Raw genomic sequence first — 55438 nt, 5'->3', positions numbered from 1 at the left:
TCGGCAGCGGCCGGCGCGGGCGATTGCGCCGGCAGCGCCGTGGGAAGAAGCAGCGCGGTCATCGCTGCCAGAGCCATGGGGGTTTTCATCGGGAATAAGGTCCACTGATTGCGGGATGGCCAAGGATTTGCCCCCGGCCCATGCCCCTGTCCAGCAATAAGCGTGTTGCGACTCTAAAACGGCCCGCTATGCTGCGCCATCCATCGCGCCGTCAGCCTGTCGGTGCGCGCAAATTCCCCGTTTTCATGAGGTTCTCATGGCCCTTTCCCCGATGTCGCGCCGCCTGCCCCTGATGCTGGGCCTGTCGGTCCTTGCGCTTTCTCCGGCTCTGGCGCCGGCTGCCCTTGCCGCCACGGCCGCAACAGCTGCTGCTGCCCCCGCGCCGGTCGCCAGCCTCGTGTCGCAGGTCGACATTCCCTATGAGGAATTTACCCTCAAGAACGGGCTGCGCGTCATCGTGCATACCGACCGCAAGGCGCCGGTGGTGGCCGTGTCGATCTGGTACCATGTGGGATCACGCTTCGAACCTGTGGGCAAGACCGGCTTTGCCCATCTGTTCGAGCATCTGATGTTCTATGGCTCCGAAAATGCCGATGGTCCCTTCTTCGGCCGGCTGGAGGATATCGGCGCGACCGACTGGAACGGGACGACCTGGTTCGACCGGACCAATTATTTCGAGACGGTGCCGACCGGCGCGCTGGACCGGGCCTTGTTCCTTGAGTCCGATCGCATGGGTCATCTGCTGGGCGCCGTGACCCAGACCAAGCTGGATACGCAGCGCGGCGTGGTGCAGAATGAAAAGCGGATGGGCGAGAATGAGCCCTATGGTCTGGTCGAATATGCGCAGCTGGACGCGATGCTGCCGGAGGGCCACCCCTATCGCCACAGCACCATCGGGTCGATGGCGGACCTGAACGCGGCGAGCCTGGCCGACGTCCAGACATGGTTCAAGACCCATTATGGGCCGAACAACGCCGTGCTGGTGCTGGCAGGCGATATCGACGTCGCCACCGCCAAGACCAAGGTGGAAAAGTGGTTCGGCAATATCGCCGCCGGCCCGGCGCCCAAGGATGTGGACGCGACCGTCCCGACGCTGGGGCAAGATGTCGAGAAGGTCATGCACGACAATGTCGCGGCAACCCGCCTCTATCGCAACTGGATCGTGCCCGGCGTCAATTCGGACGAGTTGCAGCAACTGGACCTGGCGATGACGGTGTTCGGCGGCCTGGGTTCCTCGCGGCTCGACAATGTGCTGGTGCGTGACGAGAAGGTTGCCGTGGGCGTGAAAGCCAGCATCCAGCCTTTCGAGAAGCTGAGCATCGCCGAGATCACCGTTGACGTGAAGCCGGGTGCGGACCCGGTGGCGGTGGGCAAGCGGCTGGACGCGCTGCTGGCCGATTACCTCGCCAAGGGGCCGAGCGCCGACGAAGTGCTGCGCGCCGCGACGACGCAGGCGGCTGGTACGATTTCGGGGCTGGAGAAGGTCGGCGGCTTTAGCGGCAAGGCGGTGACGCTGGCCGAAGGGGCGGTCTATTCCAACGATCCGGCCAAATATAAGAAGGATCTGGCCGTGTACGCGTCGGCCACGCCGGAAACGGTGAGCGCAGCGGCGCGCAAATGGCTGGGCCGACCGGTGCTGCGCCTGACCGTGGCGCCGGGCGAGCGCAGCGCCGCCGACAATGCGCTGGCGGGCAATGCGACCGCCGAGAATGGTAAGACGGGGACGGGTGGCGCCGGGCACAAGCCGGCCTTCTTCCGCAATCCCGATGCCGCCGCGCCCGCTGCCGCGACGCCGCCGGCGCCGACGAAAATCGCCGAGCCGCCGATCGAGCCGGTCAAGGATCTGGACTTCCCCGATATCGAGCATGCGACGCTGAAGAACGGCATCAAGGTCGCGCTGGCGCACCGCTCCACCGTGCCGACGGTGCGGGTGTCGGTCGCCTTCGACGCGGGCAATGCGGCGGATGACAAGGCCAAGCTGGGCACGGCGGGCCTGACCACCGCGCTGCTGGACGAAGGCACGACGACCCGGTCGTCGGTGCAGATCGCCGAGGAGCAGGAGCGGCTGGGCGCGTCGATCAGCGCGGGCAACAGCATGGACCGCACCAATGTCGGCCTGTTTGCGCTGAAGCCCAATCTGGACGCATCGCTGGGCCTACTGGCCGATGTGATCCGCAATCCCGCCTTTGCCCCGGCTGAGGTGGAGCGACTGCGCGGGCAGGTGCTGACCCGGATCAAGGCCGAGAAGACCGAGCCGATGGCGATCGCGCAGCGCATGCTGCCGCCTTTGCTATATGGGCAGGCGCATCCCTATGGCATCCCCTTCACCGGGTCCGGCACGGAAAGTGGCGTCAAGGCGGTGACGCGGGCGGACCTGACGGCGTTCCATGACGCATGGCTGCGGCCCGACAATGCGACCATCTTCGTCGCGGGCGACACGACACTGGCCGAACTGATGCCGCTGCTGGAAAAGCGGTTTGGCGACTGGAAGGCGCCCAAGACCGCAAAGGGCGTCAAGACGTTCCGCATGGACCGGATGATGCGCCCGGCCAAGATCGTGCTGATCGACAAGCCGCAAAGCCCGCAGTCGCTGATCCTGGCGGGCCTGCTGACCAACAAGGCGGGCACCGACAATCCGGTCACGCTGTCGACCGCCAATGAAGTGCTGGGCGGCAGTACCACGTCGCGCCTGACCATGGACCTGCGCGAGACGAAGGGATGGGCCTATGGCGCCGGCACTGCCCTGCCCGGCGTCAAGGAGACGATCCCGCTGCTGGTCTATGCCCCGGTGCAGACCGACAAGACCGGCGAGTCGATCATTGCGGCGCGGCAGGATATCAAGGAGTATCTGACCACCAAGGGCACGACCGAGGCGGAGCGCAACCAGACGATCAATGGCCAGATATTGTCGCTGCCCGGCAGTTTCGAAACCTCGTCCGACCTGTTGTCCGCGATGATGCGCAATGCGCTGATCGGCCGGCCCGACGATTATTACGAAACGCTGCCCAAAACCTATCGCGCGATGACCGCCGCCGACATGGACAAGGCCGCGCGCGAGGCGATCAACCCCGATCGGCTGATCTGGGTCGTGGTGGGCGACGTCAAACTGGTAAAGCCGCAGCTTGACGCGGTGGGCCTGCCGGTGGAAATGGGCACATTGGCTGATTGACGCCAACGTAAACGTAAGGAGACAGGATATGGCAGCAGTAGATGGCGCCTATGATTGCGTGGCCAAGACGCCGATGGGCGACCAGAAGGGCGTGTTCACCGTCATCAGTAGCGGCGACCGTTTCAACGGCACCTTTGCCGGGATGATGGGATCGCTGGACGTGGTCGACGGCAAGGTCGATTGCGGCAAGTTGACGTGGAAGATGGAAATGACCATGCCGATGCCGATGACGCTGGAGTGCGAGGCCGAAGTGACCGGCGACGCCATCGTCGGCACGATGCAGCTGGGCGCGTTCGGCGCGTCGGCCTTCAACGGTACGCGCCGGGCCTGATCCCGCTTCCCGCATAGGCCGATCGAAACGACGATATATTGGCGAGGCCCGAATCCTGGCGATTCGGGCCTCGCTGCATTTTCGGGGTGAAGCACCTGAGAAGACAGGACGAACCCGCTTGAGTGCGACAACGAGTTGGACAGCAACAATCTGTTGACAAATTTCATTAGTTAGCTATCTAATGAATATGCCTTTATCGGAACCCAAACGCGCGCTGGCGCACAAGATGGCGCCTGTCGCCCGCGCCTGGCGCCAATTGGCCGACAGTGCATTGGCGGAATTCGGCGTGTCGAACAGCACCGCCTGGTGCCTGATCCATATCGACCGGCTGGGCGGCGAAGTGCGCCAGAGCGAACTGGCCGAGTCGCTGGACATCGCCCAGCCATCGCTGGTCCGCACATTGGACCAGGTGCAGGCGGGCGGGCTGGTGCAACGCACCCCCCATCCCGACGACAAGCGGTCCAACATCATCAGCCTGACCCCGACCGGACAGGAACTGGTCGGCCGGATCGAGGGCAAGCTGGACGCGCTGCGCGTCGAATTGCTGAAGGATGTGCCCGAACAGGCGATTGAGGTTGCGGTCTGGCTGCTGGACCTGCTGAGCATAAGGATCGCCGAAAAGCGGAGCCCCGCATGACCGGCGAGCGGTTCGGGGTGCCGGCGGCGCTCTTTTCCCTCAAATGCCTGGCGGCAGGCATGCTGGCCCTGTTCGTGGCGTTCAGCATCGGGCTGGAGCGGCCCTATTGGGCGTTCCTGACCAGCTATATCGTAGCGCAACCCATGGCCGGCGCGGTGATTTCCAAGGCGGTGTTCCGCGCGATGGGCACGCTGGTCGGCGCGATCTTTGCCGTGGCGATCGTGCCGCCGCTGGTCAACGCGCCCGAATTGCTGGTGCTGGCCATGGCGTCATGGCTGGGCCTGTGCGTGTTCGTGTCGCTGCTGGACCGGACGCCACGCGGCTATATGTTCGTGCTGGCGGGCTATACCGCCTGCCTGATCGTCTTTCCCGACGTCGATACGCCACAGACCATCTTCACCGTCGCGTCGCTGCGGGTGCAGGAGATATTGATCGGCATCGCCTGCGGCAGCCTGATCCATGGCGTCATCCTGCCCGGCTCCATCACTGGCGTGCTGCTGGCGCGGGTGGAAGCGATGCTGCGCGATGCAGAACGCTGGACCCGCGACGCCATCGCCACCGAACCGGTTGAAGGGCTGGATGCCGAGCGGCGCCGGCTGGCGCAGGACGTCACCGAACTGCACCAGATGTCGATCCATCTGCCGTTCGACATCAGCCGGCTGGCGCCGCGCGTCCGCACCGTCCGGGCCTTGCAGGACCAGCTGTCGATGCTGTTGCCGCTGGGCGCGGCGGCGGAGGACCGGCTGGCGCAGCTGAAGGCCGCCAATGGCGGCATAGTGCCGCCCCAGGTCGAGGCGCTGATCGCCGATGTGCGGCTGTGGCTGGATACGCCCGCGCCCGACAATATCGTGCGCGCCGAGCGGGCGCAGGCGCTGATCGACCGCTGCACCGCTCTGGAACCGGAGGCCACGGCCGACATGGCCTGGGCCGACATGATGCGCCTCAGCCTCTACGCGCGGATGGCGACGCTGATTGCGGTGCATCGCGATTGCCGCGACCTGTATGACCAGATGGGCACGCACAGCCGTGCCGCCGTGACGCCACGGGTGGCGCAGCTGCTGGAAGGGCGGCGCAACCGCGAACTGCATCGCGACTATGCCAGCGCCGCGCGTGGCGCGTTCAGTGCGTTCATGACGATCGCGCTGGGCTGCGCCATCTGGATATTGAGCGGGTGGAAGGATGGCGGCAGCGCGGTGATGTTGGCCGGCGTGTTCCTGGCGCTGTTCGCGGCGGTCGACAATCCGCTGGCGCCCTTGAAGGGCTTCATGATCGGCACGGTCGCGGCGTCCGCGCTGGGCGCTGTCTATGGCTATGCCATCATGCCGCGCCTCGACGGCTTTGCCCAACTGGCGCTGGCCTATGCCCCCCCGCTGCTGATGCTGGGTGCGATGATGGCATCGCCGCGCTGGATGGGGATCGCCCTGCCCACGCTGCTGGGGCTGGGCAGCCCGGTGCTGCTGTCGGACCATTATATCAACGCCTTCGCCAGCTATGCCAATGGCGCGGTGGCGCAGATCGTCGGCATCTGGTTCGCGATCCTGATGGCCGGGCTGTTGCAGTCGGCCGGTGTCGAGCGAGCGATCCGCCGGACGCTACGCGCGGGGTGGGCCGATATCGCCAATCGCGCGACATTGATGAGTCCGCCCGATGTGCGCGGATGGATCAACCGGATGCTGGATCGAATCGCCTTGCTCGCCCCGCGCCTTGCCGCCACCCGCGCCGACAGCGGCAAGCCGCTTTATGACGCGCTGCGCGACCTGCGCACCGGGGTGGCGATCGGCGAATTGCGGCAGCTCCGGCTCGACCTGCCGGCGCAGGAAGGCGCGCCGCTGGCTGCCGTGCTGGGCGGGGTCAGCCGCCATTATCGCGGGCTGGACCCCGATGCGCCGGCGCCGGCCGACCCGGCGCTGTTGCACGACATCGACAGCGCGATCGCCGACCTGTCCGCCAATCCCCGCCCGCCGGTCCGCCGCGACAGCGTGTTGGGGCTGGTCAGCCTGCGCCGCAACCTCTTCCCCGACGCGCAAGGTTACAGGAGCGCCGTCGTATGACCGGTGAAATCGCCCTGGGCGGGATCTATGTCCCCACGCTGCTGCTGCTGGCGCTGGTCGCGCTGGTCCTGAGCTGGGGCCTGACCCGGCTGATCGGCGCCTTCGGCCTCTACCGCTTCCTCGCCTATCGCGCGGCGGTGGACCTGTCCCTCTTCATCCTGTTGCTGGGCGGCCTCGTCCTGCTCGTCCCCACCCTTGGAATCCGACTATGAACCGCCTGACTACGACGCTGATCCGCAGCGCTGCCACTATCATCCTCGTCATCGCCGCGGCTTTGGCCGCGATCTGGATGTGGAATCATTATGAACGCAGCCCCTGGACCCGTGACGGGCGGGTGCGCGCCGATGTGGTACGGGTGACGCCCGACATCAGCGGGCTGGTGACGTCGGTGGCGGTGCATGACAATCAGACGGTGAAGGCCGGCGACCTGCTGTTCGTGATCGACACGCCGCGCTATTCCATGGCGCTGGAGGAGGCGAGCGCGCGCATCGCCAGCGCACAGGCGACATTGGCGCAGGCCCGGCGCGAGGCACGGCGCGATAGCGCGCTGGGCGATCTGGTCGCCGCCGAAACCCATGAGCAGAATTTGGCCAAGGTGGAGACGGCGCAGGCCGCTCTGACCGAGGCACTGAGCAGCCGCGATGCCGCCGCGCTGAACCTGAAGCGCACGAAGATACTGGCGTCGGTCAATGGCGTCGTCACCAATCTGGACCTGCATCCCGGCGATTATGTCGGCGCTGGGAGTCAGGCGCTGGCGCTGATCGACAGCGATTCGGTGCGGGTCGAAGGCTATTTCGAGGAAACCAAGCTGGGGCTGATCTGCATCGGCGCGCCGGTTACGGTGCGGCTGATGGGCGAGGCGCAGGATGTGCATGGCCGGGTCGAGAGCATCGCCTTCGGCATTGATGACGACAGCCGCAGCAACAGCGGCAACCTGCTGCCGGCGGTCGAGCCGACCTTCAGCTGGGTAAGGCTGGCGCAGCGGATTCCGGTGCGGGTGAAAATCGAGAAGGTGCCGGCGGGGCTGCGGCTGATTTCCGGGCGGACCGCGACGGTGACGGTGCAGCCGGCCGTCAAGGACAAGAATGGCAAGCCGGGGGATTGCCGTCATGCGTGAGGCGACGGGCAAGACGGGCGTGCTTCGACAGGCTCAGCACGAACGGCGGTGGGTGGCGGGAATCGGTACATCGCTGCTGGCGCTGGCATTGACCGCATGCGCGACCGCCGGGCCGGATTATCATGCGCCTGAACAGTCCGTCGCAACCGCGCCGGGAGCGACCGGGGCCTTTCATTCGGGACAAGGCGCGCTGTTCGCGCAGGCCGACCTGCCCGATCATTGGTGGCAGCTTTATGCCGATCCGCAGCTCGACAGCCTGGTCGCGCAGGCGCTGGCGGCCAATACCGACATGCGGCAGGCCGATGCCAATCTGGCGCAGGCGCAGGCGGTGCTGCGCGAGGCGGAAGCGGGGCGGACGATCAGCACCAGCATCAGCGGCGGCGAGACATTGTCGCGGCCGTCCGGCGTGACCCAGCATCTGCCGGGTACGGTCGCCTATGATCTGGGCCTGTCGGCCTCCTATCCGCTGGACCTGAATGGCCGGATCAAGCGGGCGATCGAGGCGAGCAACGCCGATGTCGAGGCGAGCGCGGCGGCGCGCGACTATGTGCGGGTCAGCGTGGCGGCGGCGACGGCCAAGGCCTATGCACAGGTGTGCGCGGCCAATTACAGCCTGGCCATCAACCGCAAGGTGGTGGCGTTGCAGCGCGATACCGCCAATGCCACGCGGCGGCTGGCCAAGGGCGGGCGCGGCACCGCCTTCGACGTCAGCCGGGCGCAGGCGGCGGTGGACAGCAGTGCGGCGGCCCTGCCCGCATTCGAGGCACAGCGGCAGAATGGGCTGTATCTGCTGGCGACGTTGATGGGGCGGCCGCCCGCCGATTATCCGCGCGAGGTGGAAAGTTGCGCCGCGCTACCGGTGCTGCGCCAGCCTTTGCCGGTGGGGGACGGCGCGGCGCTGATCCGGCGGCGGCCCGACATCAGGCAGGCCGAGCGGGCGATTGCCGGCGATACGGCGCGGCTGGGCGTGGCGACCGCCGACCTCTATCCGCAGGTCAGCATCGGCGGATCGGTGGGCCTGTCCGGCCCGCTCAAGGATTTCGGTTCGGGTTCGGCCTTCGGCTTCAGCCTGGGGCCGCTCATCAGCTGGAGCTTCCCCAACCGGCCCGTGGTGCGGGCGCGGATCGCGCAGGCGGAAGCGGCGGTGCAGGGCGATCTGGCCGGGTTCGACGGCACGGTGCTGGAAGCGCTGCGCCAGACCGAGACGGCGCTGGAAACCTATCGCCGCGATGCCGAGCGAGCGGCGGCGCTGGACCGGGCGCGGGACAGCGCGGCGCTCTCTGCCGGCCAGGCGGGCAAGCTGTTCCGTTTCGGCCGGGGCGATTTCCTGTCGCTGCTGGATGCGCAACGGAGCCTGGCCAGCGCGGAGGTCAGCGCTGCGGCGGCGCGGACGCAGCTGGTGCAGGACCAGATCGCTCTGTTCCTGGCGCTGGGTGGCGGCTGGAACTGAGTGGACTATTTCGGCCGTTACATGGAACCGTCATTGCGAGCGTAGCGAAGCAATCCACTGGAGCGCCCGTGGATTGCTTCGCTACGCTCGCAATGACGATATAGAATTAGCTGCCGTTGGGGCCACCGCCGGTCGGGCCGGCACCACCGCCGCCCATGCCGCCGGCGCCGACCGCGCCGATATTGCCGAAGATTTCGTCGAACAGGCTGCGGTTGCGGCCCAGCGTCGGAGTCTTGTCCCCCGTGGGCGAGATGCGGGCGACCTGTTCCAGACCCATGCGGTCGATCGCGGTCACATTGCCCGCCGGATCGAAGCGAACGCGCAGCACCGTCTGTTCGACCGGCTTGGGATTGGAGAAGGCCAGCGAGCGCATGTTGCGCGAGACATAATACCAGTCCTGTTCGCCGAACTGCGACACGAAGCTGGGGCGACCCAGCGTTCCTTCCACCGAGGCGCGATTGTCGATGCCCGGCTGAACGGAATCGACCAGCAGCTTGTCGACCGAATAGCCCTGATGCGTGCGGATGCGGGTACAGCCCGAGGCGCCCAGCACCAGCGCGCTGAGGCCGACAGCGAGCAGGATGCGCCCGCGTGACGAGTGACGGCTGAACTGACGCATGAACTTCTCCTGCGGGAGCGGGCCCCGCGAACCTTCAAGAAACCTGATACCGCCATTGCATTGGGCGACGCCGCGATCAATATGGAAATGCGCAAGCCCCGGCAAGGGGCGCAAAATATCGGACGGCGCACGAGGGCCTGATCCGTATCTGAAAATCCGTATTTGAAAAGCTGTGGTGCCATGTCTGCCTCTCCCTCCTTCATACAGCGCCTGTTCGGTCGCACCGATCCCAAGGAGGGGCTGCGGCCGCTCTATAATGCCGTGATCCGGGAGGGGCGGCAGCCGCACTGGTATGTCGACGGCGCGGTGCCCGATACGCTGGACGGGCGGTTCGACATGATCGTCGCGATATTGGCGCAGGTGCTGATCCGGCTGGAACAGCAAGATGGCGCGCAGGATAGTGTGTGGCTGACCGAATTATTCGTCGACGACATGGACGGGCAGTTGCGGCAGGAGGGCGTGGGCGATGTCGTGGTCGGCAAGCATGTCGGCCGGATGATGAGCGCGCTGGGCGGGCGGATCAGCGCCTATCGCGCGGCGCTGACCGGTGAGGCGGACCTGACCGAGGCGCTGCGGCGCAATCTGTATCGCGGCGCCGATGTGACCGACGCGGCGCTGGCCCATGTCGAGGGTGCGCTGCGGGCGCGCTGGACGCGGCTCGGCTGCCTGTCGCACGACGCGCTGCTGAGCGGAGATTTAGGATGAGCATGATACCGACACCGGAATTTTCCCGCACCCACAAGGCCGATGCGATCGCACGACTGCCCGCGCAGTTGCAGATTGCGGCAGAACCCGAAGAGCGCGCCGCGCTGGCGAAGCGGTTCGGGCTGGCGGCGCTGGACAAGTTGGAGGCGGATTATGGCCTGGCCAGCGAGGATGGCGCGATCGTCGCGCGCGGACGGGTGCGGGCGGCGCTGGCCCAGCCCTGCGTCGCGACCGGGGCGCCGGTACCCGAGACGATCGACAGCGATTTCGTGCTGCGCTTCGTGGTCGAGAGCGGCGAGGCGATGCCCGAGGGCGACGAGCTGGAGCTGGACGCGGAGGATTGCGACACGATCGGCTATGACGGCCATGTGATCGATATGGGCGAAGCGGTGGCCGAGACGATGGCACTGGCGATGGAACCCTTCCCCCGCGCCCCGGATGCGGACGCCTACCTCAAGGAAGCGGGCGTGCTGAGCGAGGAGCAGGCCAGTCCGTTCGCCGCCTTGCTGGGGCTGAAGGACAAGAAATAGGAGGCAGCCCATGTTCGCCGTGCTGATGCTGATCGCCGCCGGAGCGCCAGTCCGCGCGCCGATGATCGCCGAGGATGTGGCGCGGGCGCAATGGGACATGGCCGAGAACCGGGCGCAATGCGCGCCGCTGGCGTTGCTGTCCGATGGCGGGATGACGGGCAAGGCGCGACCGGCGCAGTTTGGCGGCGGCTGGGCGGTGGCGTTCGACCTGCCGGGACTGCGCAGCGCCTATGGCTTTGCCGGGCCGGGCATCATCGGCATGGATGCGGAGCCGGAGCCGGCACAGCGGGCGCGCCTGACGAAGCAATGGCCGCACAGCCGCGACCTGCCCGCTTTGCCCGGCCCCGCTTATGCTGGCTATGGGCTGGTCGGCGCGCAGCCCTATCCGGCGGACAATGTACAGGGCAAGGGACTTGAATCGCTGGCCTATATGCGGGTCGGGGGTCAGGGCTGCACCTATAATGTGTGGAGCCGGATCAGCCGGGCGCATCTGGAGACGTTGCTGGACAATCTGCGCCTGCAAGACTGACAGTCTGTTTGAGAAATGCCCCAACCGGGCATTTCATGCGGCACCAGCCCACGCCCCCACCCGGCCTCCCACAATATACCCTGTTCGGGTGGCCGGGTGGGGCCGTGAGCAGGTGCGATCCACGGATGCAAATCACGCCTGTTTCCCTTTCGTTCCCTACTGTGGCATAGGGAGCGCCATGGACGCGCCGCCGCCAGCCGACCGCAAGATCATCCATATCGACATGGACGCCTTTTATGCGTCGGTGGAGCAGCGCGACGATCCGTCGCTGCGAGGCCTGCCGATCGCGGTGGGCGGCGGCGGGCCACGCGGGGTGGTGGCGACTTGCAGCTATGAAGCGCGCAAATTCGGCGTACGATCGGCCATGCCGGGCACGCGGGCGCGGCGGCTGTGCCCCGACCTGATCTTTGTGCCCCCAAGATTCGAGGTCTATCGCGCGGTGTCGGCGCAGGTGCGGGCAATTTTCAGCCGATTCACCGACATGATCCAGCCGCTGTCGCTGGATGAGGCCTATCTGGATGTGACGGTGAACAAGCCGGGCATCGCGTCGGCGACTGAGGTGGCGCGGGAGATACGGCGCATGATCCGGGCGGAAACGGGGCTGACCGCGTCGGCCGGCGTGTCCTACAACAAGCTGATCGCCAAGCTGGCGTCGGACCAGAACAAGCCCGACGGGATATGCGTGGTGCGGCCGAGCGAGGGGCCGGCCTTCATCGCGGCGATGCCGGTGCGGCGCATCCATGGCGTTGGCCCGGTAACGGCCAAGCGGATGCAGGCATTGGGTATCGAAACGGGTGCGGACCTGCGCGACCGCGACATGCGGTTCCTGCAAAGTCATTTCGGCAGTTCGGCGGACTATTATTATCGCGCGGCGCGAGGGCAGGACGACCGGCCGGTGCGCGAGCGCGAAGGGCGCAAGTCGGTGAGCGTCGAGGATACTTTCTTCGACGACCTGATCGAGGAAGAGGCGCTGGTGGCCGAGATCGAGCGGATCGCCGCGTCGCTATGGACCCGGATCGAGAAGGCCGGGGCCTGGGGCCGAACGGTGGTGCTGAAGGTAAAGTTCGCCGATTTCCGCATCATCACCCGGTCGCGCAGCTTTTCAGCGCCGGTGCGATCGCCGGAATTGCTGGCGCAGGCCGGGCGGGAGTTACTGGTCGCGCAACTACCGCTGCGCATGGGCGCACGGCTGCTGGGACTGGGCGTGCATAATCTGGAGGGGGAGGAAGAGGCGGACCAAGGGGAGCAACTGGCGCTGGGGTTGTGAAAGACGATGGCTTGACCGGATCAGCCTGTCACGATTTTTTGCAGAATATCCCTAACACCTTTCGCCATGGCATTGTTCGTCAAGACATCAAGCTGATGGCCGACACCGGGAATGTCCTGCTTCAAACGTAACTCAAGCTTGTGGTCATCACGGATGCGGACCTGATCCAATCCACCATAACGACCAAATTTCTGATCTTTCACCTCGACATAATGATCAGATCCGAAAAATTCTTCCTCTGACTCAACATGTTGAGGAATGACGATCAGCAAATAGCCTGCCTCCGAGCCAGTAAGATCGAAAGCAATTTGTGTGACGCCATCGTCATTAGCTATCGTTTCGGATTTGCTCTTAACCAACATCGCGCCGCGCCCACCCCGCTGCGGCTACGCTCGCCTACGGCTCGCCAAGCCTCGCTGCCCCTCCCGCAAGCGAGAGGGGCGCCTGTCCTGCTTTAGAAGGGGAGCCAGTTCCGCTTTTCGGTGAACTTCATATAGCCGGCGTTGACGCCCAGACGGTAGCCGACGCCGAGGCGGATCGGGATCAGTACCACACTGCCCCAGCGCAGATAGGAGGCCGTGAAGCCGCCCACCAGATAGGCGGTGCCCTCCGCCGCGGGGAAGCGGTGGTAGAGATCCTGCGTGTCGTAGAGATTATAGACGAGAACGAAGGTGTTGGCCGCATTGCCGCCGACGTCGAAGCCGATCGAGGGACCGGTCCAATAGACTTCGCGCTTGCCCTCCACCTTGTGATTGAGCGTGCCCGAACCGTAGCGCAGGCCGACGACGAAGGCGCCCGATGCCTCACGCCCGGCAATATAGGCGTTGGGACGCCCCTGATCCTTCAGGATCTTCTCGATGATGCCGGCCAGCCCTTCGGCGCCCTTGCCGAACACGCCCTCGGCCGCGCCGATCAGATCATCTTCCTGATAGGATTCGCCCGGCGCCATCGCGGCAGGCGGCGAATTGGTGGTGACGGGTGCGCCAGTCGCGGTGTTCCCGCCATTGGCGACGGGCGGCGCACCGGCATCCAGGTTGGGCTCATAGGGCGTCGTGCCCTGATTCACGCTGGGGTCGACACCGGGATCGGTGGGGTTCGTATTGGCCGGCGGCGGCGGCGCGAGATCGGAATCGATCGCGCTGTTGGGATCGATCGTGCGCACCTGCGCCGAGGCAGCGAGCGGCGTCAGCGCCATGCCCGCCAGCGCGGCGACCAGCGCACTCGCGCGCGCGATGCGGGCGCCCATCTGCCCGTTGATGCCGATCATGCCCGATACTCCCCGAAAAGCGCGCGTCATAGCCATATATAGGCCCAGATAAAGGCATTGCGACCAGCAAGCTGAAACGACAATGAACGAACGGCGACCCGAGTCGATTCCGCGCCGGAACGAAAATCACCTGTCCCATGAAAATTCGTGATCCTGCCCGTTGCCATGCTGCAAAGCCATCGCTATAGCCCCTCCCCAGCCACTGCTCGCCTCCCAAGGGTGGGCAAATTCGTGCGGAGACGTGGGTGAGTGGCTGAAACCAGCGGTTTGCTAAACCGTCGTGGCCTTAAGGGGCCACCGAGGGTTCGAATCCCTCCGTCTCCGCCATTTTTCCTTTTGGGTTCCGCGCGATGATCAAGTCCCGCTTCGGTACCTTTCGCGGGCTGGTTCGGCTCGCTCTCTCCTATCCGCAACTGTTGCTGGGCCGGTCGGCCAGCCTGACGCCCGATGCGGCGCGGGTGCGGCGGCTGGTGTTCGTGTGCCAGGGCAACATCTGTCGCAGCGCCTTTGCCGATGTGGCAGCGCGGCGCGCGGGGCTGAATGTCGCGTCCTTCGGCCTGTCCACTACGTCCGGGCGTGGCGCCCATCCGCCGGCAATAGCGGCGGCACAGGCGCTGGGCCATGACCTGTCGGCGCATCGGGCGATCGACATGCGGGATTATGTGCCACAGGAAGGCGACCTGCTGCTGGCGATGGAGGTGCGGCAATTGCACCGGCTGGCCGCCGATCCGCGCCTGAAAGATGTGCCGCGCCTGCTGCTGGGGCGCTGGACGCAGCCGATGCTGCCGCATCTGCACGACCCCTACAGCCTGGACGATCGCTATATGGCGACCTGCCTCAAGCGGATCGACCGGGCCGTGCCCGCGCTGGTCAGGGCTTTTCCCGGTGCACGGCTTTCCTGACCATCTGCACCAGATCGCGCAGCCAGGGCCGTGGGTCCGAGCGGCTGAACACATAATAGCGGGCGCGCGGGTCGAAAAAGGCCAGCAGATAGCCAGCCAGATCGCCTAGCGGGCGACGGCGGAAGAAGGGATCGCCGATCCGCCCGGGGGCGAAGAGAATGCGGACCAGCCGTTTGGTTTCCGGCACCATATAGCGCGCGCGCAGATCGTCGCGCGGCATCGGGGCGGGATCGGTCTGGCCCAATACGGTGCGGCGATAGGCCTCCCACGCGAATCCGGCGCCGCAATGGAGCGCCAGCGGCAGGCTGCCCCAGAAACGGCCATTCACCTCCATCAGCCAATAATGGCCGCTGGCCGGATCATAGCGATATTCGACCATCGCCTGCCCTTCCCAGTCAAGCACGCGCAGCAGCTTTTCCGAGAGGGCCATTTGCGGGCCGTGGGCGTCGGCGGGTTCGGCGCGACAAAGGGTGGAGACGCCCCCTTCGGGCGGCCATTCATGCAGGCGGCGATGCTGGAAGCGAAGGGTCGCCTGTCCGTTGGCCATGTAGAGCATCTGGCCGAGGCCCACGCCCCGGCAATATTGCTGGATCAGCGGCCAGCGGCCGATCGGCGCATAGCGATCCAGCAGGGCGAGCAACTGGTTCGCGTCACGAATATAGTCGGTCTTGATCCATTCGAGCCCGGCCTGTTCGAGCAGCGCCATGATTTCCGGCGGGTTGGACCATTTGGCGACCAGCGGATAGCGCATCTGCGCCGCGCGGGCGGCAAAATCCTCATGCTCCAGCGGCTGCCAGGTCTGGGGCACGCGCAGGCCGGCGGCGGCGGCGGCCTGTATCGTCTGCATCTTGTCCAGCACCCGGCCAAGCTGATCGGGACGCGGCACGAGGATATGGCAGTCGCCGATCATCGGCGGCAGCGCGGAGAGTTGGAGCAGGTCGGTTTCGGAAATGGCCAGCACCGCGCGCGCGCCGGTACGGGCGATCAGGCCGGGCAGCCAGTCGGCGATCGGGCCCGCCGGGCGTTTGGTCCAGTCGGTGCAATAGCGCGATGTGGTGACAATGGACGTCGAATCGCGCGCGATGCCATGCACGGGCACGCCATGCCGGCCCAGATCGCGCACGACCGCAAGGCCGATGGCGTTTTCCAGACCCAGGACGATCGCGCCGGGCAGCGCCGTCACGCAGGCACCAGCCGATGTTCGTAGCGCCAGGTCGCCCATGCCTGCGCGGCGAGGCGCAGGCCAGTGCGCAGGCGGTTGGGCGCGGCGCGAGTCAGCGTGCGGGCGGATTGGTCGGCAATATCGGCGGGCAGATCGTTGAAACCCGCGCCCCGGACGCCGGGCAGGCGGGCGGCTTCGCGGCACAGCGCTTCGAACCGGGCGATGACGGCGCCGTTGGGGCGCTGGCGATCGCGCGAGAGCATTTCGAAACTGTGGGTGACCACGTTGAAGGCGTCATGGCCATCACGCACCGCATGGCGCAGGCCCGCGCGCATTTCCGCGGCGGACATGGCGCAGATCTGGGCCGGGCGGAAGCCGCCGGGCCTGTCCTCTATGCCCGACACAGGCAGTTCGGCGACGCCCTGCGCGCGGGTCGCGCCGATCTGGGCCGGATCGGCGGATATGCCGCATCCATAGCCGAGATAGGCGGGATTGACGCTGCTGTCCCAGATAACGCCCAGCGAGCCAAGCGCGCGCAACGTATCGTCATTGGCGCCGAAATTGCCGGCGCGAAAGGCGGTGATGGCGGGCGCGCCGGCCTGTTCCAGCAGCTGCTTGGCATGGCCGAGCAGGATGATCTGATCGTACAGCGAAAAGTCGCCGATATTGCGCCCCTGCCGGCCGCCGACGGGCGATTCCTGCGCCCAGGCGAGCCATTCGGTGTGGATGTGCATCTGCACTTCATGCCCGCGCGCGACGATGGCGCCGACGATAGGGGGCAGGAAATCCGCGCCATGGACCAGCGCCGGCATGGGGTCGAGAAAGAAGACGCCCTTGAGGCCATGGCGGTCGAGCAGGTCCATCTGCCAGCCGATGCCGAAGGCGCCGGCCGACGTCCGCGCCCAGATCGACCGATCGACATTGTCGGCGAGACTCACCCCCCGCTGATGCAGCGAGGAGGAGAGTTCGGTATCGACAGTGACGAGCAGCGCGGTCATGACAGGGTCCGGTCCGGGGGCGACAGGCAAAGCCTTAAAAAGGGCGATAGATAAACTGCGTTAAGGAGGGGTAATATTTCCCCCGCATGTCCGATAGGAATTTCTACCGAAATATGCGCCCCTGAACCTTGCTATCCCCTGAAGACGGCGCCCTCGCCGCACATCCTTCATTCCAGCAGCGCAAATTCCCCGTAATTGCCCTGAAAGAACAGCAGGGGGCTGCCAGGCCGATCGACTTCCAGCGCGACCACGCGGCCAAGCGCGATATAATGGTCGCCCGCTTCATGCACGGCATCGAGCGTGCAGTCGATCCAGGCGACGACATCGTCCAGGATCGGCGAGCCATTGGCCGAGACGCGGTGGGACAGGCCGGCAAACTTGTCCGGGCCGGGGCCGGCGATCTGGCGGCAGAGCGGCAGCTGGTCGCTGGCCAGCACATTGACGCAGAATTTGCCGACCGCCTGCAAACGGGGCCAGCTGCCCGAGCTTTTGGCCGGGAAGAAGGCGACCAGCGGCGGATCGAGCGAGACAGAGGTGAAGGAGCCGACGACCATGCCGACCGGCGCGCCATCCGCCTCCACCGCGGTGACGACGCAGACGCCGGTGGGGTAATGGCCCAGCACCCGGCGAAAGGTCGCATTGTCGAAACTGGCCACGCTCATGCCTTGCTCCCGAGACGGTTCATGCCTCCCCCTCTCGCGCAGAATGAGCCCCAAGCAAATGATAAAGCGCGGGCCACCGACGAGAAAATCTCAGTCGATGGCCCGCGGCCGATCAGAGCGCGACGCCGCCGGCGGCGAGAACCGCCAGCGTCAGCAGTTCGGAGGCGTTGGAGGACATGGTGGCGATCTGCACCGATTTTTCCATGCCGACCAGCAGCGGGCCGATCATCGTCGTGCCGCCCAGTTCACGCAGCAGCTTGGCAGAGATATTGGCCGATTGCAGGCCGGGCATGACCAGCACATTGGCCGGGCCCGACAGACGGCTGAACGGATAATTTTTCATCACCGTGGGGTTGAGCGCCGCATCCGGGGTCATTTCGCCTTCAAATTCGAAGTCGACCTGCCGTTCGTCGAGCAGCTTCACCGCGTCGCGGACATTGTCGAGGAAGGCGCCGGGCGGGTTGCCGAAATTGGAATAGGAGAGGAAGGCGACGCGCGGGTCGTGGCCCATGCGGCGGGCGACGGCGACCGTGCCCTCCGCAATGTCGGCCAGTTCGGTGGCCGACGGGCGTTCATGCACGGTGGTATCGGCCAGGAACACGGTCTTGTCCTTGGTCACCATGACATGAATGCCAAAGGGCGTGCGGCCGGGCACCGGGTCCATCACCCGCTTCACCTCGCGCAGCGTCTGGCCATAGGGACGGGTCGTGCCGGTAATCATCGCGTCGGCCACGCCCATCTTCACCAGCAGGGTGCCGAAAATGTGGCGATCGCGATTGACCATCCGCTCGCAATCACGGCGGAGATAGCCGCGCCGCTGGAGCCGGGCGTAAAGCAGGTCGACCATGTCGGGCACCAGCGGCGAATTGACGCTGTTGTGCAGTTCGAAGCTTTCGGGATCGCGCACGCCGAGCGCGCGCAGCTTGTCCACCACATCGCTGCGACCGACCAGCACGGGGATGCCATAGCCCAGTTCGCGGAACTGGATGGCGGCGCGCAGCACCACTTCCTCTTCCGCTTCGGCAAAGACGACGCGCTTGGGATTGGCCTTGGCCATCTCATAGGCGCTGGTGAGGACCGAGGTAGTCGGGTTCAACCGGCCTTTGAGCGACTGGCGATAGGCGGCCATGTCCTCGATCGGCTTTTGCGCGACGCCGGTTTCCATCGCGGCCTGGGCGACGGCGGCGGGTACCACCTCCATCAGGCGCGGGTCGAAGGGCGCGGGGATGATATATTCGGGGCCGAAGCTGTGCGCGCGGCCATAGGCCTTGGCCACTTCCTCCGGCACCTGTTCACGCGCCAGTTCGGCAATGGCATGGGCGGCGGCCAGCTTCATTGCTTCGTTGATGCCGGTCGCCCGCACGTCCAGCGCACCGCGGAAGATGAAGGGGAAGCCGAGGACATTGTTGACCTGATTCGGGAAGTCCGACCGGCCCGTGGCGACAATCGCGTCGGGGCGTACGGCATGCGCGTCGGGCGGCAGGATTTCCGGGTCGGGATTGGCCATGGCGAAGATGATGGGATTGGGCGCCATCGACTTCACCATATCCTGTGACATGGCGCCGGCGACCGAGAGGCCGAGGAACACGTCGGCGCCCTTGACCGCTTCGGTCAGCGTCCGGGTGTCGGTCTTGACCGCATGGGCCGACTTCCACTGGTTCATGCCCTCGGTGCGCCCCTGATAGATCACGCCCTTGCTGTCGCACATGATGACGTTTTCATTGGGGACGCCCAGCGCCTTGATAAGTTCGGTGCAGGAAATTGAGGCGGCACCGGCGCCGTTCACCACCACCTTCATGTCCTTCATGTCGCGGCCGGTGAGCAGGGCCGCGTTGATGACGCCCGCAGCCGCGATAATCGCGGTGCCATGCTGGTCGTCATGAAAGACCGGGATGTTCATCCGCTCCTTCAGCGTCTGCTCGATGATGAAGCATTCGGGCGCCTTGATATCCTCAAGATTGATGCCGCCAAAGCTGGGTTCCATCAGTTCGACGGCGTCGATGAAGCGGTCGACATCCTCGGTCTTCAGTTCGATATCGATGCTGTCGACGTCGGCGAAGCGCTTGAAGAGAACGGCCTTGCCCTCCATCACCGGCTTGGAGGCGAGCGCGCCGAGATTGCCAAGGCCCAGGATCGCCGTGCCGTTGGAGATGACGGCGACCAGATTGCCCTTGGCCGTGTAATCATAGGCGGTCGCGGGGTCGGCGGCGATGGCGCGCACCGGCACCGCAACGCCGGGCGAGTAAGCGAGGCTGAGGTCGCGCTGGGTCGCCATCGGCTTGGACGCGATGATCTCGATCTTGCCAGGACGGCCAGTCGAGTGGAAGAACAGCGCCTCGCGCTCGGAAAATTCCACGTTGGATCTGTCGGACATCGCGGGCACCCATATTTTGGAACAATAGGGCGGCCCTAGCGGCAAGATTATCTTGTGGGCAAGTGCGAGAAGCGCAATTTTCCTGCCGTTCCGGGAAGCGCTGGTTTCGGCCCAAGGTTCAGGCTATCGCCCTGCCCCATGGCTTCTTCGACCGACAATGCCGCCCCGACGCCGATGATGGCGCAATATCTGACGCTCAAGGCCGAGGCGCAGGACTGCCTGCTCTTCTATCGCATGGGCGACTTTTTCGAGCTGTTCTTCGATGACGCGAAAATGGCGGCGGCAACGCTGGACATCGCGCTGACCAGCCGGGGCGAACATGGCGGCCAGCCGATCCCGATGTGCGGCGTGCCGGTACATAGCGCCGAAGGCTATCTGGCGCGGCTCATCAAGGGCGGGCACCGGGTCGCCATTGCCGAACAGACCGAGACGCCGGCACAGGCCAAGGCGCGGGGCGGCAAGGCGCTCGTGGCGCGGGCGATCGTGCGCTACGTCACGGCGGGGACGCTGACCGAGGAGACTCTGCTCGACAGCCGGCGCGACAATATGCTGGTCGCGCTGGCGCAGGTTGGGGGGGACGGGTCAGGCGAGATCGGCATCGCCGCCGCCGATATTTCCACCGGCCGGTTCGAGACGATGACCTGTCCGATGGGCAACCTGCCCGCCGAACTGGCGCGGCTGCGGCCGAGCGAAGTGGTGGTGGCCGAGGGGTCAGGCATCGAGGTCGCGGACATGCACCCGTTCGACAAGGCTGCCTTTTCCAGCAGCCGGGCCGAGGATGCGTTGAAACGCCTGTTCGCAGTGGCGACGCTGGACGGGTTCGGCCAGTTCGGGCGAGCCGAACTGGCGGCGATGGGCGGGCTGATCGCCTATCTCGACCATGCCGGCAAGGGCACTTTGCCCTTCCTCGCCCCCCCGCTGCGCAAGACCAGCGGCGGCCATGTCGCGATCGACGCGGCGACGCGCGAGAGTCTGGAAATCGTGGCGACCATGACGGGCACGCGCGCGGGCAGCCTGCTGGGCGCGATCGACCGGACGGTGACAGGCGCGGGTGCGCGGCTGCTGGGGCAGGATTTGTCGGCGCCGCTGATGGACCTGGCCATGATTGAGGCGCGGCTGGGCCTCGTCACCCTGTTCCATGACGATGCGACGTTGCGGGACCAGTTGCGCGGCGCGCTGCGGGCGTTGCCGGACATCGGCCGGGCGCTGGGCCGGGTGGCGGTGGGGCGTGGCAGTCCCCGTGACCTCGGCCAATTGCGCGATGGGCTGGGCGAAGCGCGGTTGCTGCGCGAGCGGCTGGGGCGGCTAGCCGATGCGCCGCAGATGCTGATGCAGTTGCTCCCCGCGCTGGACGGGCATGGCGCGCTGGTCGATGCGCTGGCACGGGCGCTGGTGCCGGCGCCACCGACCGAAACGGCCAATGGCGGCTATATTGCCGATGGCTATGATCCGGCGCTGGACGAATTGCGGCGGCTGAGCAGCGACGGCCGCCGTGCCATCGCCGCGCTGGAGGCCAGATATCGCGCGCAGACCGGCATAGCGGCGCTCAAGATCCGGCATAATGGCGTGCTGGGCTATCATGTCGAGGTGCCGGCGCGCGCCGCCGACCAGCTGATGCAGCCCGACAGCGGCTTTACCCATCGGCAGACGCTCGCCGGGGTGGTCCGCTTCAATTCGATCGACCTGCATGAGGAAGCCGGGCGCGTGGCGCAGGCGGGCGCGCATGCGCTGGTGGCCGAGGCGGCGCATCTGGAGGGGCTGATCGAGGCAGTGCTGGACCGCAAGGCCGATATCGCCCGCGCCGCCGATGCGCTGGCGCGGCTGGACGTCGCCGCATCGCTCGCCGAGCGGGCGGCCGAAGGCGGCTGGCAACGGCCGCATTTCGTGACGGACGATGGGGCCGGACAATGCCTCGACATCGTCGGCGGGCGGCATCCGGTCGTGGAAGATGCGCTGCGCAAGGACGGCCAGCCCTTCGTCGCCAATGATTGCCGGTTGAACGAGGGCGATCGGCTCTGGCTGGTCACCGGCCCGAACATGGGCGGTAAGTCGACCTTCCTGCGGCAGAATGCGCTGATCGTCATATTGGCGCAGGCGGGTGGCTATGTGCCGGCGCAGGCGGCGACACTGACTCTGGTCGATCGTCTGTTCAGTCGGGTCGGCGCGTCGGACAATCTGGCCAAGGGGCAGTCGACCTTCATGGTCGAGATGGTAGAGACGGCGGCGATCCTGGCGCAGGCCACGACACGCAGCTTCGTCATTCTGGACGAGGTCGGGCGGGGCACGTCCACCTATGACGGGCTGGCGCTCGCCTGGGCGGTGGTCGAGGCGGTGCATGAGGTCAATCGCTGCCGCTGCCTGTTCGCCACCCATTATCATGAGTTGACGCGGCTGGCCGAGACGCTGGCGTCGCTGTCGCTGCACCATGTGCGGGCGCGCGAATGGAAGGGCGACCTTATCCTGCTGCACGAACTGGCGGAAGGGCCGGCCGATCGCAGCTATGGTCTGGCGGTCGCGCGGCTGGCTGGCTTACCCCCGGCGGTGCTCAAGCGTGCCAAGGATGTGCTGGCGCGGCTGGAAGCGGGCAAGGCAAAGACCGGTGGGATCGCGGCCGGGCTGGACGACCTGCCGCTCTTTGCCGCCGTGGCGACGCAGGAGGAAGAAGTGCCCGATCCGTTGCTGGCGGCGATCGCGGCGATCGATGCCGATGCCCTGTCGCCGCGCGAGGCGCTCGATCATATATATCGGCTGAAACAACTGGCCGCCGACATGCGGCAAGACTAGAGCAGGACCATGGGCATACAGTATCCAGCGCTGGGATCGCGGCGTGCGATCATCGACCGGCGCGCCATTTCCGACACGATCAACGCTTTGGCGCAGGAGCATCGGGGCGATGCGATGCGCCTGCGCGGCGCCATCGTGAAGGCATTGAAGGCGGCGCTGGACGAGGGCCGGGCCGAAGTCGCCCGGCGGCTGGAGGCCAAGCCGACGCGCGGACGGGAATCGGTGACGGCCTTTGCCTTCCTGATCGACCAGATATTGCGCCTGCTCTACGATGCGACCACGCATCATCTGTATCCGGCGGGCAATCGCAGCACCGGCGAGCGGATCGCGCTGATCGCCGTGGGTGGTTATGGCCGGGGCGAGATGGCGCCGCACAGCGACGTCGATATCGGATTCATCACGCCATGGAAGCCGACCGGCTGGACCGAGCAGGTGATCGAATCCATGCTCTATTCGCTGTGGGATCTGGGGCTGAAGGTCGGCCATAGCAGCCGTTCGGTCGATGAGACGATGCGGATGGCCAAGAGCGACCTTACCGTGCGCACCGCCCTGCTGGAGGCGCGCTATGTCTGGGGCGACCGGGCGCTGTACGAAGAAACATCGGCCCGCTTCGACGCCGAGGTGATGCAGGGCAATGCCCGCGCCTTCGTGACCGAGAAACTGGAAGAGCGCGACGAGCGGCACAAGCGGATGGGCGACAGCCGCTATGTCGTCGAGCCGAACGTCAAGGAAGGCAAGGGCGGGCTGCGCGATCTGCATACGCTCTTCTGGATCGGCAAATATGTGAACCGGGTGCGGTCGGTCGCCGATCTGGTCGATGTCGGCCTGCTGACCGAAGCGGAACTGCGCCAGTTTCAGAAGGCCGAGGATTTCCTGTGGGCGGTGCGATGCCACCTGCACACCATCACCGGCCGGGCCGAGGATCGGCTGACCTTCGACCTCCAGCTCGAAACCGCGACGCGGATGCATTTTACCGGGCGTGCGGGACGGTCCGGGGTCGAGCGCTTCATGCGCTATTATTTCCTGAACGCGAAGACGGTGGGCGATCTGACCGCCGTGTTCCTGGCGCATCTGGACGACCAGATGGCGGAAAAGGGGCGGCGCTATATCCCGTCCATCTTCCGCCGGCCCAAGAAGCTGGACGGGTTCGTGCTGGAGCGCGGGCGGATCGCCTTGCCGAGCGACGATTTCTTCCAGGCGGACCCGGTGCGGTTGCTGGAAATATTTGCCGCGGCGGATCGCCACGGATTGCAGATTCACCCCAGCGCGATGCGGTCAGCGAGCCGCGATGCAGCGCTGATTTCCGCCAAGGTGCGCAAGGACCCGCGCGCCAACGCCGCCTTCATGGAGGTGCTGACATCCCCGCGTGACCCGGAGACGGTGCTGCGCTGGATGAACGAATCCACCGTTTTCGGCCGGTTCGTGCCCGATTTCCGCCGCGTCGTCGCGCAGATGCAGTTCGATATGTATCATCATTATACGGTCGACGAGCATACCATCCGCGCGGTCGGCCTGCTGTCGCGGATCGAGAAGGGCGACCTGACGACCGATCACCCGCTGGCCAGCGAGCTGATGGGCAAAATCCTGTCGCGCCGGGTGCTCTATGTCGCGGTGCTGCTGCACGATATCGCCAAGGGGCGCGGCGGCGACCATAGCCTGCTGGGTGCGGAGGTGGCGGAGCATCTCTGCCCGCGCCTGGGCCTTACCCCGGCGGAGACGGAGACGGTCGCCTGGCTGGTGCGCTATCACCTGCTGATGTCGGCTACCGCCTTCAAGCGCGACCTGGCCGATTACAAGACGATCCTCGATTTCGTGGACGTGGTGCAGAGTCCGGAGCGGTTGCGGCTGCTGCTGTGCCTGACCGTGGTGGACATTCGTGCCGTGGGGCCGGGCGTGTGGAACAGCTGGAAGCGGCAGCTGCTGGGCGACCTGTATGACGCGGCGGAGGAAGTGCTGCGCCTCGGCCACAAGCAGAAGGGTCGCAGCGAGCGGGTGGCGATGAAGCAGGCGGCGCTGCGCGAGGCACTGGGCATGGACGAAGACATGTTCGCCGCGTTCAGCAAGCGGCTGCCCGAAAGCTACTGGATCGCCGAGCCGGAAGACATACTGGTCCACAACGCGCAGCATATCCTGGCGGCGGGCGACGCGCCGCTGTCGATCGCGGCGCAATATTATCCGCAGCGCGGCGCGACGCTGGTGACGGTCTATGCCACCGACCATCCGGGCCTTTTCTACCGCATTGCCGGCGCCATCCATCTGGCGGGCGGCAACATCATCGACGCGCGCATCCATACGACGCGCGATGGCGTGGCGATCGACAATTTCCTGGTGCAGGATCCGCTGGGCGGGGCTTTCCACAGCGACGACCAGTTGAAGCGGATTCGCGGCGCGATCGAGGATTCGCTGTCGAACCGGCATCGGATGATTACCAAGCTCGCCGCCCGCCCCCTGCCCCGCACCCGCGCCGAGGCGTTTCGTATCGAGCCCAATGTGCTGATCGACAACAAGGCGTCGAACCGGTTCACCGTGGTGGAGGTCAATGCGCGCGACCGGCCGGCGCTGCTGTTCAGCCTGGCCAATGCGCTGTTCCAGTCGAAGGTCACGGTGCATAGCGCCCATGTCGCCACCTATGGCGAGCGCGCGGTCGATACTTTCTATGTCACCGACCTTTTGGGCGGGAAGATCGAGAGCAAGGCGCGGTTGCATACGCTGGAGCGGCGATTGCTGGAGGCCGCTGGCGGCGAAGTTGGCGAGGCGCTGGAGCGGGCTTAAGTACAGCTATCCGTTCGTTTCGAGCCTAGTCGAAAAACGCATGCGATGCGCTGGCCACTTCTCGACTTCGCTCGAAGCGAACGGAATTAAGCGACAATCTCCATAACGTCGCCCGGTGCCAGCAGCGGTAGGAGACGCAGCATGTCGGCCCGGTCCACCGCGACGCAGCCTGCCGTCGGCCGACCTTCGGACAGATGGAAGAAAATGGCACTGCCCTGCCCCGGCACGGGCGGCGCGTCATTATGACCCAGCACCACGATGACGTCATAGGCGTCGTCGCTGCGGATCAGGCTTTCGGCCGAAAAGGGATGCGGCAGGCGGACGGGACGGTTATAGGCCGGGTCGGCTACATCGTCCGACCAGCCGTCATGGGCGCGTATCCAGCGCCAGGGCAGGCTTATGCCGATCGCATCGACCTTGCCGGGGCGTAGCAGGACGCCGCGGATGGGCCATGTGCCGAGTGGGGTGCAGCCATCCCCTTCCCGTTTGTCGGTGGCAGCGCATGTCCCGCTGCGACCGATGGTACAGGCCATGGTCAGGTCGCCGAAGGTCAGGCGCCCCGCGCCGCTTTCGACGCGCATCAAGGTCATAGCTGATGACCGGTGCGGTCGCGCTTGGTGGCGAGATAGCGTTCATTGTGCGGATTGGCGGCGAGAATGATCGGCAGGCGTTCCGCCACCTTGATCCCTGCCGCTTCCAGCCCCACGACCTTGTTGGGATTGTTGGTGAGCAGGCGCACCTGCCCCACGCCGAGCAGATCGAGCATCCGCGCCGCGACCGAGAAATCGCGCGCATCGACCGCAAAGCCGAGGCGGACATTGGCATCGACCGTGTCGAACCCCTGATCCTGCATCGCATAGGCGCGCAATTTGTTGACGAGGCCGATGCCGCGCCCTTCCTGCCGCAGATAGAGCAAGATGCCCCAGGGCGCGTCGGCGATCCGGTGCAGCGCCTCATGCAATTGCGGCCCGCAATCGCATTTCAGGCTGCCCAGCACGTCGCCGGTCAGGCATTCGCTGTGCAGGCGGATGACGGGCGGCGAGCTGTCCCGCTTACCAACGATCAGCGCGACATGCTCGCGCGGCTCGTCCGGGCTGCGGAAAGCGATGATTTCGGCGCTCTCGCTGGCCGATACCGGCAGGCGAGCGCGGGTGGCGATGGCAAGGTGGATGGCATCGTCATAGGCGGCAATGGCGTCCGCGCTGACCTCTGCCTCGACCGGGCCGCCGCCTTCCAGCAGGAAATAGGCGGGCAGGATGCCGGCAAGGCGCGCGAGGCGCAGCGCTGCCTTGGCCGCCTGCGGCGCGGGCAGCGGGCGGGCGCGAAACGGCCCCTTGAGCGGCGAGGCGAGGTCCAGCACCGGATCGGCAATGGCGGTCGCCACATCCGCGTCGATCCAGGGCGTGCGATCGACCAGCACCGGCATTTCGGGATCGGCGGCGGCCAGCTGGTTGGCGAGCTTGAGCGTTTCGGCGCGGGCAGCGGAGATCAGGATATCCGCCCGGCCAGCGGGATCGAAATCCGCCAGCGTCACGGCGTCCGCGCCCTCGATTGCCATCAGCCGGATCGCGCCGTCAGGGGCGGTCAGGCGGATCGCCCAGCCACGGCGCAGCGCGTCGATCGCCCGCGCGGCATCCCGTCCGCTCGCCCCGTGACCGGCCGTGCTGCTCATCAGAAGGCGAACTCGGTGATGATCGGGATATGGTCGGACGGCTTGATCCAGCTGCGCGCCGGTTCGACGACACGATGGCTGACCGCCTTGTCCGCTACGTCCTTCGTCATCCACATATGGTCGAGGCGGCGGCCGCGATCCGATTCCGCCCAGTCCTTCGCGCGATAGCTCCACCAGGTATAAAGGCGCGCGGGCGCGGGGTGGAAATGACGACCGATATCGACCCAGTCGTTCGACGCCTGCAAGCGGGCGAGAATCTCGCATTCAATCGGCGTGTGACTGACCACGTTCAGAAGCTGTTTGTGGCTCCACACGTCGCTTTCCAGCGGGGCGATGTTGAAATCGCCGGTCAGGATGGTCGGCTTGTCATCCAGCGCCGACGACCATTGGATCATCCGTTCGATGAAATCGAGCTTCTGGCCGAATTTGGGATTCACATCCCGGTCGGGAATGTCTCCGCCGGCCGGGACATAGACATTTTCGATCCGCACCCCATTGTCGAGCCGCACGCCGACATGGCGCGCTTCGCCATTGGCCTGCCAGTCGAACCGGTCGTCTTCATGCACCGGCACCTTGCTCATGATCGCGACGCCATGGTGCATGCGCTGGCCGTTCAGCACCTGATGGACATAGCCCATCCGTTTGAACATGTCGGTGGGGAAGATGTCGTTCACCACCTTGGTTTCCTGAAGGCACAATATGTCGGGTGCTTCCTCCCGCAACAGCTGTTCGACGATGTCGATGCGCGCGCGGACGGAGTTGATGTTCCAGGAACAGATGGAAAGGGTATCGGCCATGTTTCGCAACTAGGGTTGCCGGCGTCGTTGCGCAAGCGGAAGACCGAAGCAGCGGGCAAAGTAAGACCCCCGCTCCGGGGGCGTGGAACGGGGGTCTCGATCGCGCCCTTGAAGCGCTTCGCGACGCGAGGGGGGGACCGGGTAACAGGGGGGAAATCCCGGTTTGGTCTCGCGTCTTGGTTTCTGATTAGCGCCCCGGATATGAGCGTCAGATGAACGGCCCGGCAAGATTATGCCCAATGACTCCGGCCGTCTTGCCGGGCACTCGGGTCAACTGCCCGACGAGCGTCCCCTGGGCCGCGGGTCGGTCCAGCGGAAGGCAGAATCGGCGACTGGCGCGCCATAAACCTGATTGGAAAAGCGCACAGCCGTGCGGTTATTCTGCGAATCGAGCATGACCCAGCCATAAAGCTGAAGCCCCGCCGGTGCGGAGGCATTGCGTTTGAAGATCATGGTGATGGTGCCATATTCGGGCCGCTTGGGATCGCGCGCCTCGACGCTCAGCACCGTCGGATCGCCGGTCGGCACCAGCTTGCCATACTTGGACAGATCCTTCGACGGATCAAGCAAGGCGCCCAGCGGGGAATTGCCGATCGGCCAGCGCTGCACCTGGCGCACTTCATAATCGATCATCGTCAGCGCCTTGCCATCGCTGACGATCAGCAGCGGCACGCCCTTCTGATATTGGAAACGGATCTTGCCCGGCTGCTTCAGGGTCAGCTTGCCGGTCAGCGTCTGGCCGTTACGGTCGGTCTGGCTGAAATCGGCGGTCAGGGTGGTGACGCCGCGAATATAGGCGTTGACCTGCGCAAGGTCTGACTGGTCCTGCTGCGCGGCGACGGGCGTGGTCGGGACGACCAGCGGCGCGGTGGCGGCAAGGACGAGTGCGAGGGGCGCAAGGATGCGCTTCATGGCGTTCAACTCCGATTGTTGGGGAGAGAGGGCTAGGCGATGCGGCTTGAACCCGTTCTGAACCCGCCTGTTCCGAAATAGCAAGATTTGGGGAAGGTGATGGGGGAGAGCATCCGCGTGGCGCCGGGACAGCTCGATCCCCCATGCTCCCGCCTCGCCCTGCCGGTCTGACCGGCGGCACCGCTCCAATTATGTTATCGGCGCGGCAGCAGCAGGCAGACCCCTAGTCCTTTCCGAAGACAAAAAAAAGGGCCGATCTGACGATCAGCCCTGAAAGTTTTTAGGAGAGGATGCCTGAAAGGCCTGCTCTCTATGTTCGAACCGGTTCATGACCGCAAATGCGAAGGAAAGCAGTGCGATTGCGTGAAGCGCAATCGTATCCATTACGGCGGATGTCAGATCGGATTCCCGTTCTCGTCGCGCAGCACTTCGCGGCGGCCGACATGGTTGGGGGGACCGACCAGCCCTTCCTCTTCCATCCGTTCGATCAGGCGCGCGGCGCTGTTGTAGCCGACGCGCAATTGCCGTTGCAGCCAGCTGGTCGACGCCTTCTGGTTCTCGAACACCAGCTGGCAGGCCTTGCGGAACAGCTGGGCATCCGGGCTGTCGTCGCCAAGGTCCACGCCGTCGAGGGCAAAGCTGCCCTCCTCCGGCTCCTCGGTCACGGCGGAAATATAGTCGGGCTGGCCCTGCGCGCGCCAATGGTCGGCGACGACGCGGACCTCATCGTCCGAGACGAAGGGACCATGGACGCGGGTCAGGCCCTTGCCGCCGTGCATGTAGAGCATGTCGCCCTTGCCCAGCAGCTGTTCGGCGCCCTGTTCGCCCAGGATGGTGCGGCTGTCGATCTTGCTCGTCACGAAGAAGCTGATGCGGGTCGGCAGGTTCGCCTTGATGACGCCGGTGATGACGTCGACCGAGGGGCGCTGGGTCGCGAGGATCAGGTGGATGCCAGCGGCACGGGCCTTCTGCGCGAGGCGCTGGATCAGGAATTCGACTTCCTTGCCGGCGGTCATCATGAGGTCGGCGAGTTCGTCCACCACCACCACGATCTGCGGCAGAGGCTGGAAATCCAGCTGTTCCTCTTCATAAATGGGCTTGCCGGTTTCGGGGTCGTAGCCGGTCTGGACCCGGCGACCGAGCGGCTTGCCCTTCGCCTTGGCGGCGCGGACCTTCTCATTATAGTTTGCGAGGTTGCGGACCGAGATGGACGCCATCATGCGATAGCGGTCTTCCATCTGCTCCACCGCCCATTTGAGCGCGCGGATCGCCTTGGCCGGTTCGGTCACGACCGGCGAGAGGAGATGCGGGATGTCGTCATAGGTCGACAGTTCCAGCATCTTGGGATCGATCATGATGAGGCGCAGCTGGTCCGGCGTCATGCGGTAGAGCAGCGACAGGATCATCGCGTTAAGGCCGACCGATTTACCCGATCCGGTCGTACCCGCGATCAGCAAATGGGGCATGGGCGCGAGGTCGGCGATGATCGGTTCGCCCGAGATATTCTTGCCCAGAATGATCGGCAGGGTCGCTTCCTGCATGAACTGTTCGCTGGTGATGAGTTCGCGGAAGGACACGCCTTCGCGATTTGCGTTGGGCAGTTCGATACCGATGACGGTGCGGCCCGGAATCGTCGCGACGCGGGCCGAGAGCGCCGACATGTTGCGGGCGATATCGTCGGCCAGCGCGATGACGCGGCTGGCCTTGATGCCGGGCGCGGGTTCCAGTTCGTACATGGTGACGACCGGCCCCGGGCGGACTTCGGTGATGTTACCCTTCACATGGAAATCGTCGAGCACGGATTCGAGCAGGCGGGCGTTGCGCTCCAGCGCGGCCTTGTCGATCTTGCCACCCTGATTGGCGGGGATCGGGTTCAGCAGGTCCGGCGAGGGCAGCGAAGAGTGGCCGAACAGATCGTCCTGGCTGACCGGCGCCATGGCACGCTGCACCGGGGCAGGCTTGGGCGACTGGATGGTGATGGGCGGTTTCGGCTCGTTCGTCACCTGCTTGCGCGGGGCGATGACGCGCTCGGCCGGTTCTTCGTCGTCATACTCATCGTCTTGCGCCACAGCAGCAGCCCCGCCGAAGCCCAAAGTCGGGCGCGGCAGGTTGAGTTTGGGCAGCGAGGGGCGACGCAACGCGATGATCGGCTTTTCCAGCGCGAGGCTGCGATAGCAGGCGAACAGGCCGGCGATCAGCGAAACGACCACCAGCACGCCCTTGATCCACGGCGCGGCAGCCGGCGCCTGCGCGGTCAGGCTGGCGATGCCCTTGGCCACGACCAGACCGATCACCCCGCCCCAGCCGGCAGGCAGGCCGACCAGCGGCGCATCCTGAAACAGCGCCAGCGCGATGCCGACCAGCACGATGCCGAACAGGCATTTGCCGAACTGCGCCTTCCACCCGGCCATGTCCTGATCGCCCCACAGGCGACGGGCGGTGACGGCCATCAGCGGCAGGATCAGCGCGACCGGCACGCCCAGCAGCCAGAGCAGGAAATCGGCGGCCCAGGCACCGGGCGCCTGCATGATATTGGCGACATGGTCACCCGCGACCGTGTTCATCGACGGATCGCTGGGGGCATAGCTGAGCAACGCCAGCGCGAGGAACAGCGTCGCCAGCATCAGCGTGATCGCGCCGATCAGCGCGCCGCTGCGGATGAGGCTGCGCTTGAGCATTTCGCGCCATTCCGGCGAGCGTTTCACGGTGCGGCCGACGGCCATATTCTTCGTTGTCCCCCAAATGTTCCAGAACGGCACAATGCCTCTTCGGGCGACTCCCCGTCAAGGGTGGCGCCCTTCGGCTCGTCCCGGCCCCATCCGTATGATCCCGTATCGCGGGTCCGTCAGTCGGCGCGATACAAGCAGCGCGAAAGGAACCTGTCCCATGATCGCTGCCTATTATCCCGCCTTCGTCGTCCTGGCCTTGGGCGCCTTTGCCGCCGGACTGCTGTTCGTTACGACCGAGGATTGGCTGAAGCACTGATCCCGGCCAGCGCGACCAGCGCATCGCCGTCGAGCCGCTGCACCGTCCATTCGTCCATCGGCTTTGCCCCGATCGCGCGGTAGACGGCGATGGCGGGTGCGTTCCAGTCGAGCACCGACCATTCCAGCCGGGCGCAATCCCGCGTGATCGCCAGCCGGGCGAGGCGCGCCAGCAGCGCCTTGCCCGCGCCCAGCCCCCGCGCATCAGGCAGGACGAACAGATCCTCCAGATAGATGCCGGGCCGCGCCTCGAAGGTCGAGAAATTGTGGAAGAAGAGGGCAAAGCCGATAGCCCTGCCCTCATGCTCCGCGATCAGCACTTCGGCCATGGGGCGCGGGCCGAACAGATGCCGTTCCAGCGTGGCGCGATCGCCCTTCACCTCATGAGCGAGCCGTTCATAATCGGCCAGCGCCAGAATGAAGGCATGGATGGTGCCGATATCGTCGGCCACTGCCTCGCGAATGATGATGCTCATGCTGCGCTTGCCTCCACATGAGCCAGATCGGCCCGTTTCGAGCGGGCGGCGATAAGGCAGGCGACGACGATGAGCAAGGCGCCAGCCACCGTGCTGAACGTCACATGTTCGCCAAAGGCCAGCCAGCCGACGATCATGGCCCAGACGAAGGCGGTATATTCGACTGGGATCAGCCGCTGCGCCTCGCTACGCGCATAGGCCCAGGCGAGGGCTGCAAGCGAGGTGAAGGCCAGAATGGCGGCGAGCAGGACCAGCGGCACCGCTTTGAGCGGCGGCAGGATTGCCAGCCATGGCGCACCGATCGCGAACACGCCCAGCATGACGAGATGCTGGAAGAAGGCGACTTCGATCGGGGACGCGACCTGCGCCTGTTGCCGCTGGATGATGAGGTTCCAGGCAAACAGAACCGCCGAGCCAAGCACCGCCAGCACACCCAGCAGCGCGTTACTCTCGTACCGGCCCTGCAACTTGCCCGACAGGATGACGCCGACCCCGACCAGCCCCAGCAGCGAGGCACCGATTGCACGGCGCCCGACCTTTTCGTGAAGCAGCAAAGCGGCAAGGTAGAGCGCGATCAGCGGCGCGATGAAGGACAAGGCGATCGCTTCGGCCAGTGGCAGGCGCAGGATCGCCCAGAAAAAGAGCAAGGCCATGAAGGCCACGACCGTCCCGCGCAGCAAATGGATGCGCAGCACGGCCCGCGTCGGCCAGCGTTGGCGGGTCAGCAGCATCAGGGCAAGGCCGAGCAGGCTGCCGGTCAGCGCGCGCCAGAACAGGGCGTTGTAGAGGCCGATCGCCAGCCCCAGCCCCTTCATCGCCGCGTCCATCACGGAAAACAGCGCAACGCCCACGCAGCAGACGAGGAAGGGAATGGCAAAACTGCCCTGCTTATGTGCCATCGCCCCCGTCCAGCTGCCTATTCCCCGGCAGCCTATTCCGCCGCTTCGACCTTGCCGGCATCCGTGGATTCCGCTTCCAGTTTCTCCGCCTCGATCGCCGCGGCCTTGGCTTCGACCAGCCGGACGATATGGTCGACCATGTCGGCGTCCTGAATCGTGTGATCGGTGACGCCCGACAGATAGACCATATGTTTGCCATTGCCGCCGCCGGTCAGGCCAATGTCGGTTTCGCGGGCTTCGCCGGGACCGTTGACGACACAGCCCAGCACCGAAAGCGAGAGCGGCGTGTTGATATGCTGAAGCCGTTCCTCCAGCGCCTGCACGGTGCGGATGACGTCGAACCCCTGCCGCGCGCAGCTGGGGCAGGAGATGACCTTCACGCCGCGGGTGCGGATGCCGAGCGATTTGAGAATCTCGTAGCCGACCCGCACTTCCTCTTCCGGTTCAGCGGAGAGGGAGACGCGGATCGTGTCGCCGATGCCCGCCCAGAGCAAATTACCGATACCGATCGCGCTCTTCACCGTGCCGCCGATCAGGCCGCCGGCCTCGGTAATGCCAAGGTGCAGCGGGCAATCGACCGCGTCGGCCAGCTGCATATAGGCTGCGACGGCGAGGAAGACGTCGCTGGCCTTCACCGCGACCTTATATTCGTGGAAATCCTGATCCTGGAGCAGCCTGATATGGTCGAGCGCGGATTCGACCAGCGCTTCGGGGCAAGGCTCGCCATATTTTTCGAGCAGATCCTTTTCGAGGGAACCGGCGTTGACGCCGATGCGGATCGAGCAACCATTGGCCTTGGCCGCGTCGACCACTTCCTTCACCCGCTTTTCGGACCCGATATTGCCGGGATTGATGCGCAGGCAGGCGGCGCCGGCATCGGCGGCTTCCAGCGCGCGCTTATAGTGGAAGTGAATGTCGGCGACGATGGGCACGCGCACGGCGCGGACGATCTGCTTGAGCGCGGCAGTCGATTCCTCGTCGGGGCAGGAGACACGGATGATGTCGACGCCCGCTTCCTCGCAGCGGCGGATCTGGTCGATCGTCGCCTTTACGTCATGAGTCAGCGTGTTGGTCATGGTCTGCACCGTGACCGGGGCGTTGCCGCCGACGGGGACGTTGCCGACCATGATCTGACGCGACTGGCGCCGCGCTATGTCGCGCCAGGGGCGCAGGCCGGGATTATGGTCGGACATGAAAAAGGGGCTCCGTAAGCTACGGAGCCCCTATAGGGATTTTCGATGACGGTTAGAAGCGTCCCCTGAAAATCAGGCCGTCAGAAGCGCAAGGTCGCAGAGGCTGCGACCTGATCCGCATTGCCGCTGGTCTGGGCCAGCGTGGTGGCGGTGACGGTCGCGGGCGAGGGATAATAGCTGTCCGGGCGAATGATGTTCGCCTTTTCCACGAAGGTGTGGGCGTAGCTGAGGTTCAGCGCGAAATTATCCGACATGTTCCAGGTCGCGCCGCCGGTCAGCCAGACGCGGTCGCCGTCGGGGACGCGGGTGGTCAGATGCTGCGGATTGGTGGGCGAACGGTCGAACATGGTGCCGGCGCGCACGGTGAAGGCCGGGCTGACATCATATTCGCCGCCGACGCTGACCGAATAGCTGTCCTTGTAATCCAGTTCCTTGTTGGTCGTGCCGGCGGCCGAGGTGACGGCGATGCCCTTGAAGCGCGACCAGTTATACCATTTGCCCGTGACCATCGCGCGCAGCTGTGGCGTCAGCTTGTGCATCATCGACACGGTGACGATGTCGGGCAGGTCAAGCGGCGCGGTGGCGGCAAAGTCGCCATTGCCGGCCGCGATCGGGCCGACCAGACCGGACACGCTCTGGGTGCCGGCCAGCTTGTGGCTGATGCCGGAACGATAATGGACGCCCCAATTGGTGTCGCCGGTGGTGTAGAAGAGGCCGGCATTCCAGCCCACCGACCAGTCGTCACCCTTCAGGCTGGCAAAGCCGTCGGTGGTGACGAGCGGCGACAGCTGGGGCAGTGCGTTGGTCAGCGTCGCCTTCACATATTGCACGTCGACGCCGCCGCCGATCGAGAGATTGTCGGTCAGCTTATAGGCGGCAGAGGGCTGGATATTGTAGGTTTTGAGGTTGGTGTAGAGCGAGTCATAGCGGCCGAAGAAGCCGTCATCATATTCCAGCTTCAGGCCGAAGGGCGCGTTGACGCCAAGGCCGACCCAGAGCCGGTCGCTGACCTGCGCGCTGGCATAGAAGCTGGGGATGGGAATGACGCTTTCGAACGGATTGCCGCCGTCATTGCCGGCGATCGGCGTGGTGACGGGCACGCCCGGAATGGTGCGGCGCGACCCGCGATTGGTCTGGTGCGCCGACGCCATCAGCGCGGAGCCGCCGATCGAGGTCTGGATGCCCGACAACTGGGTCATCGCCGCCGGATTGAAATAGATGGTCGAGGGATCATCGCCCGCCGCCGCGCCGCCGGACAGCGCACGGCCGGTTTCGATCGGCGATTGTTCCTGAAGATAGAAGCCGCCGGCCATGGCGGGAAAGGGGGCAGCCATGACCCCGGTAACGAGGAGGGCACGGCTGAGATGGCGGCTAAGGGACATGGTGAATCCTCTGCTAGATGGCGACTCTTCTGCTGCCGTTCGGCGCCCCTGCAACGCGCGAAGCCGGCTTATGAGCCAGCGGGCTTAGCAAAGATGTCGTTAATTTCCAGTGTTGCCGATCGGCCATCGCGCACTTGGTCAGCGCAGACCTGACGTTTACGGAAAGGAAACGCTACGGCTTGGCGGAATCGCGGGGCGCGAAAAAAAGACAAAAAAAAGCCGCCCGGAAGGACGGCCTTGAAGTTTTAGGAGAGGATGCCTGAAAGGCGAGTTCCTTTTGCGGTGCAGCGACGATTGTCGCAAATGCGAAACAGACAAACATGGTTGCGTTTTCTGCAATCGTTATCCTTGCTGACGCTTTCCGTAAGGGAAAATCCTTCATCACATTGCGGACATAAGACCAAAGTATCATCGGAAAAATCGCGAATTCAGCGCGATTCCAGTCTTGTCACGCCTGATTCGGCCAACTGGGCATCGATTTCGCGGATCAGCCGGTCGAGATCGACCTGATTCGTCGATTCGGCGCGTGCCACCAGTGCAGCCTCGGTGTTGGACGCACGCAGCAGCCACCAGCCATCGCCAGACCGCACCCTGACTCCGTCGATGGTGCAGATATCGGCGCCTTCTTTCTCCAGCCGGGCGAGGATCTCCGCGATCACGGCGAACTTGCGGGAATCCGCGACCGGGAAGCGCCATTCCGGAGTGATGATGGTGGCGGGCATAGCATCATGCAGCGCGGTGACGCCGCGCCCCAGCGACCCGACCGCCCGGATCAGGCGGACGGCAGCGTAAAGGCCATCATCATAGCCGGGATACTCATCGGCAAAGAAGAGATGGCCGGTGGTTTCACCACCGAGCGGGCTGCCAATCTGCTTCATTCTGGACTTGATATGGCTGTGGCCGGTCTTCCACATGTCGGGCCGGCCACCCAGCGCGGCGATGCGGTCGAAGATGGTCTGGCTGGCCTTCACATCGCCCACGATCCTGCCGCCGGGGCGGTTTTGCAGCACGACCTGCGCGAACAGGCCGAGCAGCTGATCGCCGGGGAGCGTGCGGCCGAGGCTGTCGATCACGCCGATCCGGTCGCCATCGCCATCGAAAGCCACACCGAAATCGAGCTGCTTGTCGCGGACGAGAGCGCGCAGATCGGCCAGATTCTTGTCTTCGGAAGGATCGGGATGATGGTTGGGAAAATGTCCGTCTATATCGGTGAAAAGCAGATGATGCTCACCGGGGAGCAATTGCGCCAGCTTCTCGACTACCGGGCCGGCGGCGCCATTGCCCGCGTCCCAGCCGATGCGGCAGGCCGGGCCATCGAACCCCTGCACCAGCCGCGCCGCATAGGCGTCCATGATATCGACCGTCTCGACATGGCCCGCGCCGGAGTCCCAGTCGCCCGCTGCCGCCATGACGCCCAGAGTCTGAATGTCGGCGCCGAAAAAGGGGGCATGACCCTTCACCAGCTTGAAGCCATTCTGGTCGCCGGGATTATGACTGCCGGTTATCTGGATGCCGCCATCCACATCTTGCGTTGCTTCGGCATGATATAGCATCGGCGTCGGGCCAAGGCCGATGCGCAGCACATCGATTCCAGTCTCAAGGAGTCCGGCAACCAACGCCGATTCCAGCATCGGCGAACTCAGCCGGCCGTCATAGCCGACCGCGATACGCCCGCCGCCCGATCGGGCAATCACCGTGCCGAAGCTGCGTCCCAGCGCCCAGGCATCGGCTTCGTGCAGCGTATCCCCTACCCGGCCGCGCAGATCATAGTCGCGCAGCAGGGTCGGGTGGAAATGATGGTTCACCGCTGTTTCTGGTCGGCGAGCAGCAGGTCGCGGGCAGCGTTGATCTGCGCCGCCAGCGCTTCGGTGCCGCCCTTGTCGGGATGGACAGAGGCGATCAGGCGGCGATGGGCCGCGCGGATCGCCTTGGCATCGGCATCGGGCGACAGACCCAGCAGCGCGCGGGCCTTGGCGATATCATCGGCGCGCGGCGGGGATGGCGGAACAGCCGTTTTCCGCCCTTTCGCCTTGGCCTTGATATTGCCCTGCTTGGCGAAGAAAAGCGCCGCGCCGATCAGCAGCGGGGCGCCGATCACCGGCTTGCCCTTGGCCGCCAGTACCGCGCCCACGAGCGCCACGCCCAGCGCCATGCCATCCTTTGCCGTCATGCGTTGCAACCTTCCCGTCCAGATCAGCCAGACCGCGAGTGCAGCGATCAGGAGCGTCAACAGGCCCATCAGGCCGCGCCGAGCAGGTCCAGCGCGCCGGTGCCCTCCAGCGTGGGCAGCGCGAGGCCCGACACCATTTCGCGCAACTCCTGCCGGGCGGCGATATGGCTGACGCCCAGCTCACCCAGATGCCCCTTGTCGAGGAGGGTGAGGCCTGAAGGGAAGAGTTCGCGGAAAATGACTCGTTCCGAAAGCCCCGGAATCACGCGGAATCCCACGCGGCGGGAGAGTTCCATGAGCGCGTCGCCGACCCGCTTCTTGTTGCGGGCGTCATGATGCTGCACGCGGTTGCGCAGCACCACCCAGTCGATCGTGACGCCGTCGACCTTGGCCCGCGCCTTGCGCGCGTCGAAGATGAGTTCGGAATAAAAGGAGGGGCTGCGCACCTTGAAGGTTTCCGGATCGACCTGGCCGATCAGGTCGAAATCGACGAAACTGTCGTTCATCGGCGTGACCAGCGTGTTGGCGTGCGGCGCCAGATGGCGGGCATAGACGTCATCGCGACCGGGCGTGTCGACCACCAGATAATCGTTGCCGACGGCGAGCGAAATCACCTGATCGTCCAGCGCGGCGATGCTGTCGCCGGTGAAGACGTCGAACACCGGCATGGGCAGGTCGATGCCGCGGCGCCGGGCCGTTTCCTGCCGGTTTTCCATATAGCGGGTGACGGTGCGCTGACGCGGATCGAGGTCGATCAGGCCAACCTTGTGCCCCAGCGCCGACAGGGCGATGGCGGTATGGACCGCCGTGGTCGACTTGCCGGTCCCGCCCTTTTCATTGGCGAAGACGATAAGATGCGGCTGCGGATTGCCCATTGGCCCCAGTTTACCCCGTTGATTGTCGCAATGCGTGTTGACGGTCGCGCCGGCACGAGCCTAGCAGGACAGCCATAGGATTTTGCCCTTATCGGAGCCGTGACTTCCGTGCAAATATTGCGTGACCTGCCCGCCCTTCGTGCCGCCGTCCAGGCCCTGAAAAGCGACGGAAAGCCGCTGGTATTGGTGCCCACCATGGGCGCCTTGCATGACGGGCACATGGCGCTGGTCGAGGAAGCGCGGCGCCATGGCCGGCATGTCGTCGTGTCGATCTTCGTCAATCCGCGCCAGTTCGGCCCGAACGAGGATCTGGACGCCTATCCGCGGCGCGAGGCGAAGGATGCGCAGATGGTGCAGGCGGCCGGTGTCGACATTCTCTGGATGCCGACGGTCGATGTGATGTACCCGGCCGGCTATGCCACCAACATCAGCGTGACCGGGATCAGCGACGGGCTGGACGGCGCGGCGCGGCCGGGCCATTTCGATGGCGTGGCCACGGTCGTCACCAAGCTGTTCAACCAGGTCCGGCCCGATATCGCCATCTTTGGCGAGAAGGATTATCAGCAACTCGCCGTGATCCGCCGCTTTGTCGCCGACCTGAACCTGCCCATCGAGATTGTCGGCCTGCCGACCCAGCGGGCCGAGGATGGCCTCGCCCTCTCCTCCCGCAACGCTTATCTGAGCGAAGACGAGCGCAAGGCGGCGCTGGCCCTGCCCCGCGCGCTGGGCGAGGCGAAGCGGCAGATCGAGAAGGGCGAGCCGGTCGAGGGCGCGCTGGCACAGGCGATCGCGGCGCTGGCCGCCCATGGTTTTGGGCCGATCGACTATGTGTCGCTGTGCGACGCGGCGACGCTGGAACCGATGACGGTGCTGGACCGGCCGGCCCGGCTGCTGGGCGCGGCGAAGCTGGGGAAGACCCGGCTGATCGACAATATCGCGGTGGATTTCGTTTAACTTCGCACTTTTCCCGCTAATTTTGATATTTTATTGCGCGGACTTGATCCTATTCGTGCGTGCGTCTGTATAGCAAGCCAAGCGGAAATAGGACAGCTTGTGCTGCTTCCCCTCCACCATTGCTACGCAATGGTCCCCCTCCCCAAGCAAGCTTGGGGAGGATTTAAAAGGGCTTCACGATCACGGCGATGACGATGACCGCCGCGGCAACGCCCGGAATCTCGTTCAGCATGCGCAGCTTCTTGTCGCTGAGCGGGCGTTCGCCCCGCGCCAGCTTCTTCGTATAGCCCGCGATCCAGCCATGATAGCCCGACAGACCCAGCACGAAGAGCAGTTTCAGGTGGAACCAGCCGAAGTGCCAGGCGCCGATTTCCACCATCAGCATCAGGCCGAAGAGCCAGACCAGAATCAGCGAAGGGTTGAGAATGATCTTGAGCAGGCGCCCTTCCCGCTCGATCCAGCGCTTATCCTCGGGCGATCCGGGCACGGTTTCCTGATGATAGACGAAGAAACGCGGCATCATGAACAGCCCCGCCATCAGGAAGATGACGAAGATGACATGGGCGGCCTTCACCCAGAGATAGGCGGCGCCAAGATAGGCCATCAGTCGCGCACTCCTTCCTTTCGCACATAGCTAATGAGCGATTCGACATGCGCAATGGGCGTGTCGGGCAAAATACCATGGCCAAGGTTCATGATATGGGGCCGGTCGGCAAAGGCGGCGCGGATCAGGTCGACCGCTTCCTCGACCGCCCGGCCGCCCGCGATCAGCGCCAGCGGATCGAGATTGCCCTGCACCGGCATGCCCTTGGGCAGCGCGACATTGGCCCAATGCGGGTCGATGGTTTCATCAACGCCCACGGCATCCACGCCGGTCTGCGCGGCATAGTCGGCCAGTTTCGCGCCGGCGCCCTTGGGGAAGCCGATGACCGGGATATCGGGATGCAGCGCCTTCAACCGGGCGACGATCCGCTTATTGGGTTCGATCACCCAGCGCTGGAATTGCAGCGGCGACAGGCTGCCGGCCCAGCTGTCGAACAGTTGGACGGCTTCCACGCCAGCTTCGATCTGGCCGCACAGATAGACGACGGTCGCATCGACGATGGCGTCGATCAAGGCGGCGAAGCGATCGGGTTGTTGATAGGCCATGCGGCGGGCCAGCCCATGATCCTTGCTGCCCTGTCCCGCCACCATATAGGTCGAAATTGTCCAGGGACTGCCCGCAAAGCCCAGAAAGGTGACATGGGGGTCCAGAGCCGCCTTCACCTGCCGCACCGTTTCGTAGATCGCCTCGAAACGGCTGAAATCGGGTGTCAGCGCGGACAGGTCGGTTTCGGCGAGGATCGGGGCGAGACGTGGGCCTTCGCCGGCCTCGAACCACAGATCCTGTCCCATCGCATAGGGGACGATCAAAATGTCGGAAAAGAGGATCGCGCCGTCGAAGCCGAAGCGGCGCAATGGCTGAAGCGTGACTTCGGCCGCGGCCGCGCTGTCATAGACGAGTTCGAGGAAGCCACCCTTGTCCGCCCGCAGCGCGCGATATTCGGGCAGGTAGCGGCCGGCCTGGCGCATCAGCCACATGGGGGGGACGGCAGGACGGTCCCCTTTCAGAACGGCGAGGAGCGGCTTGTCCGTCAGGCTCACCGGAGCGTCTTCGCGCATCACATTCTCTCTTATTATTTAGATTCAAGGGATGATGGAGATAGTAGGTCCGTTGGCAGCGGGGTTTATGCGCTGTGCCCGCTTTTGCCAACATATTGACTCAGGAGAGTCACGGAAGACGTGGCGAGTCAGTTGCGTAATCCCCGTTACCCACAGGCTGTGGATGGAATCAGGGGCCTGTTGGGGGCCTGTGGATAAGATTCCGGTCAGTGGGGACGGGAAAAACCCATGAACTTATCCACAATTTCATCCCTTGCTTTATCCACAGGGCTCCAACAGAGATGTCCCCATGGCGCGCATCCACCTGCATCTCCTGTCTGACTCCACCGGCGAAACGCTGGAGAATATCGCCAAAGCGGCGATCGGGCTGTTCGAAAATGTCGAGGCGATCCGCCATTTCTGGCCGATGGTGCGGTCCGACGTGCATCTCGACCGGATCATGGAGGAGATCAGCGCCAATCCGGGGCTGGTGCTGTTCACACTGACCAATCACATGCTTCGGCGGCGGCTGGAAACGCGCTGCCGCGCGCTCGGCCTGCCCCATGTCGCGGCGCTGGACAGCGTGGCCGACGCGCTGTCCAACATATTGGGGCAGGAGACGCGGACCCGGCCGGGCCGCAAGCATATATTGGACGAAGCCTATTTCGCGCGGATCGAGGCGATCCAGTTCACCATCGCCCATGATGATGGCGTGGGGCATGAGAATTGGGAGGAGGCGGACATCGTGCTGGCCGGCGTGTCGCGCGCGTCCAAGACGCCGACCTCCATCTATCTGGCCAATCGCGGCTACAAGACCGCCAATATCCCGCTGGTGCCGGAATCGCCGCCGCCGCGCAGCCTGTACAGTCTGAAGCATCCGATGGTGGTGGGGCTGACGGTCAGCCCGGAACGGCTGATCCAGATCCGCCGCAACCGGCTGTTGTCGCTGAATCAGGCGCCCGAGACGGCCTATGTCGATAATGAGAAGGTGCAGGAGGAACTGGCCTTTGCCCGGCGCATGTTTGCCGACAATGGCTGGCCGGTGATCGACATGACCCGCCGGTCGATCGAGGAAGCGGCCGCCGCCATCATCAACCTGTTCAACGACCGCGAACTGGCGGAAGGACATGAATCATGATCGTACTGGCGTCGCAAAGTGCGAGCCGCCGGGCGCTGCTGAGCGCGGCGCAGGTGCCGTTCGAGGCGCTCTCACCGGGCGTCGACGAGGAAGCGGCCAGGGACGCGCTGCGCGCCGACGGCCTCGACGCGCGGGCGCTGGCCGATGCGCTGGCGGAACTGAAGGCATTGAAAGTGTCGCGCCGGGTGCCGGGGGCGCTGGTACTGGGATGCGATCAGACTCTCAGCATGGGAGACGGCGAGGAACGCGGGGAGATGATCGACAAGGCGGTCGATCGGGCGGATGCAGCGCGAATCCTGCGCTTGCTGTCGGGCCGGGTGCATCATCTGCATAGCGCTGCCGTCATTGCCCTCAATGGCGAAGCGATCTGGCGCCATGTCGAGCGGGTGCGGATGACGGTGCGGCCTTTGTCCGACGCCTTCATCCAATCCTATCTGGACGCCGACTGGGATAAACTGCGCTGGTGCGTGGGCTGTTACCGGATCGAGGGGCCGGGGGTGCAGTTGTTCAGCAAGGTCGAGGGCAGCCAGTTCGCGATTCAGGGGCTGCCACTGCTGCCGCTGCTTGACTTTCTGCGCGTGCGCGGCGTTTTGGCGGCATGAGCGACGCCCTTCCTTATGCTGAAGTCATCGGTGATCCGATCGCGCACAGCAAATCCCCGCTGATTCACAATTTCTGGCTCAATGCGCTGGATATCGAGGCGGAATATAAGAAGACTCATGTGACGCCCGAGGGGCTGGCCGCCTATTTCCTGGTGCGCCGGGCCGATCCCGACTGGCTGGGGTGCAACGTCACCATACCGCACAAGATGGCGGTGCTGGATTTCGTCGACGATCCGGGCGGGGTGCGCGAGCGGATCGGCGCGGTCAACACCATCGCCAGCGAGACGGGCGGGCCGCTGATCGGCACCAATACCGATGCCGGCGGATTCCTCCAGCCGCTGCTGCGCGACAAGTGGAAGGGCCGCAGCGCCGTGATCGTGGGATCGGGCGGCGCGGCGCGGGCGATCCTGTTCGCGCTGGCGAGTCTGGGCGTGCCGGAACTGACCATTATGGCGCGCGATCCGGCCAGGGGGCAGGCGCTGCTGGATCATGGGGGTACCAAGGGCCGGGTGATCGGCATGGGGGATGCGCTGCCCGCCGCCGACCTGCTGGTCAATTCGACCTCGCTCGGCATGGTGGGTCAGCCGGCGCTGGACCTTGACCTGACGCCGCTGCGCGACGAGGCGACCGTCTATGATATCGTCTACGCGCCGCTGGAGACGGGCCTGCTCAAGGCGGCCAGGGCGCGGGGCCTCAAGACGCTGGATGGCCTGGAAATGCTGATCGGTCAGGCGGCGCTGGCCTTCGACATCTTCTTCGATGCGCAGGCGCCGCGCGAACTGGACGAGGAATTGCGCGCGCTGCTGCTAGCCGCGGACGATTGAGGGCGGGCGGATGAAGGTCTACGGCCTCACCGGGTCGATCGGCATGGGCAAGTCGGCGGTGGCGGCGATGCTGCGGCGTGAGGGCGTGCCGCTGTTCGATGCGGATGCCGAGGTCCACCGCTTGCAGGGCGCGGGCGGCGCGCTGTTGCCGGCGATCGAGGCGCGCTTTCCCGGCACGACCGGGCCAAAGGGCGTCGACCGGGCTAAGCTTGGCGCGGCGGTGTTCGGCCATCCCCAGGAACGCAGGGCGCTGGAGGCGATCGTCCATCCGGCGGTGCAGGCGGCCCGTGCCCGATTCCTGCGCCGGCACCGGTCGCGCCGATTCGTGGTGCTCGACATTCCGCTGCTGTTCGAGACGAAGGGGCAGACATGGCTGGACGGCGTGATCGTCGTCAGTGCGCCGGCATGGAAGCAGCGCCGGCGCGTCCTGGCGCGGCCGGGCATGAGTGCGGCAAAATTCCGCCAGATTGTCCATCTGCAAACCCCCGATGCTGAAAAGCGGCGGCGGGCGGACTATATCATCCATACGGGCACGACATTCGCCGACACCCGTGCACAGGTGCGCCGACTGGTCGCTTGCCTTGGCACGAAGACAGGTGGATAAGGGTTGGCCCACAGAGTCGAATGAAGAGGGCGATGCGCGAGATTATTTTCGATACCGAAACGACGGGATTCGACCCGGCATCCGGCGACAGGCTGGTCGAGATCGGCTGTATCGAACTCATCAATCGCGTACCCAGCGGCCGGACCTTCCACGCTTATTATCATCCCGAGCGGGACATGCCGGCAGCGGCCTATAACGTGCATGGCCTGTCGGCGGAATTTCTGGCTAAGCATCCGGTCTTTGCCAATGGCGCGACCGAGTTGCTGGCTTTTCTGGAGGACAGCCCGCTGGTCGCGCATAATGCGCGGTTCGACTTCGGATTCCTCAATCACGAACTGAAGCTGTGCGGCCTGCCCGACATATCGTTGGATCGCATGATCGACACGGTGGCGATCGCGCGCACCCTGCATCCCGGCGCCAAGCATAGCCTGGACGCGCTCTGCACCCGCTACGGCATCGACCGCAGCCATCGCGTCAAGCATGGCGCGCTGCTCGACGCGGAATTGCTGGCGCAACTCTATATCGAACTGACCGGCGGCCGGCAGATCGGCCTGGGTCTGGCACAGGAGGCAGACAAAGAGATCGTCGGGGTGGAACTGACGGCATCAACCGTGGTTCGCCCTGTTCGTCCCGCGCGGGTCTTTGAGGCCAGCGCGGCGGAGTTGGAGCGGCATGCAGCGTTCGTCGCGACGCTGAAAGACCCGCTCTGGCTTCAGGAGGCATAGACCGCACTGGCCTATGCCCTCCCATGCCCACCGGATCGCCCTTCCAGCATCCGGCAAAAATAAGGAGAAGGCATATGGATATTCGTGTTTCCGGACATCAGGTCGAAACGGGCGAGGCGCTCAAGGAGCATGTTGCCGAACGACTGGAGGCGATGGCCGAGAAATATTTTTCCCGCACGCTTTCCGCCCAGGTGACCTTTCGCAAGGCACCGCACGGAGCCTTCCACTGCGACATCGTCTGCCATGTGATGACCGGCCTGATTCTGAAGGGCGCCGGCGAGGCGCAGGAGGCGCATCCGGCCTTCGACCAGGCAGCGACGAAGATCGAGCGGCAGCTGGTCCGCTACATGCGCCGGCTGAAGGATCGCCATGGCCAGGCGGTCGCCGCCGAGGCACAGCGCGTCAGCAGCTACAGCGTCGATGATATCGACGGCGCGGGCTACACCATCTTTGCCGGCCAGGGCGAGGATGAAGAAGAAGCGGCCGATGCGCCACTGATCGTCGCCGAAACGCGGGTCGATATTCCCGAAGCCAGCGTGTCCGATGCGGTCATGATGCTGGACCTGCGCAACACCAATGCGCTGCTGTTCCTGAATGCCGGCACGGCCGCCTATAACATGGTCTATCGTCGCCATGATGGCACGATCGGCTGGGTGGAACCCCGCGGCTGACACCGTTCGCGGCGGCGGGGCATGGCCTTGCCGCCCATGCCGGGGTAGCGGCTGGGTCGCGCCGCTACACCACGCCGGTTCCCGGCCGCCTGTTGACCTGATGGTGCAGGCGGCCTATGGGGCCGGGCTTTGATAGTCCGAGGAAAAGCGCGAATTTTCGCCCGCGCGGCTCGGCCGTTTCGGATTGACCATGGTTAACTTCAACGACATCGTTTCTGCCGAAGCGCTCGCGACGGGCCTGTCGGCGAACGGCAAGAAAGCGCTCTTCCAGAAGATCGCGACCCTCGCCGCCTGCGCCTATGATCTGGACGCGGACGAAGTGGGCGACGCGCTGTTCGAGCGCGAGCGGCTGGGATCGACCGGCTTTGGCGGCGGCGTCGCCATTCCCCATGCCAAGATTGCCGGGCTTGGCCAGATGTGTGGCGTGGTCGTGCTGCTGGACCCGGCCGTACCGTTCGACGCGGTGGATGATGCGCCGGTGGATGTCGTTTTTGCCCTGCTGTCGCCGGTCGACAGCGGTGCCGAGCATCTCAAGACGCTTGCGCGGGTGTCGCGCTATCTGCGCGACGAAGGCCAGGTGGCACGTCTGCGCGGCGCGCAGTCGACGGAAGCGCTGCATGCGCTGCTGGCGGGCGGCGGGGCGCGTGACGCTGCCTGAAGATATCAGCGGCGCGAGTGGCGAGGCGGCGCATTTCCGCGCGCTGGAAAATCTCTATCGCTCCGCGCCGATCAACCGGCTGTTCCGGTCGGAACTGACGATCAGCGAACCGGGCCGGTCGGTGATCGACTTCGATGTCGATGAAAGCCAGTTTCATGCCGCCGGTGCGGTGCATGGCACCGTCTATTTCAAGATGCTGGACGATGCGGCTTTCTATGCCGCCAACAGCCTGGTCAGCGACCGCTTCCTGCTGACCACTGCCTTCAATCTGCTCTTCACCCGGCCGATCGGCCCCGGCCGCATCCGCGCGGAAGGCCGCTGGATCAGCGGCAAGCGCCGCGTCTATGTCGCCGAAGCGAGCCTGATCGACGCGGATGGCGAGGAGGTCGGGCGCGGCACCGGCACGTTCATGCGCTCGCAATTCCCCCTCTCCTCGCTGTCTGGCTATGGGCCGGGCGATGGCCGCTGACGCGCGGCTCACCAGCGCGATGCTGGTGGGGGCGCTCCGGCGGCGGGTGGGGGCTGCCGGCGGCTTCGCCACCATTTTGCGCAAGGGCGATGAGATCAGCGGCGTGATTTTGGTTCAGATACTTGAAAAGGGACAGTTTTCTGCCCTTTTTGAGCGCGTGTCGAACTTTGATGGCGGTCATGCGTTATTGCGCTGTGGTCCTTCCCCTGATGACGGAGCGGAGGCACTGGACGCCTATCTGGCGCGACGGCAGAGGTCGGACCCCGACCTGTGGGTCGTTGAACTCGACGTCCCGGAAGCGGAACGGTTTGCCGTGGAAACACTCTGCTGATCGTTGACACATCGTCATGGTTTCGGCACAGGCCCCCAACGCCAACGCGCAGGTTGCCGAATTCGCCCAACGGGGGGCGGGGCCGGTAAACACGCAGACGGGGGGCGGCCGAACGTCAGAGAATATGAGTTAAAACGACGTTTCCGGCCAAGAACCGCATGATTTTGAGCCGTAATGAGTTTTCGTCTGAAAGCTGCCCTGGTCGCAGCCTTTGCCCTGTCCGCCGCCGCTGCGGTCACGGCCTCCGACATGTCGATCGCCAGCGAATCGATGGCTTCGGTTACTTCTCTTCCGCAGGCTTTCCCTGCCACAGCTTCGACCGGCACCCAGTCTGCCGTCGTTTTTTCCGCGCCGCACGAAGTTGCGCAGTCGCTGGATTCGGCCAAGAAGGCCAACGCATTTTCCACTGATACCGACGCGCAGGCCACCAGCCTCGCTGCTCTGGTCGACGCCCAAGGCGAGCCGGAGGAGCTGGAAGGCGACATGAAGTGCCTCGCGGGTGCAGTCTATTTCGAATCCAAGGGCGAAAGCCTGGAAGGCCAGCTGGCCGTCGCGCGGGTCATCATCAACCGCGCCAAGTCCGGCCGTTTCGCCAGCAGCCTGTGCGGCGTCGTCTACCAGCCGAGCCAGTTCAGCTTCGTGCGTGGCGGCGGCATGCCACCGGTGCGCACCGAAAGCCGCAGCTGGCGCGAGGCCGTCGCCATCGCCCAGATCGCGGCGAACGACAGCTGGGACAGCCGCGCGGAAGGCGCGCTCTTCTTCCACGCCCGCCGCGTTTCGCCGGGCTGGGGCAAGGCGAAGCTGGCGTCGATCGACAATCATATCTTCTATCGTTGAGAGGATCGGCGCGGATAACGCGCCTGTTCGCGCTGGCGAAACTTTCAGGCCGGTTCGGTTTTTCCGAATCGGCCTTTTCATTTGTTCCTGTCTTGTTCTAAGATGCGGCCATGAGTAGCGCCCCGATCGACGCCTGTTCCCCTTTGACCGACGGCACTGCGCTGGCGGTGGCGCGCGGGACGCTGCGGCTCTTCTTCCGCCATGACATGAGCGGGATATTGGAAGTGCCGCTGCCCAACGGGCGCCGGGCCGACATCATGGCGATCGACGGGGCCGGTCGGCTGACCATCGTGGAGATCAAGTGCAGCAAGGCCGATCTGCTGGGCGACATGAAGTGGCCCGACTATTTCGACTATTGCGACCGCTATTATTGGGCAGTGCCGGCCGGGTTCGACCTGACCCTGTTCGACAGCGAGGCGCTGTGGCCGATGCGGACCGGGCTGATCGTCGCCGACCAATATGATGCCGAACTGGTGCGCCCTGCCCCGGTCGAGCCGCTGGCGGCCGCGCGGCGCAAGGCGGAGACGCTGCGCTTCGCCCGGCGCGCCGCACGGCGGTTGACGGCATTGAGCGACCCGGACCATGCTGCGGAGATCGGCTGGTAAGGGCCAGCCATCCACTGCGACAGGGAGCGAGATGCGGTCCCATCTGGAATTTCGATCCGGGGCTTTATGCGATCCGCCCGGCACAGCGTTGCGCGGCGAATTGCTGGCGCGGCAACTGGTGATCGGGCTGCCAGCGCACGGCTATCGCATCCGCAAGGCGGTGGCCGAGGATTGGGGATGGTGCGTGGCGCTGGACAATCCGGGCTTTGCGCTCTGGATCGGCTGTGGCGCGCTGGCCGCCTATGACGACGGGCATCTCTGTTTCATCCAGCCGTCCAAGCCGCGCATATGGACCTGGCTGGGCCGGGTCGATGCGAGCGAGACGGTGGATCGGCTGGCGAGCGCGCTGGAAAGCTGCATTCTGCGCAGTGGGGTCGCCCATCATCTGCGCTGGTGGAGCGAGGATGAAGTGCGGGCCGAGCAAGGCTGAGGCTTCGCCCGGCCCGGCCGAATTGCAATCAGAAGACCGGACCCTGGACCGGGCCCTTGGGCGCGGCGGTCGTCTTGGCGGCGTCCAGCGCTTCGACCAGGCCGGGGGTGCGGCCGTCGCGCTCGGCATAGTCGCGGGCGGACATGCCGGCGATGGTATCGCGCTTGTCGGGATTGGCGCCCTGCGCCACCAGCAGGCGGACGAGGCCGATGTCGCGCAACTGCACCGCCCGGATCAACGGGGTTTCGCCGCTGCCATTCACCTTGTCGACCTGCGCCTTGTAGCTGAGCAGCGCGCGCACGCCTTCCTCGAACCGGCCCTGCACCGCGTCCATCAGCGGGGTATTGCCGTCATTGTCGGTCAGGTTGGGGTTGGCGCCCTTCGACAACAGGAAGGTCAGCCAGGTGGCGTCGCGCCGGGCGACGATGAAATGCAGCGCATTTTCGCCGGTGGACACATCACGGCTGTTGATGACGGTGGAGCCGGGCTTCTGGATGAGGTCGGTGACCTTTTGTCCGTCCTTGTCCTTCACCGCCTTCAGGAAATTATAATTGTCCGAAAACTGCGCCTGCGCCGGGGCGGGCGTCAGCAGCGCCATGGAGATCAACCCCAGGAAAGCGGAAAGGAACTTGCTCTTCATCATACGCCCCGTTGCATTGCAAATCACGTCCTAGCAGGGCATGGCTGGCCATGCCATGAACAAAGACGCCGCCATCGCCGCCCTGCCTTATGTGGCTCTGCCCTTTCTTGCCCTGCTGGCTGCCTGCAATATGGGGGCTGGCGGGAACGCATCAAGCGGGGAGAGCGAACAGGGCGAATTGATCGGCGCGCGCATCGGGGCGCCCTTTACGCTCACCAACCAGGACGGCAAGCCGACGCGCTGGGACCAGTATAAGGGCCAGTATCGGCTGGTCTATTTCGGCTATACCTATTGCCCGGACGTCTGCCCGGTCGACCTGCAACGGATCATGCAGGCTTTCGCCAAGTTCGAGAAGGCGAAGCCGGCGCTGGCCGCCAAGGTGCAGCCGATGTTCATCAGCGTCGATCCCGAGCGGGATAGGCCGGCGGTGCTCAAAAATTATGTCGCGGCCTTCCACCCGCGCCTGATCGGCCTGACCGGCACGAAAGACCAGATCGCGAAGGTAGCGAAGGATTTCGTGGTCATATATAATCCGGAGAAAGCCGGCGGCGCCACGACCGACTATCTGGTCAGCCACAGCCGCACGCCCTATCTGTTCGATGGCGACGGCAAGCCGGTGGCGCTGGTGCCGGTGGATGATCCCGCGACGGCAGATGTGGACGAAGGCGCACCCGACAAGGTGCTCGCCTTTCTTGAAAAATGGGTCAAGTGACGCACTTCTGGGAAAAGCCCCTCGACACACTCGACAAGGCCGAGTGGGAAGCCTTGTGCGACGGTTGCGGCAAATGCTGCCTGCACAAGGCGCAGGATGAGGATACGGGGCGTATCTATCCGACCAATATCGCGTGTCGCCTGCTCGACCGGCACAGCGGGCAATGCAGCAATTACAAGGACCGGCGCAAGTTCGTGCCCGATTGCGTGCGGCTGACCCCGGCCAAGGTGCGCCAGATAGCCTGGCTGCCGCGCACCTGCGCCTATCGGCTGCGCGGCGAAGGGCTGCCCCTGCCCGACTGGCATTATCTGGTCTGCGGCGATCGGGAGGCGGTGCATCGCGCCGGCCAGTCGGTACGCGGCTGGACAGTGGGTGAGGCCGACGCCGGCGACTGGGAAAATCATCTTGTCGACCGCGAAGTCTGAGGGTGGGAAGTCTGAAGCCGACGCCGCGATCCTGATCGACGGCGTGGCCATGCCGGTGCTGGTGCGCCGGTCTGCGCGGGCGCGGGCCTATCGGTTGACGATCGACAGTGCGCGCGGGGCGCTGCGCCTGTCGCTGCCGGCACGGGCAAATCTGAACAAGGCGCTGGGCTGGGCGCAGGATCATGAAGGCTGGGTGCGGGCGCAGATGGCCAAGCAGCCGGCGATCACCCTGCTGGGGCATGGTGCGACCTTCCCATTGGAGGGGCGCGACGTCCTGATCCACTGGGTCGAAGGGGCGACGCGGACGATAAGGCTGGAGGGCGACCGGTTGCTGCTGGGCGGCGCGGCGGAATCAGTCGGCGCGCGGGTGCAGCGCTGGCTGGTGGCGCGGGCGAAGGCGGTGCTGGAGACGGAGAGTCACGCACTGGCGCGAGAACATGGGCTGATCGTGGCGTCGGTCGGCGTGGGCGATACGCGCAGCCGCTGGGGCAGTTGCGCCTCATCCGGGGCGATCCGCTATAGCTGGCGGCTGATCCTGGCCCCGCCGGCGGTGCGCCGGGCGACCGTGGCGCATGAACTGGCCCATCTGCTGCACATGGACCACAGCCCGGCCTTCCACGCGGCGCACAGGCGCATCTATGGCGCTGATCCCCGGCCGGCGCGTGAATGGCTGCGCGCGCATGGTGCCGGGCTGCACCGCTATCAGGCCTGATCCTATGGCACGGCAGAAGAAACGCTATCTGACCGCGACCATGCCGGACGGCTATGTTAAGCGGATCGGGCCGACTGCGGACCCCCTCACCCATTATTGGCGGATCGTCGCCATGCTCGAAAATGGCAAGACCGAGGTATTCTGGGGCCATACGCGCTCGCTGGCGGAAGCGAAGAAGCTGAAAGGCCCGGCAGCGGACGGCGCGAAGATGCGCGGCTGGAAAAGCTATGCGTTCGAGATTGCGGAACTGGTGGAGGAGCCGGTTTGAGATAGGCGAAACGGCTTTGAAATTGCTCATTTGCAGACTTTAATGCGATTCGACAGAAAGGCGTGATGGATATGACGTCAGCCCAGATTGAAGAACCGCCTAGCGCTTACAAGGTTGATCTTATTCGACGCTTCTTGGTCGCATCAGGCATTCAGCATCAGATCGATACAGGGAAGTTCGTAACGCGATTTGGCATTCCTGATGGTCATGTTTTTACATATGCGGTTGAGCGCGGTGCGACATTCGGCGAAGCTGTCGATGCAAGTTTTGCAGTGCTTACATCAGCCTATGAAAAGCATCGTCATATCTGGCAGGAGGAATATGAAAGCCATATCAACTGGGAGTTCACTGAAAGCGAACTGGCGCAGATTGTAGCTTTCATCGAAGCACCAGTCGGTCAGCACTTTCTCGATGGGCGCTGGCGCATGGACGCATATATCGGCACAAATACCGAAGATCTGGTCGAGCAGATCGTTGATGAAGCCGAGAAAGCAATAGATCAGGTTAGCTTCAGCATGAATGGCAGGTAATCGCCCATTCGATCATCTCTCTACCCCCGATGCGGCCAGGCACCGAACTCGTCGCCGGGGCAGTCATGGTCTGCATCGCGCCGATAAGGCAGACCGCAGTCCTTGCAGGTGGCATAGTCGCCGACCTTGAGGCCATGGCCCACCGCCACCCGCTCGTCGAAGACATAGCAGTCGCCCTGCCAGCGGCTGTCGGCTTCCGGCATTTCCTCCAGATAGCGCAGGATTCCGCCCTTGAGATGGTAGACATCGTCGAAGCCGCGCGCCTTCACCAGCGCGGTGGATTTTTCGCAGCGGATGCCGCCGGTGCAGAACATGGCGATCTTGGGTGTCCGGCCCTGCGCCTTCAGGTCGGCGGCGAAGGCGTCGAACCAGTCGGGAAATTCGCGGAAGGAACGGGTTTCCGGGTCGATCGCGCGCTCGAACGTGCCGACCGCCACCTCATAGGCGTTGCGCGTGTCGATGACGACCGTGTCGGGATCGGCGATCAGTTCGTTCCACTCGGCCGGGTCGAGATGAGTGCCGGCCTGGTTGGCGGGGTCGAGATCGCCCACGCCCAGCGTCACGATTTCCGCCTTCACCTTCACCTTCATCCGGGCGAAGGGCGCGCCGTGCGCATGGGAATATTTGACGTCCATGGCGGCGCAGCCCGGCAAAGTGCGTAAGTGGGCGATCAGCGCGGCGATGGCATCGGCGCTGCCGGCCACCGTGCCGTTGATCCCCTCCCCCGCCAATATCAGCGTGCCGCAGGTTTCCAGATCCGCACACAGGGCGCGCAGGTCGGCCGCGATCGCCGCGGGATCGGCGAAGCGGGTGAAGCAATAGAGGGCGGCGACGGTGTAGCTGGGCGGTTCAACGGACATGGCGCGCCTATAGGGCTTTGCGCTGCCTCTTGAAAGCCGGGGCGGACAGGCGCATAGGCGGGGCATGGTTCCCCTTTCGTTCGCAGGTCAGGCCTTCATGGCGCTGCCCGAGGCTGCGCTTTACTGGCCGGCGCAGCGGGCGCTGCTGGTCGCGGACCTGCATTTCGAGAAGGCGAGCTGGTATGCGCGGTTCGGCCAGTTCCTCCCCCCATGACAGCCAGGCGACGCTGGACGTGATCGAGGCGCTGGTGGAGCGGACCGGCGCGCAGGCGGTCTGGTCGCTGGGGGACAGTTTTCATGATGCCGATGGCGCCGCCCGGCTGGACCCGTTGGCGCGCGAAAGATTATTTTCCCTTACGGAAAGGCTGGACTGGACCTGGATTACCGGCAATCATGACGCAGCTGTCGTGCATATGCCGGGGGGACGCCGGGTGGCAGAGGCGCAGGTCGAGGGGATATGGTTGCGGCATGAGGCGGAGGCGGATGATCCGCACCCCGAAATTTCCGGCCATTTCCATCCCAAGCTGCGCCTGTCACTCCGGGGCCGGCATGTGTCGCGACGCTGTTTCGTGGGATCGGCCACCAAGCTGATCCTGCCTGCGCTGGGGGCGCTGACCGGAGGTCTGGATGCGGGCCATGGGGAGATTCGCCGGGCGGTCGGGCCGGGTGCGGCTGCGTTGGTGCCGGTCGCGGACAGATTGCTGCGCTTTCCCTTATCGTAAGCTTCCGTTACGGAATTGTGCGTACCCTATGTTGCTATGCTGCAACATAGTTCCTCGCCTTCGTCCCGCAGATGCGGAAAAAGCGCGGAAAAGTGCGCGAGTCTTGCCATGTCCTTGCTGTGACAGCATAATCACCATCATCCCGACATGGCGAAAAGTCGTGCGGGCCAGGAGAGGATCGACATCATGACAGACAAGAGTCCCTTGCTGACGACCGTAGGTGCGTTGGCGCTGTGCATGTTTGCCCCTGCCGCTCTGGCGCAGGACGCGGCCGCGCCGCAACCGGTTGTGGACGATAATGGCGCGAATATCATTGTGACGGCCACCCGCCGGGCCAGCCCCCTGTCCGACGTGCCGATCGCGGTATCGGCGGTGGGCGCACAGGCGATGCAGAATAGCGGCGCGAGCGACATCCGCACGCTGAACCAGCTGGCGCCGTCGCTGCTGGTGTCGTCCACCGGCTCCGAAGCCAATGCGTCGGCCCGTATCCGCGGCATCGGCACGGTCGGCGACAATCCGGGCCTCGAAAGCTCGGTCGCGGTCTTCATCGACGGCGTCTATCGCTCGCGCACCGGCGCGGGCCTCAACGAACTGGGCGAGATCGAACGGGTCGAGGTGCTGCGCGGGCCGCAGGGCACTTTGTTCGGCCGCAATGCGTCGGCCGGCCTCATCAACATCATCAGCAAGGCGCCCGAGCAGACCTTCCATGCCAAGGGTGAGGTCACCTATGGCAATTATGATTATTGGCGGCTGTCGGGCCGCGTCACCGGACCGATCGCCGATGGCATCGCGCTGGCGCTCGATGGCGTGTGGAGCAAGCGGGACGGTTTCTACAAGCTGGTCGACGGCACGGGGAACACAGTCGGCGACACCAATGACCGCGACCGCTATTTCCTGCGCGGGCAGGCACTGATCGAGCCGAACGATGCGCTCTCCATCCGGCTGATCGGCGATTATACCAATCGCGACGAAAGTTGCTGCGGCGCGGCCTATATCGAGGCGCGCGAGCGGCGGCCGGCGGCGGGCGGCGGCTATACCGATGCGCCGTTCAACCGCATCGCCGCGATCCTGGCGGGCCAGGGCAGCGTGATCCCGGCCGATCCCTATGATCGCGAACTGCATGTCACGCCGGGCCGCGACTATGTCAGCAAGCTCAAGGACTGGGGCGTATCGGGCGAAATCAACTATGATTTCGGCGGCGCCAAGCTGACCAGCATCACCGCCTACCGCGACTATAAATCCCGCGACTATGGCGATTATGACTATAATGCTGCCGACCTGCTCTATCGCGATCCCAACACCTATCGCCAGTTCAAGACCTTCACCCAGGAATTAAGGGTGCAGGGGTCGGCCTTCAACGACAAGCTCGACTGGCTGGTCGGCGGCTATTACGC

57 protein-coding genes, 1 tRNA gene and 1 pseudogene (2 of these 59 only partly in view) are annotated in these 55438 nt (G+C 65.0%); 35 read left to right on the top strand and 24 right to left on the bottom strand.

The window, feature by feature from the left end; translation table 11 throughout:
- Positions 1-89 carry the 5' end (the start) of a M28 family metallopeptidase gene (locus ACNHGR_RS14215; protein WP_475286919.1) on the bottom strand. 1573 nt of this gene lie to the left of the window's left edge, so the window shows 89 of its 1662 coding nt (coding positions 1-89); its start codon is at positions 87-89; its stop codon lies off the left edge, out of view.
- Between the two features lie 167 nt (positions 90-256).
- On the opposite strand from ACNHGR_RS14215, the gene ACNHGR_RS14210 reads away from it, so the two are divergent.
- From ACNHGR_RS14210 to ACNHGR_RS14180, 7 genes are all read left to right on the top strand, one after another.
- The gene (locus ACNHGR_RS14210) at positions 257-3169 is read left to right on the top strand and encodes a M16 family metallopeptidase (RefSeq protein WP_475286917.1); all 2913 of its coding nucleotides are present in this window, start codon (positions 257-259) and stop codon (positions 3167-3169) included.
- Positions 3170-3197: 28 nt separating this feature from the next.
- Positions 3198-3500 (top strand): hypothetical protein, encoded by a 303-nt coding sequence (locus ACNHGR_RS14205; protein ID WP_475286915.1) that lies wholly within the window; start codon positions 3198-3200, stop codon positions 3498-3500.
- 187 nt (positions 3501-3687) lie between these two features.
- Complete coding sequence (locus ACNHGR_RS14200) at positions 3688-4137, top strand: MarR family winged helix-turn-helix transcriptional regulator (protein ID WP_475286913.1); 450 nt, start codon at positions 3688-3690, stop codon at positions 4135-4137.
- A complete protein-coding gene (locus ACNHGR_RS14195; protein WP_475286911.1) occupies positions 4134-6188 on the top strand; it encodes an FUSC family protein in 2055 nt (684 codons plus the stop codon). The genes ACNHGR_RS14200 and ACNHGR_RS14195 overlap by 4 nt, the downstream gene beginning before the upstream one ends.
- On the top strand, positions 6185-6400 hold the full coding sequence (locus ACNHGR_RS14190; RefSeq protein WP_184268590.1) for a DUF1656 domain-containing protein: 216 nt from the start codon (positions 6185-6187) through the stop codon (positions 6398-6400). Before ACNHGR_RS14195 ends, ACNHGR_RS14190 begins: the two co-directional genes overlap by 4 nt.
- A complete protein-coding gene (locus tag ACNHGR_RS14185) occupies positions 6397-7305 on the top strand; it encodes an efflux RND transporter periplasmic adaptor subunit (RefSeq protein ID WP_475286909.1) in 909 nt (302 codons plus the stop codon). The genes ACNHGR_RS14190 and ACNHGR_RS14185 overlap by 4 nt, the downstream gene beginning before the upstream one ends.
- 76 nt (positions 7306-7381) lie before the next feature.
- Entirely contained in the window at positions 7382-8755 is a 1374-nt protein-coding gene (locus ACNHGR_RS14180; RefSeq protein ID WP_475288430.1) for an efflux transporter outer membrane subunit, read from the top strand.
- Positions 8756-8861: 106 nt separating this feature from the next.
- Here ACNHGR_RS14180 and ACNHGR_RS14175 read toward each other — a convergent pair whose 3' ends face one another.
- Positions 8862-9374 (bottom strand): outer membrane protein assembly factor BamE domain-containing protein, encoded by a 513-nt coding sequence (locus ACNHGR_RS14175; RefSeq protein ID WP_184268584.1) that lies wholly within the window; start codon positions 9372-9374, stop codon positions 8862-8864.
- A 180-nt stretch (positions 9375-9554) separates the two neighbouring features.
- Here ACNHGR_RS14175 and ACNHGR_RS14170 point away from each other — a divergent pair, with 180 nt between their 5' ends.
- The 4 genes from ACNHGR_RS14170 (at position 9555) to dinB (ending at position 12405) form a co-directional block, all read left to right on the top strand.
- Positions 9555-10079 (top strand): ubiquinol-cytochrome C chaperone family protein, encoded by a 525-nt coding sequence (locus ACNHGR_RS14170; RefSeq protein WP_475286907.1) that lies wholly within the window; start codon positions 9555-9557, stop codon positions 10077-10079.
- Between the two features lie 2 nt (positions 10080-10081).
- A complete protein-coding gene (locus ACNHGR_RS14165) occupies positions 10082-10609 on the top strand; it encodes a YceD family protein (protein ID WP_475288429.1) in 528 nt (175 codons plus the stop codon).
- 10 nt (positions 10610-10619) lie between these two features.
- On the top strand, positions 10620-11138 hold the full coding sequence (locus ACNHGR_RS14160) for a hypothetical protein (protein WP_475286905.1): 519 nt from the start codon (positions 10620-10622) through the stop codon (positions 11136-11138).
- Between the two features lie 178 nt (positions 11139-11316).
- Positions 11317-12405: a DNA polymerase IV gene (dinB, locus tag ACNHGR_RS14155; protein WP_475286903.1), complete on the top strand. Its 1089-nt coding sequence runs from the start codon at positions 11317-11319 to the stop codon at positions 12403-12405.
- 20 nt (positions 12406-12425) lie between these two features.
- On the opposite strand, the gene ACNHGR_RS14150 is transcribed toward dinB, so the two are convergent.
- Positions 12426-12767, bottom strand: a complete 342-nt coding sequence (locus ACNHGR_RS14150) for a hypothetical protein (RefSeq protein WP_475286901.1) — start codon at positions 12765-12767, stop codon at positions 12426-12428.
- A gap of 92 nt (positions 12768-12859) precedes the next feature.
- A complete protein-coding gene (locus ACNHGR_RS14145; protein ID WP_475286899.1) occupies positions 12860-13672 on the bottom strand; it encodes a DUF1134 domain-containing protein in 813 nt (270 codons plus the stop codon).
- 235 nt (positions 13673-13907) lie between these two features.
- Here ACNHGR_RS14145 and ACNHGR_RS14140 point away from each other — a divergent pair.
- Positions 13908-13999 (top strand) — tRNA-Ser (locus ACNHGR_RS14140).
- A 23-nt stretch (positions 14000-14022) separates the two neighbouring features.
- Positions 14023-14574, top strand: a complete 552-nt coding sequence (locus tag ACNHGR_RS14135) for an arsenate reductase/protein-tyrosine-phosphatase family protein (RefSeq protein ID WP_475286897.1) — start codon at positions 14023-14025, stop codon at positions 14572-14574.
- Here ACNHGR_RS14135 and ACNHGR_RS14130 read toward each other — a convergent pair.
- From ACNHGR_RS14130 to ACNHGR_RS14115, 4 genes are all read right to left on the bottom strand, one after another.
- The gene (locus ACNHGR_RS14130; protein WP_475288428.1) at positions 14543-15757 is read right to left on the bottom strand and encodes a carboxylate--amine ligase; all 1215 of its coding nucleotides are present in this window, start codon (positions 15755-15757) and stop codon (positions 14543-14545) included. The two genes, ACNHGR_RS14135 and ACNHGR_RS14130, sit on opposite strands and share 32 nt — an antisense overlap.
- Positions 15754-16734 carry a polysaccharide deacetylase family protein gene (locus ACNHGR_RS14125; RefSeq protein ID WP_475286895.1) on the bottom strand — a complete coding sequence of 327 codons (981 nt, stop codon included), beginning with the start codon at positions 16732-16734 and terminating at the stop codon, positions 15754-15756. Before ACNHGR_RS14125 ends, ACNHGR_RS14130 begins: the two co-directional genes overlap by 4 nt.
- Positions 16735-16901: 167 nt before the next feature.
- Positions 16902-17396, bottom strand: a complete 495-nt coding sequence (locus ACNHGR_RS14120; RefSeq protein ID WP_184268570.1) for a flavin reductase family protein — start codon at positions 17394-17396, stop codon at positions 16902-16904.
- A gap of 112 nt (positions 17397-17508) precedes the next feature.
- On the bottom strand, positions 17509-19770 hold the full coding sequence (locus tag ACNHGR_RS14115) for an NADP-dependent malic enzyme (RefSeq protein WP_184268568.1): 2262 nt from the start codon (positions 19768-19770) through the stop codon (positions 17509-17511).
- Between the two features lie 138 nt (positions 19771-19908).
- Between ACNHGR_RS14115 and mutS the strand changes: the two genes are divergently transcribed.
- A complete protein-coding gene (mutS, locus tag ACNHGR_RS14110; protein WP_475286893.1) occupies positions 19909-22554 on the top strand; it encodes a DNA mismatch repair protein MutS in 2646 nt (881 codons plus the stop codon).
- Between the two features lie 9 nt (positions 22555-22563).
- The gene (locus ACNHGR_RS14105; RefSeq protein WP_475286892.1) at positions 22564-25326 is read left to right on the top strand and encodes a [protein-PII] uridylyltransferase; all 2763 of its coding nucleotides are present in this window, start codon (positions 22564-22566) and stop codon (positions 25324-25326) included.
- A gap of 86 nt (positions 25327-25412) precedes the next feature.
- On the opposite strand, the gene ACNHGR_RS14100 is transcribed toward ACNHGR_RS14105, so the two are convergent.
- The 12 genes from ACNHGR_RS14100 to ACNHGR_RS14045 form a co-directional block, all read right to left on the bottom strand.
- Complete coding sequence (locus ACNHGR_RS14100; RefSeq protein ID WP_475286890.1) at positions 25413-25916, bottom strand: L,D-transpeptidase family protein; 504 nt, start codon at positions 25914-25916, stop codon at positions 25413-25415.
- Positions 25913-26998, bottom strand: a complete 1086-nt coding sequence (gene ribA, locus ACNHGR_RS14095) for a GTP cyclohydrolase II (RefSeq protein ID WP_475286888.1) — start codon at positions 26996-26998, stop codon at positions 25913-25915. Before ribA ends, ACNHGR_RS14100 begins: the two co-directional genes overlap by 4 nt.
- Positions 26998-27795 carry an exodeoxyribonuclease III gene (xth, locus tag ACNHGR_RS14090; protein WP_184268558.1) on the bottom strand — a complete coding sequence of 266 codons (798 nt, stop codon included), beginning with the start codon at positions 27793-27795 and terminating at the stop codon, positions 26998-27000. Before xth ends, ribA begins: the two co-directional genes overlap by 1 nt.
- Positions 27796-28065: 270 nt before the next feature.
- Complete coding sequence (locus tag ACNHGR_RS14085; RefSeq protein WP_475286887.1) at positions 28066-28707, bottom strand: LolA family protein; 642 nt, start codon at positions 28705-28707, stop codon at positions 28066-28068.
- 395 nt (positions 28708-29102) lie between these two features.
- A complete protein-coding gene (locus ACNHGR_RS14080) occupies positions 29103-31430 on the bottom strand; it encodes an FtsK/SpoIIIE family DNA translocase (RefSeq protein WP_475286885.1) in 2328 nt (775 codons plus the stop codon).
- Between the two features lie 233 nt (positions 31431-31663).
- Positions 31664-32167: an N-acetyltransferase family protein gene (locus ACNHGR_RS14075; RefSeq protein WP_475286883.1), complete on the bottom strand. Its 504-nt coding sequence runs from the start codon at positions 32165-32167 to the stop codon at positions 31664-31666.
- The gene (locus tag ACNHGR_RS14070; RefSeq protein WP_475286881.1) at positions 32164-33066 is read right to left on the bottom strand and encodes a DMT family transporter; all 903 of its coding nucleotides are present in this window, start codon (positions 33064-33066) and stop codon (positions 32164-32166) included. Before ACNHGR_RS14070 ends, ACNHGR_RS14075 begins: the two co-directional genes overlap by 4 nt.
- 32 nt (positions 33067-33098) lie before the next feature.
- The gene (gene ispG / locus ACNHGR_RS14065) at positions 33099-34259 is read right to left on the bottom strand and encodes a flavodoxin-dependent (E)-4-hydroxy-3-methylbut-2-enyl-diphosphate synthase (protein ID WP_475286879.1); all 1161 of its coding nucleotides are present in this window, start codon (positions 34257-34259) and stop codon (positions 33099-33101) included.
- Positions 34260-34339: 80 nt separating this feature from the next.
- The gene (locus ACNHGR_RS14060) at positions 34340-35641 is read right to left on the bottom strand and encodes an OmpP1/FadL family transporter (RefSeq protein ID WP_475286877.1); all 1302 of its coding nucleotides are present in this window, start codon (positions 35639-35641) and stop codon (positions 34340-34342) included.
- A 428-nt stretch (positions 35642-36069) separates the two neighbouring features.
- Positions 36070-37446 carry a phosphoglucomutase/phosphomannomutase PgmG gene (pgmG, locus tag ACNHGR_RS14055; RefSeq protein WP_475286875.1) on the bottom strand — a complete coding sequence of 459 codons (1377 nt, stop codon included), beginning with the start codon at positions 37444-37446 and terminating at the stop codon, positions 36070-36072.
- Entirely contained in the window at positions 37443-37880 is a 438-nt protein-coding gene (locus ACNHGR_RS14050; protein ID WP_475286873.1) for a J domain-containing protein, read from the bottom strand. The genes pgmG and ACNHGR_RS14050 overlap by 4 nt, the downstream gene beginning before the upstream one ends.
- Positions 37880-38686, bottom strand: a complete 807-nt coding sequence (locus tag ACNHGR_RS14045) for a division plane positioning ATPase MipZ (protein ID WP_475286871.1) — start codon at positions 38684-38686, stop codon at positions 37880-37882. Before ACNHGR_RS14045 ends, ACNHGR_RS14050 begins: the two co-directional genes overlap by 1 nt.
- 108 nt (positions 38687-38794) lie before the next feature.
- Between ACNHGR_RS14045 and panC the strand changes: the two genes are divergently transcribed.
- Positions 38795-39640, top strand: coding sequence for a pantoate--beta-alanine ligase (gene panC / locus ACNHGR_RS14040; protein ID WP_475286869.1), 846 nt, complete (start codon positions 38795-38797; stop codon positions 39638-39640).
- 163 nt (positions 39641-39803) lie between these two features.
- Here the strand turns inward: panC and ACNHGR_RS14035 are convergent, their stop codons facing one another.
- Both ACNHGR_RS14035 and hemE read right to left on the bottom strand, forming a co-directional pair.
- Positions 39804-40244, bottom strand: a complete 441-nt coding sequence (locus ACNHGR_RS14035) for a CopD family protein (protein WP_184268537.1) — start codon at positions 40242-40244, stop codon at positions 39804-39806.
- Positions 40244-41302, bottom strand: a complete 1059-nt coding sequence (gene hemE, locus ACNHGR_RS14030) for a uroporphyrinogen decarboxylase (protein WP_475286867.1) — start codon at positions 41300-41302, stop codon at positions 40244-40246. Before hemE ends, ACNHGR_RS14035 begins: the two co-directional genes overlap by 1 nt.
- Before the next feature lie 289 nt (positions 41303-41591).
- Here hemE and ACNHGR_RS14025 point away from each other — a divergent pair, with 289 nt between their 5' ends.
- From ACNHGR_RS14025 to ACNHGR_RS13970, 12 genes are all read left to right on the top strand, one after another.
- On the top strand, positions 41592-42419 hold the full coding sequence (locus tag ACNHGR_RS14025) for a pyruvate, water dikinase regulatory protein (protein ID WP_184268533.1): 828 nt from the start codon (positions 41592-41594) through the stop codon (positions 42417-42419).
- Positions 42416-43021: a Maf family protein gene (locus tag ACNHGR_RS14020; protein ID WP_475286864.1), complete on the top strand. Its 606-nt coding sequence runs from the start codon at positions 42416-42418 to the stop codon at positions 43019-43021. The genes ACNHGR_RS14025 and ACNHGR_RS14020 overlap by 4 nt, the downstream gene beginning before the upstream one ends.
- Positions 43018-43845, top strand: a complete 828-nt coding sequence (gene aroE / locus ACNHGR_RS14015) for a shikimate dehydrogenase (RefSeq protein WP_475286863.1) — start codon at positions 43018-43020, stop codon at positions 43843-43845. The genes ACNHGR_RS14020 and aroE overlap by 4 nt, the downstream gene beginning before the upstream one ends.
- A gap of 10 nt (positions 43846-43855) precedes the next feature.
- The gene (coaE, locus tag ACNHGR_RS14010; protein ID WP_184268527.1) at positions 43856-44449 is read left to right on the top strand and encodes a dephospho-CoA kinase; all 594 of its coding nucleotides are present in this window, start codon (positions 43856-43858) and stop codon (positions 44447-44449) included.
- A gap of 32 nt (positions 44450-44481) precedes the next feature.
- A complete protein-coding gene (gene dnaQ / locus ACNHGR_RS14005; protein WP_184268525.1) occupies positions 44482-45174 on the top strand; it encodes a DNA polymerase III subunit epsilon in 693 nt (230 codons plus the stop codon).
- A gap of 74 nt (positions 45175-45248) precedes the next feature.
- The gene (gene hpf / locus ACNHGR_RS14000) at positions 45249-45845 is read left to right on the top strand and encodes a ribosome hibernation-promoting factor, HPF/YfiA family (RefSeq protein ID WP_184268521.1); all 597 of its coding nucleotides are present in this window, start codon (positions 45249-45251) and stop codon (positions 45843-45845) included.
- A 190-nt stretch (positions 45846-46035) separates the two neighbouring features.
- Positions 46036-46503, top strand: a complete 468-nt coding sequence (locus ACNHGR_RS13995) for a PTS sugar transporter subunit IIA (protein WP_184268519.1) — start codon at positions 46036-46038, stop codon at positions 46501-46503.
- Positions 46463-46972 (top strand): PaaI family thioesterase, encoded by a 510-nt coding sequence (locus ACNHGR_RS13990; RefSeq protein WP_184268518.1) that lies wholly within the window; start codon positions 46463-46465, stop codon positions 46970-46972. The genes ACNHGR_RS13995 and ACNHGR_RS13990 overlap by 41 nt, the downstream gene beginning before the upstream one ends.
- Positions 46962-47303: a DUF1491 family protein gene (locus ACNHGR_RS13985; protein ID WP_184268516.1), complete on the top strand. Its 342-nt coding sequence runs from the start codon at positions 46962-46964 to the stop codon at positions 47301-47303. The genes ACNHGR_RS13990 and ACNHGR_RS13985 overlap by 11 nt, the downstream gene beginning before the upstream one ends.
- Before the next feature lie 174 nt (positions 47304-47477).
- The gene (locus ACNHGR_RS13980; protein ID WP_475286858.1) at positions 47478-48140 is read left to right on the top strand and encodes a cell wall hydrolase; all 663 of its coding nucleotides are present in this window, start codon (positions 47478-47480) and stop codon (positions 48138-48140) included.
- A gap of 110 nt (positions 48141-48250) precedes the next feature.
- Positions 48251-48745, top strand: coding sequence for an MmcB family DNA repair protein (locus ACNHGR_RS13975; RefSeq protein ID WP_475286856.1), 495 nt, complete (start codon positions 48251-48253; stop codon positions 48743-48745).
- Between the two features lie 31 nt (positions 48746-48776).
- Complete coding sequence (locus tag ACNHGR_RS13970) at positions 48777-49175, top strand: hypothetical protein (RefSeq protein WP_475286854.1); 399 nt, start codon at positions 48777-48779, stop codon at positions 49173-49175.
- A 28-nt stretch (positions 49176-49203) separates the two neighbouring features.
- Here the strand turns inward: ACNHGR_RS13970 and ACNHGR_RS13965 are convergent, their stop codons facing one another.
- Complete coding sequence (locus tag ACNHGR_RS13965) at positions 49204-49815, bottom strand: ankyrin repeat domain-containing protein (RefSeq protein WP_184272217.1); 612 nt, start codon at positions 49813-49815, stop codon at positions 49204-49206.
- Positions 49816-49855: 40 nt separating this feature from the next.
- Here ACNHGR_RS13965 and ACNHGR_RS13960 point away from each other — a divergent pair, with 40 nt between their 5' ends.
- The 5 genes from ACNHGR_RS13960 to ACNHGR_RS13940 all read left to right on the top strand — a co-directional run bounded on the left by ACNHGR_RS13960 (position 49856) and on the right by ACNHGR_RS13940 (position 52462).
- Positions 49856-50527 (top strand): SCO family protein, encoded by a 672-nt coding sequence (locus tag ACNHGR_RS13960; RefSeq protein ID WP_475286852.1) that lies wholly within the window; start codon positions 49856-49858, stop codon positions 50525-50527.
- Positions 50515-50952 carry a YcgN family cysteine cluster protein gene (locus tag ACNHGR_RS13955; RefSeq protein ID WP_475286850.1) on the top strand — a complete coding sequence of 146 codons (438 nt, stop codon included), beginning with the start codon at positions 50515-50517 and terminating at the stop codon, positions 50950-50952. Before ACNHGR_RS13960 ends, ACNHGR_RS13955 begins: the two co-directional genes overlap by 13 nt.
- Before the next feature lie 49 nt (positions 50953-51001).
- Entirely contained in the window at positions 51002-51664 is a 663-nt protein-coding gene (locus tag ACNHGR_RS13950) for a M48 family metallopeptidase (protein ID WP_475288427.1), read from the top strand.
- A 4-nt stretch (positions 51665-51668) separates the two neighbouring features.
- Positions 51669-51932, top strand: coding sequence for a hypothetical protein (locus tag ACNHGR_RS13945; protein WP_475286848.1), 264 nt, complete (start codon positions 51669-51671; stop codon positions 51930-51932).
- Positions 51933-52003: 71 nt separating this feature from the next.
- Positions 52004-52462 carry a DUF2059 domain-containing protein gene (locus tag ACNHGR_RS13940; protein ID WP_475286847.1) on the top strand — a complete coding sequence of 153 codons (459 nt, stop codon included), beginning with the start codon at positions 52004-52006 and terminating at the stop codon, positions 52460-52462.
- A 20-nt stretch (positions 52463-52482) separates the two neighbouring features.
- Here the strand turns inward: ACNHGR_RS13940 and trhO are convergent, their stop codons facing one another.
- Positions 52483-53322: an oxygen-dependent tRNA uridine(34) hydroxylase TrhO gene (gene trhO / locus ACNHGR_RS13935; protein ID WP_475286845.1), complete on the bottom strand. Its 840-nt coding sequence runs from the start codon at positions 53320-53322 to the stop codon at positions 52483-52485.
- Between the two features lie 64 nt (positions 53323-53386).
- Here trhO and pdeM point away from each other — a divergent pair.
- Positions 53387-54044 (top strand): annotated as a pseudogene (gene pdeM, locus ACNHGR_RS13930) (ligase-associated DNA damage response endonuclease PdeM).
- 186 nt (positions 54045-54230) lie between these two features.
- Positions 54231-55438: the 5' end (the start) of a TonB-dependent receptor gene (locus tag ACNHGR_RS13925; protein WP_475286843.1), read on the top strand. It continues 1594 nt past the right edge of the window; 1208 of the gene's 2802 nt are visible here — the first part of the coding sequence; the start codon lies at positions 54231-54233; its stop codon lies beyond the right edge, outside the window.

The organism is Sphingobium sp. RS1 (genome assembly GCF_056156825.1).
The sequence above is the reverse complement of the archived record's forward strand: the minus strand, read 5'-3'. Positions and strand labels throughout refer to the sequence as shown.

Coding starts and splice junctions, on each gene's coding strand:
- dnaQ (WP_184268525.1), top strand. CDS start 44,482: ATGCGCGAGATTATTTTCGATACCGAAACGACGGGATTCGACCCGGCA.
- ACNHGR_RS14060 (WP_475286877.1), bottom strand. CDS start 35,641: ATGTCCCTTAGCCGCCATCTCAGCCGTGCCCTCCTCGTTACCGGGGTC.
- ACNHGR_RS14105 (WP_475286892.1), top strand. CDS start 22,564: ATGGGCATACAGTATCCAGCGCTGGGATCGCGGCGTGCGATCATCGAC.
- aroE (WP_475286863.1), top strand. CDS start 43,018: ATGAGCGACGCCCTTCCTTATGCTGAAGTCATCGGTGATCCGATCGCG.
- ACNHGR_RS14185 (WP_475286909.1), top strand. CDS start 6,397: ATGAACCGCCTGACTACGACGCTGATCCGCAGCGCTGCCACTATCATC.
- mutS (WP_475286893.1), top strand. CDS start 19,909: ATGGCTTCTTCGACCGACAATGCCGCCCCGACGCCGATGATGGCGCAA.
- ACNHGR_RS14100 (WP_475286890.1), bottom strand. CDS start 25,916: ATGACCTTGATGCGCGTCGAAAGCGGCGCGGGGCGCCTGACCTTCGGC.
- ACNHGR_RS14175 (WP_184268584.1), bottom strand. CDS start 9,374: ATGCGTCAGTTCAGCCGTCACTCGTCACGCGGGCGCATCCTGCTCGCT.
- ACNHGR_RS13960 (WP_475286852.1), top strand. CDS start 49,856: ATGGCTGGCCATGCCATGAACAAAGACGCCGCCATCGCCGCCCTGCCT.
- ACNHGR_RS14025 (WP_184268533.1), top strand. CDS start 41,592: ATGGCGCGCATCCACCTGCATCTCCTGTCTGACTCCACCGGCGAAACG.
- hemE (WP_475286867.1), bottom strand. CDS start 41,302: ATGCGCGAAGACGCTCCGGTGAGCCTGACGGACAAGCCGCTCCTCGCC.
- ispG (WP_475286879.1), bottom strand. CDS start 34,259: ATGTCCGACCATAATCCCGGCCTGCGCCCCTGGCGCGACATAGCGCGG.
- ACNHGR_RS14070 (WP_475286881.1), bottom strand. CDS start 33,066: ATGGCACATAAGCAGGGCAGTTTTGCCATTCCCTTCCTCGTCTGCTGC.
- ACNHGR_RS14020 (WP_475286864.1), top strand. CDS start 42,416: ATGATCGTACTGGCGTCGCAAAGTGCGAGCCGCCGGGCGCTGCTGAGC.
- ACNHGR_RS14120 (WP_184268570.1), bottom strand. CDS start 17,396: ATGAGCGTGGCCAGTTTCGACAATGCGACCTTTCGCCGGGTGCTGGGC.
- ACNHGR_RS14195 (WP_475286911.1), top strand. CDS start 4,134: ATGACCGGCGAGCGGTTCGGGGTGCCGGCGGCGCTCTTTTCCCTCAAA.
- ACNHGR_RS13995 (WP_184268519.1), top strand. CDS start 46,036: ATGGTTAACTTCAACGACATCGTTTCTGCCGAAGCGCTCGCGACGGGC.
- ACNHGR_RS14045 (WP_475286871.1), bottom strand. CDS start 38,686: ATGGGCAATCCGCAGCCGCATCTTATCGTCTTCGCCAATGAAAAGGGC.
- coaE (WP_184268527.1), top strand. CDS start 43,856: ATGAAGGTCTACGGCCTCACCGGGTCGATCGGCATGGGCAAGTCGGCG.
- ACNHGR_RS13985 (WP_184268516.1), top strand. CDS start 46,962: ATGGCCGCTGACGCGCGGCTCACCAGCGCGATGCTGGTGGGGGCGCTC.
- ACNHGR_RS14145 (WP_475286899.1), bottom strand. CDS start 13,672: ATGATCGGCATCAACGGGCAGATGGGCGCCCGCATCGCGCGCGCGAGT.
- ACNHGR_RS14135 (WP_475286897.1), top strand. CDS start 14,023: ATGATCAAGTCCCGCTTCGGTACCTTTCGCGGGCTGGTTCGGCTCGCT.
- ACNHGR_RS13990 (WP_184268518.1), top strand. CDS start 46,463: ATGCGCTGCTGGCGGGCGGCGGGGCGCGTGACGCTGCCTGAAGATATC.
- ACNHGR_RS13970 (WP_475286854.1), top strand. CDS start 48,777: ATGCGGTCCCATCTGGAATTTCGATCCGGGGCTTTATGCGATCCGCCC.
- ACNHGR_RS13945 (WP_475286848.1), top strand. CDS start 51,669: ATGGCACGGCAGAAGAAACGCTATCTGACCGCGACCATGCCGGACGGC.
- ACNHGR_RS13980 (WP_475286858.1), top strand. CDS start 47,478: ATGAGTTTTCGTCTGAAAGCTGCCCTGGTCGCAGCCTTTGCCCTGTCC.
- ACNHGR_RS14035 (WP_184268537.1), bottom strand. CDS start 40,244: ATGGCCTATCTTGGCGCCGCCTATCTCTGGGTGAAGGCCGCCCATGTC.
- dinB (WP_475286903.1), top strand. CDS start 11,317: ATGGACGCGCCGCCGCCAGCCGACCGCAAGATCATCCATATCGACATG.
- ACNHGR_RS13975 (WP_475286856.1), top strand. CDS start 48,251: ATGAGTAGCGCCCCGATCGACGCCTGTTCCCCTTTGACCGACGGCACT.
- ACNHGR_RS14075 (WP_475286883.1), bottom strand. CDS start 32,167: ATGAGCATCATCATTCGCGAGGCAGTGGCCGACGATATCGGCACCATC.
- ACNHGR_RS14160 (WP_475286905.1), top strand. CDS start 10,620: ATGTTCGCCGTGCTGATGCTGATCGCCGCCGGAGCGCCAGTCCGCGCG.
- ACNHGR_RS14205 (WP_475286915.1), top strand. CDS start 3,198: ATGGCAGCAGTAGATGGCGCCTATGATTGCGTGGCCAAGACGCCGATG.
- ACNHGR_RS14210 (WP_475286917.1), top strand. CDS start 257: ATGGCCCTTTCCCCGATGTCGCGCCGCCTGCCCCTGATGCTGGGCCTG.
- trhO (WP_475286845.1), bottom strand. CDS start 53,322: ATGTCCGTTGAACCGCCCAGCTACACCGTCGCCGCCCTCTATTGCTTC.
- ACNHGR_RS14080 (WP_475286885.1), bottom strand. CDS start 31,430: ATGGCCGTCGGCCGCACCGTGAAACGCTCGCCGGAATGGCGCGAAATG.
- ACNHGR_RS14165 (WP_475288429.1), top strand. CDS start 10,082: ATGATACCGACACCGGAATTTTCCCGCACCCACAAGGCCGATGCGATC.
- ribA (WP_475286888.1), bottom strand. CDS start 26,998: ATGAGCAGCACGGCCGGTCACGGGGCGAGCGGACGGGATGCCGCGCGG.
- hpf (WP_184268521.1), top strand. CDS start 45,249: ATGGATATTCGTGTTTCCGGACATCAGGTCGAAACGGGCGAGGCGCTC.
- ACNHGR_RS13955 (WP_475286850.1), top strand. CDS start 50,515: ATGGGTCAAGTGACGCACTTCTGGGAAAAGCCCCTCGACACACTCGAC.
- ACNHGR_RS14200 (WP_475286913.1), top strand. CDS start 3,688: ATGCCTTTATCGGAACCCAAACGCGCGCTGGCGCACAAGATGGCGCCT.
- ACNHGR_RS14085 (WP_475286887.1), bottom strand. CDS start 28,707: ATGAAGCGCATCCTTGCGCCCCTCGCACTCGTCCTTGCCGCCACCGCG.
- ACNHGR_RS14190 (WP_184268590.1), top strand. CDS start 6,185: ATGACCGGTGAAATCGCCCTGGGCGGGATCTATGTCCCCACGCTGCTG.
- ACNHGR_RS13950 (WP_475288427.1), top strand. CDS start 51,002: ATGCCGGTGCTGGTGCGCCGGTCTGCGCGGGCGCGGGCCTATCGGTTG.
- ACNHGR_RS13965 (WP_184272217.1), bottom strand. CDS start 49,815: ATGAAGAGCAAGTTCCTTTCCGCTTTCCTGGGGTTGATCTCCATGGCG.
- ACNHGR_RS14170 (WP_475286907.1), top strand. CDS start 9,555: ATGTCTGCCTCTCCCTCCTTCATACAGCGCCTGTTCGGTCGCACCGAT.
- ACNHGR_RS14115 (WP_184268568.1), bottom strand. CDS start 19,770: ATGTCCGACAGATCCAACGTGGAATTTTCCGAGCGCGAGGCGCTGTTC.
- xth (WP_184268558.1), bottom strand. CDS start 27,795: ATGGCCGATACCCTTTCCATCTGTTCCTGGAACATCAACTCCGTCCGC.
- ACNHGR_RS13940 (WP_475286847.1), top strand. CDS start 52,004: ATGACGTCAGCCCAGATTGAAGAACCGCCTAGCGCTTACAAGGTTGAT.
- ACNHGR_RS14150 (WP_475286901.1), bottom strand. CDS start 12,767: ATGTTGGTTAAGAGCAAATCCGAAACGATAGCTAATGACGATGGCGTC.
- ACNHGR_RS14125 (WP_475286895.1), bottom strand. CDS start 16,734: ATGACCGCGCTGCTCGTCACTGTCGATACCGAACTCTCCTCCTCGCTG.
- ACNHGR_RS14050 (WP_475286873.1), bottom strand. CDS start 37,880: ATGGGCCTGTTGACGCTCCTGATCGCTGCACTCGCGGTCTGGCTGATC.